This window comes from Rhodospirillaceae bacterium (genome assembly GCA_016712715.1).
Taxonomy (GTDB): Bacteria; Pseudomonadota; Alphaproteobacteria; order Dongiales; family Dongiaceae; genus Dongia.
Window position 1 is genome coordinate 1 of record JADJQM010000002.1, and the last position, 57,671, is coordinate 57,671.

44 protein-coding genes and 5 pseudogenes (1 of these 49 running past the window's edge) are annotated in these 57,671 nt (G+C 62.9%); 20 read left to right on the forward strand and 29 right to left on the reverse strand.

Translation table 11 applies throughout. The annotated features are described in order from the left end of the window. Positions 1 to 68: 68 nt before the first annotated feature. From IPK59_10740 to IPK59_10775, 8 genes and pseudogenes are all read right to left on the reverse strand, one after another. Positions 69 to 194 (reverse strand): annotated as a pseudogene (locus IPK59_10740) (glutamine amidotransferase). Between the two features lie 117 nt (positions 195 to 311). Beyond that, on the reverse strand, positions 312 to 1,070 hold the full coding sequence (locus IPK59_10745; GenBank protein MBK8159208.1) for a helix-turn-helix transcriptional regulator: 759 nt from the start codon (positions 1,068 to 1,070) through the stop codon (positions 312 to 314). Positions 1,071 to 1,175: 105 nt separating this feature from the next. Then, positions 1,176 to 2,168, reverse strand: a complete 993-nt coding sequence (locus IPK59_10750) for a GlxA family transcriptional regulator (GenBank protein ID MBK8159209.1) — start codon at positions 2,166 to 2,168, stop codon at positions 1,176 to 1,178. Next, entirely contained in the window at positions 2,165 to 2,899 is a 735-nt protein-coding gene (locus IPK59_10755; protein MBK8159210.1) for a sarcosine oxidase, read from the reverse strand. Before IPK59_10755 ends, IPK59_10750 begins: the two co-directional genes overlap by 4 nt. Before the next feature lies 1 nt (position 2,900). Continuing rightward, entirely contained in the window at positions 2,901 to 5,813 is a 2,913-nt protein-coding gene (locus IPK59_10760) for a (2Fe-2S)-binding protein (GenBank protein MBK8159211.1), read from the reverse strand. Further along, a complete protein-coding gene (locus IPK59_10765; GenBank protein MBK8159212.1) occupies positions 5,810 to 6,112 on the reverse strand; it encodes a sarcosine oxidase subunit delta in 303 nt (100 codons plus the stop codon). Before IPK59_10765 ends, IPK59_10760 begins: the two co-directional genes overlap by 4 nt. A gap of 13 nt (positions 6,113 to 6,125) precedes the next feature. Continuing rightward, positions 6,126 to 7,392 (reverse strand): annotated as a pseudogene (locus IPK59_10770) (FAD-dependent oxidoreductase). 243 nt (positions 7,393 to 7,635) lie between these two features. Beyond that, positions 7,636 to 8,568: a LysR family transcriptional regulator gene (locus IPK59_10775; protein MBK8159213.1), complete on the reverse strand. Its 933-nt coding sequence runs from the start codon at positions 8,566 to 8,568 to the stop codon at positions 7,636 to 7,638. A 165-nt stretch (positions 8,569 to 8,733) separates the two neighbouring features. On the opposite strand from IPK59_10775, the pseudogene IPK59_10780 reads away from it, so the two are divergent. Beyond that, positions 8,734 to 9,913 (forward strand): annotated as a pseudogene (locus IPK59_10780) (aromatic ring-hydroxylating dioxygenase subunit alpha). Here IPK59_10780 and IPK59_10785 read toward each other — a convergent pair. After that, on the reverse strand, positions 9,914 to 10,684 hold the full coding sequence (locus IPK59_10785; protein MBK8159214.1) for a DeoR/GlpR transcriptional regulator: 771 nt from the start codon (positions 10,682 to 10,684) through the stop codon (positions 9,914 to 9,916). 230 nt (positions 10,685 to 10,914) lie between these two features. Between IPK59_10785 and IPK59_10790 the strand changes: the two genes are divergently transcribed. The 3 genes from IPK59_10790 (at position 10,915) to IPK59_10800 (ending at position 13,806) form a co-directional block, all read left to right on the forward strand. After that, positions 10,915 to 11,304, forward strand: a complete 390-nt coding sequence (locus tag IPK59_10790; GenBank protein MBK8159215.1) for a hypothetical protein — start codon at positions 10,915 to 10,917, stop codon at positions 11,302 to 11,304. Positions 11,305 to 11,642: 338 nt separating this feature from the next. Next, complete coding sequence (locus tag IPK59_10795; protein ID MBK8159216.1) at positions 11,643 to 12,029, forward strand: hypothetical protein; 387 nt, start codon at positions 11,643 to 11,645, stop codon at positions 12,027 to 12,029. A gap of 79 nt (positions 12,030 to 12,108) precedes the next feature. Next, a complete protein-coding gene (locus IPK59_10800) occupies positions 12,109 to 13,806 on the forward strand; it encodes a glycosyltransferase family 4 protein (protein MBK8159217.1) in 1,698 nt (565 codons plus the stop codon). 4 nt (positions 13,807 to 13,810) lie between these two features. Here the strand turns inward: IPK59_10800 and IPK59_10805 are convergent, their stop codons facing one another. Next, positions 13,811 to 15,103 carry an adenosylmethionine--8-amino-7-oxononanoate transaminase gene (locus IPK59_10805; protein MBK8159218.1) on the reverse strand — a complete coding sequence of 431 codons (1,293 nt, stop codon included), beginning with the start codon at positions 15,101 to 15,103 and terminating at the stop codon, positions 13,811 to 13,813. After that, positions 15,096 to 16,076: a biotin synthase BioB gene (bioB, locus tag IPK59_10810; protein ID MBK8159219.1), complete on the reverse strand. Its 981-nt coding sequence runs from the start codon at positions 16,074 to 16,076 to the stop codon at positions 15,096 to 15,098. The genes IPK59_10805 and bioB overlap by 8 nt, the downstream gene beginning before the upstream one ends. A 112-nt stretch (positions 16,077 to 16,188) precedes the next feature. Here bioB and bioD point away from each other — a divergent pair, with 112 nt between their 5' ends. After that, positions 16,189 to 16,860 carry a dethiobiotin synthase gene (bioD, locus tag IPK59_10815; GenBank protein MBK8159220.1) on the forward strand — a complete coding sequence of 224 codons (672 nt, stop codon included), beginning with the start codon at positions 16,189 to 16,191 and terminating at the stop codon, positions 16,858 to 16,860. Positions 16,861 to 16,964: 104 nt separating this feature from the next. On the opposite strand, the gene IPK59_10820 is transcribed toward bioD, so the two are convergent. The 4 genes from IPK59_10820 to IPK59_10835 are packed head-to-tail and all read right to left on the reverse strand — an operon-like array spanning position 16,965 to position 21,349. Continuing rightward, a complete protein-coding gene (locus IPK59_10820) occupies positions 16,965 to 17,801 on the reverse strand; it encodes an N-acyl homoserine lactonase family protein (protein MBK8159221.1) in 837 nt (278 codons plus the stop codon). Between the two features lie 11 nt (positions 17,802 to 17,812). Continuing rightward, entirely contained in the window at positions 17,813 to 18,808 is a 996-nt protein-coding gene (locus tag IPK59_10825; GenBank protein ID MBK8159222.1) for an ABC transporter permease, read from the reverse strand. A gap of 15 nt (positions 18,809 to 18,823) precedes the next feature. Further along, the gene (locus tag IPK59_10830; GenBank protein ID MBK8159223.1) at positions 18,824 to 20,365 is read right to left on the reverse strand and encodes a sugar ABC transporter ATP-binding protein; all 1,542 of its coding nucleotides are present in this window, start codon (positions 20,363 to 20,365) and stop codon (positions 18,824 to 18,826) included. 42 nt (positions 20,366 to 20,407) lie between these two features. After that, a complete protein-coding gene (locus tag IPK59_10835) occupies positions 20,408 to 21,349 on the reverse strand; it encodes a sugar ABC transporter substrate-binding protein (GenBank protein MBK8159224.1) in 942 nt (313 codons plus the stop codon). A gap of 165 nt (positions 21,350 to 21,514) precedes the next feature. On the opposite strand from IPK59_10835, the gene IPK59_10840 reads away from it, so the two are divergent. After that, the gene (locus IPK59_10840) at positions 21,515 to 22,546 is read left to right on the forward strand and encodes a LacI family DNA-binding transcriptional regulator (GenBank protein ID MBK8159225.1); all 1,032 of its coding nucleotides are present in this window, start codon (positions 21,515 to 21,517) and stop codon (positions 22,544 to 22,546) included. Here IPK59_10840 and msrP read toward each other — a convergent pair. From msrP to IPK59_10860, 4 genes are all read right to left on the reverse strand, one after another. Then, positions 22,543 to 23,517 carry a protein-methionine-sulfoxide reductase catalytic subunit MsrP gene (gene msrP / locus IPK59_10845; GenBank protein MBK8159226.1) on the reverse strand — a complete coding sequence of 325 codons (975 nt, stop codon included), beginning with the start codon at positions 23,515 to 23,517 and terminating at the stop codon, positions 22,543 to 22,545. The two genes, IPK59_10840 and msrP, sit on opposite strands and share 4 nt — an antisense overlap. A 155-nt stretch (positions 23,518 to 23,672) precedes the next feature. After that, positions 23,673 to 24,143: a DNA starvation/stationary phase protection protein gene (locus IPK59_10850; protein ID MBK8159227.1), complete on the reverse strand. Its 471-nt coding sequence runs from the start codon at positions 24,141 to 24,143 to the stop codon at positions 23,673 to 23,675. A gap of 148 nt (positions 24,144 to 24,291) precedes the next feature. Further along, positions 24,292 to 25,494 (reverse strand): pyridoxal phosphate-dependent aminotransferase, encoded by a 1,203-nt coding sequence (locus tag IPK59_10855; GenBank protein MBK8159228.1) that lies wholly within the window; start codon positions 25,492 to 25,494, stop codon positions 24,292 to 24,294. A 121-nt stretch (positions 25,495 to 25,615) separates the two neighbouring features. Beyond that, positions 25,616 to 26,509: a DMT family transporter gene (locus IPK59_10860; protein MBK8159229.1), complete on the reverse strand. Its 894-nt coding sequence runs from the start codon at positions 26,507 to 26,509 to the stop codon at positions 25,616 to 25,618. A 111-nt stretch (positions 26,510 to 26,620) separates the two neighbouring features. Here IPK59_10860 and IPK59_10865 point away from each other — a divergent pair, with 111 nt between their 5' ends. The 3 genes from IPK59_10865 (at position 26,621) to IPK59_10875 (ending at position 30,266) form a co-directional block, all read left to right on the forward strand. Next, complete coding sequence (locus tag IPK59_10865) at positions 26,621 to 28,063, forward strand: PLP-dependent aminotransferase family protein (GenBank protein MBK8159230.1); 1,443 nt, start codon at positions 26,621 to 26,623, stop codon at positions 28,061 to 28,063. Between the two features lie 136 nt (positions 28,064 to 28,199). After that, a complete protein-coding gene (locus IPK59_10870) occupies positions 28,200 to 29,114 on the forward strand; it encodes an EAL domain-containing protein (GenBank protein ID MBK8159231.1) in 915 nt (304 codons plus the stop codon). Positions 29,115 to 29,195: 81 nt separating this feature from the next. Beyond that, the gene (locus IPK59_10875; protein ID MBK8159232.1) at positions 29,196 to 30,266 is read left to right on the forward strand and encodes a patatin-like phospholipase family protein; all 1,071 of its coding nucleotides are present in this window, start codon (positions 29,196 to 29,198) and stop codon (positions 30,264 to 30,266) included. A 62-nt stretch (positions 30,267 to 30,328) separates the two neighbouring features. Here IPK59_10875 and IPK59_10880 read toward each other — a convergent pair whose 3' ends face one another. Further along, complete coding sequence (locus tag IPK59_10880) at positions 30,329 to 31,039, reverse strand: TerC family protein (GenBank protein ID MBK8159233.1); 711 nt, start codon at positions 31,037 to 31,039, stop codon at positions 30,329 to 30,331. A 120-nt stretch (positions 31,040 to 31,159) separates the two neighbouring features. On the opposite strand from IPK59_10880, the gene IPK59_10885 reads away from it, so the two are divergent. Then, positions 31,160 to 31,921, forward strand: coding sequence for a DUF2189 domain-containing protein (locus tag IPK59_10885; GenBank protein ID MBK8159234.1), 762 nt, complete (start codon positions 31,160 to 31,162; stop codon positions 31,919 to 31,921). 5 nt (positions 31,922 to 31,926) lie between these two features. Here IPK59_10885 and IPK59_10890 read toward each other — a convergent pair whose 3' ends face one another. Further along, positions 31,927 to 33,633, reverse strand: coding sequence for a SulP family inorganic anion transporter (locus IPK59_10890; GenBank protein ID MBK8159235.1), 1,707 nt, complete (start codon positions 33,631 to 33,633; stop codon positions 31,927 to 31,929). 111 nt (positions 33,634 to 33,744) lie between these two features. Continuing rightward, entirely contained in the window at positions 33,745 to 34,446 is a 702-nt protein-coding gene (locus IPK59_10895) for a YafY family transcriptional regulator (GenBank protein MBK8159236.1), read from the reverse strand. A 184-nt stretch (positions 34,447 to 34,630) separates the two neighbouring features. Between IPK59_10895 and IPK59_10900 the strand changes: the two genes are divergently transcribed. Further along, entirely contained in the window at positions 34,631 to 35,293 is a 663-nt protein-coding gene (locus IPK59_10900) for a glutathione S-transferase family protein (protein MBK8159237.1), read from the forward strand. A 138-nt stretch (positions 35,294 to 35,431) separates the two neighbouring features. After that, positions 35,432 to 37,555 carry an excinuclease ABC subunit UvrB gene (gene uvrB / locus IPK59_10905; GenBank protein ID MBK8159238.1) on the forward strand — a complete coding sequence of 708 codons (2,124 nt, stop codon included), beginning with the start codon at positions 35,432 to 35,434 and terminating at the stop codon, positions 37,553 to 37,555. A gap of 16 nt (positions 37,556 to 37,571) precedes the next feature. Here the strand turns inward: uvrB and IPK59_10910 are convergent, their stop codons facing one another. The 4 genes and pseudogenes from IPK59_10910 to ettA all read right to left on the reverse strand — a co-directional run bounded on the left by IPK59_10910 (position 37,572) and on the right by ettA (position 44,279). Continuing rightward, entirely contained in the window at positions 37,572 to 38,654 is a 1,083-nt protein-coding gene (locus IPK59_10910) for an ABC transporter permease (GenBank protein ID MBK8159239.1), read from the reverse strand. Between the two features lie 63 nt (positions 38,655 to 38,717). Then, positions 38,718 to 41,458 (reverse strand): annotated as a pseudogene (gene rbbA, locus IPK59_10915) (ribosome-associated ATPase/putative transporter RbbA). Next, positions 41,455 to 42,495 (reverse strand): HlyD family efflux transporter periplasmic adaptor subunit, encoded by a 1,041-nt coding sequence (locus IPK59_10920; GenBank protein MBK8159240.1) that lies wholly within the window; start codon positions 42,493 to 42,495, stop codon positions 41,455 to 41,457. The pseudogene rbbA and the gene IPK59_10920 overlap by 4 nt, the downstream one beginning before the upstream one ends. Before the next feature lie 106 nt (positions 42,496 to 42,601). Then, positions 42,602 to 44,279: pseudogene (gene ettA / locus IPK59_10925) on the reverse strand (energy-dependent translational throttle protein EttA). Positions 44,280 to 44,485: 206 nt separating this feature from the next. Between ettA and IPK59_10930 the strand changes: the two are divergent. The 5 genes from IPK59_10930 (at position 44,486) to IPK59_10950 (ending at position 49,391) form a co-directional block, all read left to right on the forward strand. Further along, positions 44,486 to 45,385 (forward strand): hypothetical protein, encoded by a 900-nt coding sequence (locus IPK59_10930; GenBank protein ID MBK8159241.1) that lies wholly within the window; start codon positions 44,486 to 44,488, stop codon positions 45,383 to 45,385. Positions 45,386 to 45,481: 96 nt separating this feature from the next. Continuing rightward, positions 45,482 to 46,387, forward strand: a complete 906-nt coding sequence (locus IPK59_10935; protein ID MBK8159242.1) for a DMT family transporter — start codon at positions 45,482 to 45,484, stop codon at positions 46,385 to 46,387. Positions 46,388 to 46,462: 75 nt separating this feature from the next. Then, a complete protein-coding gene (locus tag IPK59_10940; protein MBK8159243.1) occupies positions 46,463 to 48,034 on the forward strand; it encodes a helix-turn-helix domain-containing protein in 1,572 nt (523 codons plus the stop codon). Next, positions 47,994 to 48,548, forward strand: coding sequence for a methylated-DNA--[protein]-cysteine S-methyltransferase (gene ogt / locus IPK59_10945; protein ID MBK8159244.1), 555 nt, complete (start codon positions 47,994 to 47,996; stop codon positions 48,546 to 48,548). Before IPK59_10940 ends, ogt begins: the two co-directional genes overlap by 41 nt. A 30-nt stretch (positions 48,549 to 48,578) precedes the next feature. Then, the gene (locus IPK59_10950) at positions 48,579 to 49,391 is read left to right on the forward strand and encodes an isocitrate lyase/phosphoenolpyruvate mutase family protein (GenBank protein MBK8159245.1); all 813 of its coding nucleotides are present in this window, start codon (positions 48,579 to 48,581) and stop codon (positions 49,389 to 49,391) included. A gap of 122 nt (positions 49,392 to 49,513) precedes the next feature. Here IPK59_10950 and IPK59_10955 read toward each other — a convergent pair whose 3' ends face one another. Continuing rightward, positions 49,514 to 51,184 (reverse strand): MHS family MFS transporter, encoded by a 1,671-nt coding sequence (locus IPK59_10955; protein MBK8159246.1) that lies wholly within the window; start codon positions 51,182 to 51,184, stop codon positions 49,514 to 49,516. A gap of 239 nt (positions 51,185 to 51,423) precedes the next feature. Between IPK59_10955 and IPK59_10960 the strand changes: the two genes are divergently transcribed. Next, positions 51,424 to 55,182: a PAS domain-containing protein gene (locus tag IPK59_10960; GenBank protein ID MBK8159247.1), complete on the forward strand. Its 3,759-nt coding sequence runs from the start codon at positions 51,424 to 51,426 to the stop codon at positions 55,180 to 55,182. Here IPK59_10960 and IPK59_10965 read toward each other — a convergent pair. Next, positions 55,148 to 55,498 carry a hypothetical protein gene (locus tag IPK59_10965; protein ID MBK8159248.1) on the reverse strand — a complete coding sequence of 117 codons (351 nt, stop codon included), beginning with the start codon at positions 55,496 to 55,498 and terminating at the stop codon, positions 55,148 to 55,150. The two genes, IPK59_10960 and IPK59_10965, sit on opposite strands and share 35 nt — an antisense overlap. A 292-nt stretch (positions 55,499 to 55,790) precedes the next feature. Between IPK59_10965 and IPK59_10970 the strand changes: the two genes are divergently transcribed. Next, positions 55,791 to 56,669 carry a sugar phosphate isomerase/epimerase gene (locus tag IPK59_10970; GenBank protein MBK8159249.1) on the forward strand — a complete coding sequence of 293 codons (879 nt, stop codon included), beginning with the start codon at positions 55,791 to 55,793 and terminating at the stop codon, positions 56,667 to 56,669. A gap of 148 nt (positions 56,670 to 56,817) precedes the next feature. Here the strand turns inward: IPK59_10970 and IPK59_10975 are convergent, their stop codons facing one another. Further along, complete coding sequence (locus tag IPK59_10975; GenBank protein ID MBK8159250.1) at positions 56,818 to 57,243, reverse strand: organic hydroperoxide resistance protein; 426 nt, start codon at positions 57,241 to 57,243, stop codon at positions 56,818 to 56,820. Positions 57,244 to 57,465: 222 nt separating this feature from the next. Between IPK59_10975 and IPK59_10980 the strand changes: the two genes are divergently transcribed. Continuing rightward, on the forward strand, positions 57,466 to 57,671 hold the start of the coding sequence (locus IPK59_10980; protein ID MBK8159251.1) for a MarR family transcriptional regulator. The gene runs 247 nt beyond the window's last position; 206 of the gene's 453 nt are visible here — the first part of the coding sequence; it begins with the start codon at positions 57,466 to 57,468; its stop codon lies beyond the right edge, outside the window.

Sequence of the window (57,671 nt, forward strand, 5' to 3'; positions counted from 1 at the left end):
CGCCACGGATAAGCGGTATCGGCGTTGAACAAGGTCAGCTTGCTGCGCTTGCCGGAGACCGGGCTATGATAAACGGCGATGCCGGCACTGTCCGGGCCGCGATCGGTCATGCCGATCAGCATGGTTTCGAGATGTTTGCCGAGTGCCGGCTTCAACGCCGGATTCTTGAGGAAAAGGCCAACGATACCGCACATGGCGCGTACCTCCCTTGGGGCTTAAACGAAGATTGACCAAAGATAGCCTGCCCTGCTCCCTGTCAAGAATAATGAAACTTTTTACGACAGGAAACTCTATTCCTGCGGCGACCGGCACTAATCGTTGTCGCGGGCATAGGTGATGATGGACAGGAACCGGATCGGCAGCTTGATCAGTTGTTCCGGCCCATGGGGCACGTCCGAGTCGAAATAGAGGCTGTCGCCGGGATGCATATGATAGAGCTTGTCGCCGTGTCGATAGCCGACTTCGCCTTGTAAAATATAGAGAAACTCGACCCCATCATGCTGGAAGATGGGAAACACATCGGAGTTCTCGGTGAGCGTCACCAGGTAGGGCTCGACCGCGAGGCCGCGACTGAAACCATGGCCGAGCAGCTGGTACTGGTGACCGGCGCGGGTCCCGCGGCGCTCGATGGGGAGGCCTTGCCCCGCTGAAACGAAGGTCGCGGACCGTTCTTCCTCGAAACCACGGAAAAACGAGGTCACCGGGACCTGAAGGGCCTTTGAAAGTTCATGCAAGGTGGCAAGCGACGGGGAAGTCTGGCCATTCTCGATCTTCGAGAGCATGCCCGCCGACATGCCGGACGCGACCGACAATTGGGCGACCGTCATGTTGAGTTGATGACGGAAATTGCGCACTTCGCGGCCGATCGCCGCTTCCAGTGAACGACCCTTGTCGCTGACGTGATGCGGATCCTGCTGCAGGTCGGCAGCTTGCTTGGTCTGCTTGGCTGTGAGTTTGTCGGGGGCACCCGCCATGGACGTGGTCGAGCGGCCCTGGCGGGCCGCAGCCTTCACCAGATTGCCCGGCTTCTTGTTGTCCTTGTCGCGGCTGCTGGTGCGCTCACGCGCCATGACCCTGTCCCACTGAATATTGTCCTGCGACCGACTCAATTGGTCGATGGCGGAGCATAGCGACAGATTGCAGCCGCGTCATGCCTCCTTAAGTCGCGGCCATCGTCAGGCCGCCTGGCGATCCTGGCGCGGACTGACGCTGAATTGCCGGCGATAGGCCTTGGCGAAATGGGAAAGTGAGACAAAACCGCAGGCAATGGCAATCTCGGCCACGCTGAGTTCGGTCTGGCGCAACATGCGACGTGCCCGCTGCAACCTGAGCTGGGCATGGAACTTGGCCGGTGTGCAGCCGAGATAGCGCTTCGACAGGCGCTCCAGCTGGCGCTGGCTGACACCCAGTTCATGGGCGAGTTTCGCCGGCGATACAGGCTCCTCGACAGTCGCTTCCATGCGCTGGACCGCGCGTTGCACCACCGTGTTGCGCACCGCGGCCCCCAGCAGCACCTGGCGCTGCCCCTCGGTCGCCCCGCGAATGCCGCCATGGAGGAACTGGTCGGCAATCTGGCGCGCCAGTTCGCGGCCATGATGGCACTGGATCAGTTCCAGCATCATGTCGAGCGCCGCCGTCGCCCCGGCACAGGTCAGAATCCGGCCATCGACGACGAAGAGATCATTGAGCAGCTCGACATCGGGAAAAGCTTCGCGGAAGGAATCTGCATAGTCCCAATGCACCGTGCAGCGCCGCCCCGTGAGCAGACCAGCCCGCGCCAGCACGAAGCTGCCGGTGCTGACCGCGGCCAAAGCGAGCCCCGCCCGGTGCAGGCGACGAGCTGCCGCTTCGACGGCCATGAACCGCTTGGCCTCGGCATGGGTCGCAGCGCAAATGATCGCCATGTCGAAATCGGCCGGATCAAGCTCGCTCACCGGCTTGGCCGCGACCTCGATGCCGCTGTTCGATTCCACACCACCGGTCCCGGTCCCGAACAGGGCCCATTGATAGAGCTTGCGCCCCGACATGCGGTTGGCAGCCCGCGCCGGCTCGATGGCCGAGGCGAAGGACATCAAGGCAAAGCCGGGGACCAGAATGATGGCGAGGCGAAAGGGTGCGGCCCCGATGGTGCGGGCCGCTGCGAAATCTGCGATCTCGCGCTCGTTCATGACTCCAGGTCTTGAAGCGCGGTAAGGCCCACCGGCCTGATATCGAACTCCTTGCCGGCATCCATCAGGCAGGACCAGAGATATTCGGCCGAGGCAATGTCGGCCAGCACATGATAGGCCGCATGCACGCGGCCATCCTTCCCCTTGCGGTCGGCGCGGATGATGATGGCGCTCATCTTGGCGAGCGATGTCTGGGCGATCGAACCATCCGCAAACCGGTCGCGCCTGAGATCGACGCCGCACATCTTCGAGAACATTTCCGGCGCGAACTCGCCAGCGAGCATGAACCAGCCATGGCTGTCCTGGCGGGGCAGCGGATAGCCCTGTTGTGGCCGGGGCGCTGCCTCGGCCCAGCCCCACGCCGCGTTCAACCGCGCCATCAGGGCGCCGGTCCCGGCGAGAGAATCCAGCAGGAAGATTTCCGTCGGCGCCAGGCGCGCTGCCGATTCGCCACCGGCTTGCGCGTACGCCTTGTTGCTGTCCGGCCCGATATTGAGGCCCTGGGCGGCCAGCCATTCCGCCGTGCCTTTGCCCTTGAAGCCGCAATGCGGCATGACGGAAAGATCGGCCAAGGCAAGCCTGCGCGCAGATGCCAGCTCGGCCTCGCGCGTGCCGCCAAAACTGAGCGGGACCGCACCGCCATTGATCTCGCCGAATTCTGCGCCCAAGGCCGCGAGATCGCGATAGATGAAGCTGCGGCGCTTGAGGCTGGCAGGATTGATATTGCTCATCTCACATCTCCTGCCGCTTGTTCTCTGGATCGTAGAATGGATATTTCGTCACCACACCGGTGATGCGCTTGCCGCCATCGACCTTGATGGTGAATTCCTTGCCCGGTTCGGCATCGTCGCCATGCACATAGGCAAGACCCACCACCTTGCCAAGGCTGGGCGAATGCACCGCCGAGGTGACGCGCCCCACGATCTCCTCACCCTTCAGCACCAGATGGCACTCCTCGGGGCAAGGATCCGTGGCATTCTTCAAGGTGAAGCCGACCAGCTTCCGCACCAGTCTGGTCTTGGCGAGGATCTCGGTCGAGCGTCCGCCGACGAAGAACGGCTTTGTCTTGGCAAGCGCCCAAGGCATGTCCGCTTCCCAGACGCTGGTGAGGCCGTCGGTGTCCTGGCTGACGATGATATGGCCTTTTTCCAGTCGCAGCACACGCTGCGCTTCGACACCGAAGGGCTTGATGCCTTCCGGCTTGCCGGCTTCCAGCAGCGCATCCCACAGCGCCTCGCCATAGCCTGCCGGCACATGGATTTCATAGCCCAGTTCGCCGACAAAACCGACGCGCATCAGACGCGCAGGAATCCCCGCTACCGTGCCCAACTTCACGCCCATGTATGGGAAGGCTTCCGGTGAGAGGTCGATATCCGTGCAGACCTTCTGCAGGACAGCGCGCGATTTCGGCCCGGCGATGTTGACACCGCAGAGGGCCGCCGTGACGTTGGCAACATCGACATCGAGACGCCATTGCGCATTCCAGAACAGCATCTGGCGGTAGACCACATCGACGCCGCTGGTGGTCGCCGTCACGTAGAAGTGCTCGTCATGGAACCGGCAGGCGACGCCATCATCGGTGATGACGCCGGCATTGTCGGTCATCAGCACATAGCGCGAGCGACCGATCGGCTGCTTGGTGTAGCTGAACGTGTACATGCGGTTGAGGAATTCGGCGGCATCCGGCCCGCGCACATCGAGCCCACCCAGGGTCGAGACGTCGATGAGGCCGACATTCTCGCGCACCGACTTTACCTCGGCGGCAATCGCCTTGCTGCGCTCGGACTTCGTGCCGTAATAGGCAGGCCGCCACCAGACACCCGCCGGCATCATCTGGGCACCCAGCTCCAGATGCCGGTGATGCATCGCCGTGCGGCGTTCCGGATCGAACACGCGGCCGGCGAGATGGCCGAATTTTTCAGGCGTGTAAGGCGGCCGCTGCGTGGTGACGTTCATGTTGGCGATGTCGGTGCCCGTCTCGCGCGAGACCACACGCACCGAGGTCACGGCCGAATGACGCCCCTGGCTCGGCCCCATGCCGACAGTCGAATAGCGCTTCAGCAATTCGACATTGTCATAGCCGTCGGCGATGCCGTTGATGAGGTCGTGATATTTGAGATCCTCGTCGAAATCGACGAAATCGAAGCCACGCGCATGCGGGAAAATCGGCCAGGGATGTGTGCGGCCGATATGGCCACGCTCGGTTGGTGCGGTGGGAACTGCACCGACATCGCAGCCGGCATCCCTGGCAGCCGCCAAGCCAGCGCGCTTGCCATCGGCGACCACGGCATCAAGGTCATAGACATTGTTGACCGAACCAGCAGCCTGCACATTCGCCGGCAGGCCCACCGGCTGGAACATATGCGACTCCCGGCAATAGCCGAACTTCGCCCCGGCATGGTGCAGCAACTGCCCCGCCGGGCTGAACCCCACGGACATGAGGATGAGATCGCAGGGCGCTGTGAATCCGCCGGCGCCCAAGGTGCCTTCTCCCGATACCGGCGCCAGCACGGCCCCGGAGATATGGGTCTTCTGCGCATAGAGCGCTTCCGAGATGCCGTACCCGACATGGATCGCCACACCGCGCGCCTTGACCGCCGCCACCAGCGGCGAATTCGACAACGCCGGCCGCAGATCGGCAATCGCATTCACGGCGACACCCGCCTCGATGAGGTCGAGCGCTGCGCCATAGGCATCGTCATTGGCGGCAAGGATCACGGCACTGCGGCCGGGTCGCACGCCATAGAGCCGGATGAGGCGCTGCGCGGCACTCGCCATCATCACGCCCGGCAGATCATTGTTGCGGAAGACGGCCGGTTGCTCGATCGAGCCGGTGGCGACGACGATCGACTTCGCACGCAGCTTGTAGAAGCGGTTGCCCTTGATCACCGGAATCCAATTGTCGGAAAAGACGCCGGAGCAGATAGCCCCTGTCATGACGGTGAGGTTCTTGATGCCCTCGACCGACATCTCCTTGAGCAGCGAGGGCGCCCGCGTGCCCTCGGCATCGAAGCGCGCATAACCCAACGACCCGCCAACCGCTGCATTCTCCTCGATGAGGATCACCTCGGCACCCGCTTCCGCCGCGGCGCGTGCCGCCGCCAAGCCGGCTGGCCCGCCGCCGATCACTGCTACATCGGCGAACAGATACTGCTTGTCGTAATAGCTTTCGTGGAAATCCGCCGTGGGATCGATGGCACCCAATCCCGTCATGGCGCGCACGATTGGTTCCCAGAATTTCCAGGAATTCCGCTTCTCGTTGAACGTCTTGTAATAGAAGCCGACGGGCAGGAAACGGTGCACCAGTTCCACCACGCGCGCCATGTCGCTGTCGAAGGAGCCGAAATAGTTCTGTGCCTTCACCTTCAAGCCATTGGCCGCCGGGTACTTGTCGGCAAGGCAATTGGGTTCCTGCGGCAACTGCACCAGCGTGTTGGCATCCTGCCCCGCCATGGTCAGCACGCCGCGCGGCCGGTGATATTTGAACGAGCGCGAGATCATCCACTGATCGTTGGCGCACAAGGCCGAGGCGATCGTGTCGCCCTTGTAGGCGGTGATGGTCCGACCCTCGAAATCGAAACTGACCGATTCAGTCCGGTCGATCAGGCGCCCGAAGGGTGCGGGCAGGCGATTGATGTCGCTCATTTCTTGACCTCTGCCGCTTTCGGCGCAAATTCCACGCGGGCGTTGAACACATCACCTGCCGGATAGGTCTTCAGAATCTCGTCGGTGACGGTATTTCGTTCGGCAATGAACCAGAACGAGGTCGGCACATGGCACCACCATTCGCGCACGACACCGGCCTCGTTGTTCTCCAGGAACAGCCAATCGGCCCAGACCTTGTCATCGACGCTGGCGGGATCGGGCATCGGTTTCACCTCGCCGCCCCAGGCGAATTCGCTGATGTTGCGTGGGCCGTTCAAGGGGCAATTCATGACTTTCATTTCATCTCTCCCCTCAATGGCCGACCGAGGCCGCACCTTTTTCACCGACCTGCGCATAGTCGACGAAACGGTCGAGATAGAACGGCTTGATGAGATCATGCGGACTGTCATGGGCGATCGTGTGCGCCATGGTCATGCCGCAGACCGGCGTCGCCTTGAAGCCCCAGGTGCCCCAGCCGCTGTCGATGTAATAGTTCTTCACCGGGGTGAGGCCCATGATCGGGCTGAAATCCGGCGTCATGTCGGTCATCCCCGCCCATTGCCGCATCACCTTCACCTCGCCCAGCATGGGGAGCAGTTCCAGCATGTGGCCGAGCAGCCCTTCCTTGAAATCGAGCGTCGAACGCGTGTTGTAGAGACCGTAAGGGTCGGTCGAGCCGCCCATCACCAGTTCACCGCGCGCCGACTGCGAGCTTTGGCTGACGTAGATGTGCAGCGAACCCGAGACGATGATCGGATCGAGGAAGGGTTTGACTGCCTCGGACACGCAGGCCTGCAGCGGAATGGTTTTGATGGGCAGGCGGAAGCCCGCCATCTTGGCGACCACCGAGGTGTTGCCGGCCACCGCCTGCATCACCCGGTTGGCATAGACGGTACCGCGCGAGGTCTCGACGCCCTTCACCGTGCCGTTCTCGATGATGAGACCGTTGACCGCCGTCTGCTGGTGGATCTCGACACCCATCTTGGCGGCACCCCGCGCATAGGCCCAGGCCACGGCATCGTGCCGCGCGATCGATCCCGGCGGATGAAAGAGCGCCCCCATGATGGGATAGCGCACATGGTCCGACATGTTGAGATGCGGGCAGAGCTTGGCGATCTGGTCGGGATAGATGAGCTCCGAATCGACGCCCAACTGCTTGTTCACCTCGGCGCGCCAGCGGCTGGTGCGCATGGCGGCATCGGTATGCGCCAGCGTGAAATGGCCGCGCTCCGAATAGAGGGATATTGAAATCCAGTTCCTGGCTGAACTCGCGGTAGAGCTTCAGCGACTGCTCGTAGAAGCGGACCCCCTCCGGCGTCAGGTAGTTGGAGCGGATGATGGCGGTGTTGCGCGCCGTATTGCCACCGGCCAGATAACCGCGCTCCAGCACGCAGACATTGGTGATGCCATGGGTCTTGGCGAGGTAATAGGCGCAGGCCAGGGCATGGCCGCCACCGCCGATGATCACCACGTCATACGACTTCTTGAGATCCTGGGCCTTGGGGATGAACCGCACGGCCGGATATTTGCCGCTGAGGCCATAGCGCAGGATCTTGAGGGGAAAGAAAGCTGGCAGCATGGGTAAGGCCTCGCCTGAATCCGTCTTGATGGCGGCAAGGCTATCTCAGCCGATTTTGCGCCATTGTCAATTATCGACAGACGATGACGCAAAACCGGCAGGGCGATTTTGCGTCGAGGGGCCCCTCACCCCAACCCCTCTCCTCGCAAGCGGGGCGAGTGGCTTTAGGCGAACTCGGTCGGGACTCCCTCGGCCCGTTCTTACGGGGAGAGGGTCGGGGTGAGGGGCGCTTGTTAGCGCTCGTTACGGCAGCGCCGTCGCGGCGCTCTCCCGCGCCCGGTCGAGCAGCCAGTTGCGCAAAAGCGTGGTGGCCGTGCGCGGCCTGGCGCCGATCGGCTCAACCAGATGGAAGGCAAAATCGGTCACCATCACCTCTTCCACGGGGCGCACCAGCCTGCCGTCATGGAGAAATTCGTCGACAAAATAGCGCCAGCCAAGGCCAATTCCCTCGCCGGCGACCGCCGCCTGCACCAACAGAGGATAGCTGTTGAAGCGGATGCGCGCTGCCGGCAGCTTGGGCTTTTCGGGCAGCCCATGCGACCAGTCTTCCCAATTGAGCCAGCGCGGATCGGCCGATTCATACTCCAGGAGCGGCATGGCGCGAAAATCATCGAGGCTCAGCGGCAGCTTCTTGCCCTTGAGCAGGGCAGGTGCTGCCACCGGGAACATCTCGCCCCCGAACAGGCGGGTGGCATTGACCGCCGGCCAATGGCCGTCGCCATAGCGTATCGCCATGTCGATACGTTCTTCGGCAAGATCGCCCAAGGCATCCGAGGCCACCAGGCGCAGATCGATGTTGGGATTTGCGGAACGGAAGCCAGGCAGGCGCGGCATCAGCCAGAAGGTGGAAAAGCCCAGGGTGGCGCCGATGGTGACATTGCGCCGTCCCTGCTGCTGGCGCAGCGTGGTCGCCGTATCCGAGATCGAGGTAAGGCCCGCCGTCACGGATCGATAGAGAATGTCCCCTTCGGGCGTCAGGCGCATGCCGCGGCGTGAGCGGGAGAACAGCAGCACGCCGAGATCGGATTCCAGCTGCTGGATCTGCCGGCTGATGGCGGCCTGGGTGAGGCTGAGTTCCCGGCCGGCCGCGGTGAAACTCTCCAACCTGCCCGCCGCCTCGAAGGCGACCAGGGAATTCAACGGCGGCAAGGAGCGACGGAGCGACGGACGAGCCATGATGAACCGCGATGACCTATGATCTGTGGTTACTGCGGCATAGGGGCGCCGCATGAAGCCTGTACCCATCTATTACATGACTTCATGCCGGGATCACACAAGTACGGATTTACATTGCAGGAGTGAAACCGGACACTCCGGCCATTCGTCAGCCAGGAGCCAGCCGTGCAACCCCGCCTAGATTCGACCCGCCTGCCCTTTGATCCAGCAGCACTCGAGCGCGTGTTGCAGCCTATCGAAACGGCGCGCGGCCTGCCCAACGAAGCCTATGTCAGCGATGCCTTTCGCGAGTGGGAACGCGACCGGGTCATCGCCAAGACCTGGTTCTGCATCGGCTTCGGGCGCGACGTGGCCAGTCCCGGCGATGCCTTCCCGACTGATGTCCTTGGTCTGCCTGTTCTTATGGTGCGGCGCCAGGATGGCGGCATCGGTGTCTTTCACAATGTCTGTTCGCATCGCGGCGCGCAGCTGGTGAACGAACCCTGCAATGTCAGCCGGCGCCTGCGCTGTCCCTACCATGCCTGGGTCTACGATCTTGAAGGCCGTCTGATCGGGACGCCGCATATCGGCGGTCCGCGCACCAGCGAGGTTCCCGGATTCGACAAGAGTGAACACGGGTTGAAGCCGGTCCGCAGCGAGATCTTCTGGGACATGGTGTTCGTCAATATGAGCGGCGATGCCGAGCCGTTCGAAACCTTCATCAAGCCGCTCAAGGATCGCTGGGCCGATTTCGACATGAGCCGGATCCGCCATCCTGGCCCGGTCGGTAGTCTGAAGCTCACCGTCAACTGCAACTGGAAGCTCGCCGTCGAGAATTATTGCGAGGCCTATCACCTGCCGTCGATCCATCCCGGCCTCAACTCCTATTCCAAGCTGGAGGATCATTACAATATCGAGGCGGAGGATCATTTCTCCGGTCAGGGCAGCCATGCCTATACGCCGTTGCTGGTGAAGGACGGCCCCAATCTGCCCGCAATTCCCGGACCTGCCCGCACGCTGGGACAAGGCTGCGGAATATGCCTCGCTTTATCCCAATGTCCTGCTCGGCATCCACCGCGACCACTATTACGCCATCCGCCTGGAGCCGCTCGCGACGGGCCAGACGCGCGAGCATCTGGAGATCTATTACATCGACGATGCCTCGGCCGACCCGGCTTTCGAACCGGTCAAGGCGGCCAATCTTAAAGCCTGGGAAACCGTCTTCGCCGAAGACATCGATGTGGTCGAGCGCATGCAGCGCGGTCGGCATTCGCCCGGTTATGACGGCGGCGTGTTCTCGCCGGCCATGGATGGCCCGACGCATTGCTTCCACCGCTGGCTGGCAAAGAAGCTGCTCGCCGGCTGATCAGACGAGGATCTCGACGCCAGCGCGCTCCAACGCCTGGGCTAACTCGCCGTCGGGCCGTCGGTCGCTGACCAGCACATCCACCTCGTTCAAGGGACACGCCACCATCAGGCTGGCCTGGCCGAATTTACTGTGATCGAGCAGCGCCACGCGGCGCTTGGCCCGTGACAGCATGGTGCGCTTGATGGCGCCGATACCGGGGTGACTTTCATAGAGACCCTCGCCGGTGATGCCGGTGGAGCCGACAAAAGCGAGGTTGGCATTGTAGCGCTGCAGGAAGTGTTCCGTTTCGGCGCCCGTGACGCTTGCTTCATGGAGATCCAGCAGGCCCGGACAGACATGCACAGTGATCTTGGGATTCTGCGCGACAGCCAGCGCCACGGCGAGGCCGCTGGTGATCACCGTCAGCCGCTCGGCTTCGGCCGCCAGCAGCTCGGCGAAATGCATCATGGTCGACCCGGTCTCCAGGAAGATGATGTCGCCGGGGGTTACCAGGCTGAAGGCCCCTTTCGCGATCTGTGTCCGTTCGCTGCGATACTCGGTATGGCGCACGCTCCAGACCGGCTCGGAAGTGATCGTGCGGGCGACGGCACCGCCATAGGTGCGGCTGACCGATCCGCTTTGATCGAGCTCGGCCAGGTCCCGCCGGATGGTTTCGCCGGAGACACCCAGCGCCTCGGCCAGTTCGCCAATCCGCAAGGCGGTGTTCGACCGCAAAGCCTCGACGATGCGTTCCTGGCGTTGATGTTTCTTGGCAGCGCTGCGGCCCATGGCCAGACCATCCTGTAGGGAGATTCTGAGAATCGCCACACTATGCCCTAGGGCGCAATGCGTGCAAATCCCCGCTAATTTGTGGAAATTAGCAATATAATTATGATTTTCGGGCGACTTCCGGTTCAAAAATGTGTGATCTTGCACACATAATGAAAATATAATGTTGGATATTGGCTATTTAAAATACATCTTTCTCTCCGGGGACTGGGTTTAACAGGAGAGCCACTATGCGTACCTTTTCGATGTTCTGCTTCAGTCGACTAGCCGCGACCGTGCTGGTCGCAGCGTCGATCATCCCGGCATTTACGACGAGCGCGCTCGCGAAATCGGGCTTCGCCATTGTCAGGTTGTCGCCCACGCAATTCGTCGCAAACTGCCAAAGCGCGGGCGGGACATCCTCGACAGCCCCCGGTGGTGGCATCCGTTGCAAATTGCCGGGCGGCACCGTGTACGATTGCTCGTCAATGGGCGGCGGCGAAATGGTCTGCCAATGGAACCGAACCCTGCCGGAGGGGGGCGCGAAACAACTCATAGGCGATCCGCTGCCAAATCGAGCGCTTCCAGATAAAACGCCCGGCGCTCCCAAGCTTCCGGCCGCGCCCGATACGGTCAACTAGCCCGCGTCTTGCCAGGACCGATACGGTGGTCACCGCCGCCGTATCGGTCAATTGCAGAGCCTCGACGATCCGTCCCGGGCGCTGGTGCTTTTTGGCAGCGCTGCGGCCCATGGCCCCACCTGCCTGAGCAGTGATTCTGCGAATCGCCACACTATGCCCTAGGGCGCAATGCCTGCAGATCCCCGGCAAATTGTGGAAAATGACAATATAATTGCTACGTCGGGTGCCTAGCGTTCTCAAAAATGTGTGATCTATCACACTAAACGAGAATATAATGTTGGATATTGGCTATTTAAAATACATCTTTCTCCCCGGGGACGTCCTTGATGGAGAGCCAAATGTACAGCCTTGCTACCTCGACAAGCCGCCGCTTTGCCGGCGTCGCCGTGATCGCCGCCATCTGGCTGGCGTTGCCCATGGCAGCGTCGGCCGAGCCGAAAGAAGTGCCTGGCACCAACAACCAGACCTTCCACAATGCCTGCGCCAAGAAGGGCTCGTCCTGCATCCTCAGCGATGTCAACATGGGCAGTGGCATCACCGGCTACATGATCATCGGCCAGGACGGATCGAGCACCAATGTCTATTGCACCAGCAGCACCTGCGTGCAGACGCCGACGCCAACCGGCGGCACCGGTGGCGGTGGTGGCAGTCCGGCAAAAACGATGCCGCCGGCGCCCAAAGGCATCTTCAAGATGGTCGACGGCAAAGCCACGACATTGAACTGACGGTGGTGGTCAAGCGCGGCGGGCCGCTCGCAAATATGCGCTTTGGTTCCGCCGCGCCGGGCCGCTATGCTCCCGGCCCATGACCGACCCGATTCCCGCGGCCAATGCCGCCATTTTCTATCAGCCCGAGGGCTACGATACAGGCCGCCAGAAGCTGATGGGCCGCCACGCCGCCGGCGAAGGTTTCCTCAAGGGGTTCCTGCGTCACAGCGGCGTCGACACGCTCTATTGTTACGCAGCGACCAAGGAGTTCGCCGGACATTTCCAGCGGCTGGTGGCCGGCTTCGGCAACAAGCGACCGGTCCGCTGGCTGGATGAGAGCGATGCCGCCAGCCCGCGCGGTCCCGGCACACTCTATCTGCCGGATCCGAGTCTCGCCGCCGCGGCCTGGCGCCGGCGCGCCGTTGGGCAAAAGCTCTATTCCATCGCCGGCATCACCCACACGACGGCATCCGCCGGCGCCATGGATTGGATATCGGGCCTGCTCACCGCACCGGTCCAGGCGTGGGATGCGCTCATCTGCACCTCAAGCGTGGTGCGCGAGACGATCGAATTGGTCCTCGACCAGCAGCAGGAATACCTGGTTGCCCGCATGGGTGCCGGCCATTTCACGCGACCGCAACTGCCGATCATTCCACTCGGTGTCGACACCGACGCATTTGCTCCGGACGCCAACAAGCGCGCGGCGGCACGGGCAGCGTTGGGAATTGGACCGGACGATGCCGTGGTTCTTTTTGTCGGTCGGCTGTCATTTCACGCCAAGGCCCATCCCTTGCCAATGTATCTGGGCCTGGAACGCGCGGCGCAGGCCCTGGCCAAGGGCAGCGGCCGCAAGGTCCATCTCATCCAGGCCGGCTGGTTCGCCAATGAGTTCATCGAAAATGCTTTCAGGAATGGCGCGGCGCAATTCTGCCCCAGCGTGAACGCGATCTTCCTCGACGGCCGCAAGCCGGACCTGCGCGCCCAGGCCTGGAACGCCGCCGACCTCTTCACCTCGCTCTCGGACAATTTCCAGGAGACGTTCGGCCTGACGCCGATCGAGGCGATGGCAGCGGGGCTTCCTGGCGTCGTCAGTGACTGGAACGGCTACCGGGACACGGTGCGCGATGGCATCGACGGGCTGCGGGTTGCCACCTTGATGCCACGTGCCGGCCTCGGTATCGATCTTGCCGACCGGCATGCCGCGGGCATCGACACCTACGATCTCTATTGCGGCTATTCCAGCCAGTTCGTGGCGATCGATCCCAACGCCGCGGCGCGCGCCTATCTGAAACTCATCGACGACGTGGCCCTGCGCCAGCGCATGGGAGCTGCGGCAAGGCAGCGCGCCATCGACAATTTCGATTGGGCGGTGGTGGTGAAGCGCTATCAGGCGCTTTGGCAGGAATTGGCCGAGCACCGGAAAGCCGGTGCGGAGAATGCAGCACGTGACACCGGACAACCTGCCAATCCGGCACGCCTCGATCCGTTCCTGAGTTTTGCCGGCTATCCCAGCGAGATTCTGGGCGATGCGCACGTGGTCGCGGTGGCACAGGGCGCCGATGGCGCGCGGCTGCAGGTGCTCCTGCAATCTCCTCTCATCTCCTTCGTCAAACCGATGGCGCCGGATCCTGACGATTGCGCGCGCATCCTTGCTGATCTGCAGCGACGCGGTCCCCTCACCGTCGCCGACATCCTGGCAGATGCGCCGGAAGCCCGCCGCGACCGCATCGAACGCGGCCTTGTCTGGCTGGCCAAGCTCGGCCTGCTCACCGTCAAGGCGCCGGCCAAGGGCTAGGCCCTCACGCCCGTTCCGCCGACCACAGGCGAATGACGTCGACGACGGCGCCGGTCAGCTGCGCCAGTTCCGCCTCGTCGACGATGAAGGGTGGGGCCAGATAGACGATGTCGCCAAAGGGGCGGATCCACACGCCACGTTTCAGGAAATGCGGACGCAGCCAAGGACCTTCGCCAGTGCGATCAAGCTGCACCACGCCGATGCCGCCCTTGACCCGCACATCGACGACACCTTTGAGACCATGGCAAGCTGCCAGGGCAGCCAGCATGTGCCGCTCGATGGCGGCGATCTGCGCGAGGCGCGGCTCGCGCTCGAAGAGATCGAGCGACGCATTGGCGGCGGCGCAGGCCAGCGGATTGCCCATATAGGTCGGCCCATGCATCAAGGCTGTCTCGGCACGATCCGACAGGAAGGCGTCGAACACATGCTGGCGCGCAATGGCCGCCGAGAGCGGCAAGGTTCCGCCGGAGAGCGCCTTCGACAAGGTGATGATATCGGGCACGATGCCGGCCTGCTCACAGGCGAACATCGTGCCGAGGCGGCCGAAGCCCGTCATGATCTCGTCGAGGATCAGCAAATGTCCGTGCGCGTCGCTGATCCGACGCAGGAACGACAGCACGGACGGGTCATGGAACTTCATGCCGCCGGCACCCTGCACCAGGGGCTCGACGATGATGCCGGCGATGTCCCCACCGCGACGGGCCAACATCTCGCTGAACATCGCTTCGCCGGCAGCATCGCGCGGCAGGTCGACGACGATCTGTTCCGGCAGGTACCCCTTGAAATGGCCGTGCATGCCCTCCTCGGGATCGCAGATCGACATGCAGGCCATGGTGTCGCCGTGATAGCCGTGGCGAAAGCTGACAAAGCGGGTGCGGCCCGTGACGCCGCGATTGATCCAGTACTGGATCGCCATCTTCATGGCGACTTCGACCGAGACCGAACCTGATTCGCAGAAGAACACATGATCAAGATCGCCCGGCAGCAATTTGGCAAGCCGCGTCGCCAGGGTCATCGCCGGTTCATTGGCGAGGCCACCCAGCATCACATGGGGCAGTTTCTCGAGCTGTGCCGCAACAGCATCGCGGATATGTGGGTGGTTATAGCCATGGGCCTGGGTCCACCAGGAGGCAATGCCATCAACCAGGCTGCTGCCGTCGGCCAGGAACAGGCGCGCCCCTTCCGCCCGCACCACTGGCAGCGGCATGGGTGCCGTCTGCATTTGCGCATAGGGCAGCCATAGATGCTGGAAGCCCTGGGTCAGCCAGTCAGGCCTGCCGCCGACAGGCTCAGGCATGTTGGCTATGGGCCGGCATCGGCTTCAGGCCAAGCTTGTCGAACAGCATCTCGTCGCGTGGCTGGGTGGGATTCGCCGTGGTCAGCAGTTTCGGTCCGCAGAAGATCGAGTTGGCGCCGGCGAGGAAGGCCAGGGCCTGCACTTCATCACTCATCGTCTCGCGACCGGCGGAGAGGCGCACCATCGAGGCCGGCATCATGATGCGGGCCACGGCGATGGTACGCACGAATTCCAGGGGATCGAGCGTGTCCGTGCCGTGGAGCGGCGTGCCTGCGACCTGAACCAGCATGTTGATCGGCACCGATTCAGGGTGTTCCGTCATGTTGGCGAGCGTCACCAGCATGGCGGCACGGTCGCGCCGCCCTTCGCCAAGACCCACGATCCCACCGCAGCAGACCTTCATGCCAGCAGAGCGCACACGGTCCAGCGTCTGCAGCCGGTCGTCATAGGTGCGGGTGGTGATGATCTCGCCATAATATTCCGGCGACGTGTCGATATTGTGATTGTAGTAGTCGAGGCCAGCATCGGCGAGCGCGTCGGCCTGCGCCTCCGTCAGCATGCCCAAGGTCATGCAGGTCTCGAGACCCAGATCCTTGACGCCCTTGACGATGTCGCAGATGGCTTCGACATCACGGTCCTTCAACTCGCGCCAGGCGGCACCCATGCAATAGCGCGAGGCGCCGCCATCCTTGGCGGCCTTGGCTTCGGCCACCACCTTGGCGACGCTCATCAGCTTGTCGGCTTCGACGCCGGTCTGGTATTGCGCGGCCTGCGGGCAATAGGCGCAGTCTTCGGCGCAACCACCGGTCTTGATCGACAGCAGCGTGGACATCTGCACTTCATTGGCATCGAAACGCTGGCGATGCAGCGTTTGCGCGCGGTAGATCAGGTCATTGAAGGGCAACGCAAACAGCGCCTCCACTTCGGCCACCGACCAATCATGACGCAGAATTCCGGCACTTGACTTGTCCATGTCGCTGGACCCTTTCCCGCTTCAACTCAATCGTGGCGGACGCTAAGCTGGCACCTTGGGGGTGTCAAGCCAACGACGCCGCAACAACTGCTCAGGCGAATAACACGCGATCATGACCGGCTATTTCGTCACCGCCACCGGCACCGATATCGGCAAGACCTATGTCAGCGCTGCCTTGCTGCGCCATTGGCGGCGAGAGCAGCGCGCCATCGCTGCCCTTAAGCCGGTCATGAGCGGGTTTGATCCTGCCGATGTGCCGGGCTCGGATGCCGGGCAATTGCTGACGGCGCTGGACGCGCCAATGGATATCCAGGGGCTCAACCTCATCTCGCCCTGGCGCTTCCTGGCACCGCTCTCGCCCGACATGGCGGCAGCTCGCGAAGGCAAGACCATCCCCTATGACAAACTGGTCGCCACCTGCCGCGCGGTGGCCGGCATGATGCCGGCGGATGGCCGCCTCATCATCGAAGGCGTGGGGGGTGTGTTCGTGCCGCTCGACGACCGGCATACGGTCATGGATTGGATGGCCGATCTCGATCTGCCCATCCTGCTGGTAGCCGGATCCTATCTTGGGACGATCAGCCATACATTGGCGGCCTTGGCGGCGATGCGGCACCATCACCTGGAACCCCACGCCGTCATCCTCAATGAATCGCCGGTGAGCCCGGTTCCGGTTCAGGAAACCGCGACCACCCTCGCCCGCCATTGGCCGGGCCTGCCGATCCACACTTTGGGGCGCACCGCCACGGCAGCGGAAATCGCCCATCTCGCCGCTGTGCTATGAGGGATTTCGCCATAATCGGCGGTGTAGCGTTGGCAGAGAAACAGGCCTTGCTGCGGCGCACTGTTGAAACAGCAGGTCGATGAGTTCCTGCGCGAAGTGCGCGGCTAGGCCGCCCGCAGAATACGGAAGCCTTCGATTTCCTTGACGATGGGGAGCTTGGGCCAGCGTTTGCTGTCGTGAAGGATGATGAGCCGGTCGAGATCGCCGCCGATCTCGGTATTGATGCGGTCCATCGTCTTCAGTTGTTCCCAGATACTACCCACCCCGTTGGCAAGCGGCACATAGACGCCGTCATGGTTATGGCCCTTGATGTTGCGCCCGTCATAGACGCAGTCGCCGGAGATGACGAGGCGGCCTTTGTTCGTTTCCAGGATGGCGAATTGCTGGCCGAGGGTGTGACCCTGGCCGAAGCGCACATGAAGGCCCGGCAGAACATTGTCGCGATCCCCTTCCAGCAATGTAAGGCGATGCTCGACCGAGGCGTCGAAGGCATTGCGAAGATCGTCCGGATTGATGATGGCCGTCAGGAAGCCGAATTGCGGCGGCAGGGCCATCGCTTCGATCCAGGACAGGATCTCGGCCTTCTGCACCCAGATATGCGCCTTGGGAAACTTGCCGATCGAACCCATATGGTCAAAATGCGCGTGCGAGATGACGATATCCGTCACCTGCTCCGGCGCCACGCCAAGTTCCGCCAGCATGCGCAAGGGCGAGATCCAATCCGGAATCCCGAAGCGGACCCCCATTTCAGCGCCGATTCCTTCCTGCATGAATCCGGTATCGATCAAGACCACCTTTTCCCCACGCCGCGCCATGACGAACGAAAAGGGCAAATCGACCACGCCATCGTCATGTGCGCCGCTGATCAGTCCGTCGAGCGGTTGGTCCTTTGACCGCGCGAATTCGATGACAAAAACTTCCCAAGGCGACGCCGCGATCATGACCTGCTCCCTCAATTTTCCGCCATCTGTCGGCCCAGGCTGGAAAGGCCGACGGCAATGATAAGAATGGCGCCCTGCAGGATATATTGCGAATAGGTCGGCGCCCCGAAGATATTGAGGCCATTGAAGCCGAAGGCGATGATCAGCGCGCCGACGAAGGTGCCGATGATATGGAATTCACCGTCGCGCAAGGTAGCGGACCCCAGGAACACCGCGGCGAAGGCCGTGAGCAGATAGGAATCGGCGGCACTCGTCGTGCCGCTGCCAAGGCGCGACGCAAGCAGGGTACCGGTCAGCGCCGCACACACGCCGGACAGCACGAAGCCCAGGATCTTGATTCGGTCGACATTGATCCCGGCAAGCCGAGCCGCGGCCGGATTGCCACCCACCGCCTGGATTTCCTGGCCGATGGCGCTCTTTTCCACCAGCAGCCAAAGACTGCCCAGCACGGCAACCATGATCACGATGTTGTTGGGGATGCCGAACAGCCAACGCCCCAGCGACAATTGCAGGAACGCCTCCGGCACGCCGGCAACGATCGGCACGCCGGCCGAGTAAGCGAAGGCGAGGCCCGTGAGGATCGTCCCAACCCCCAACGTCGCGATGACGGAATTGACCTTCGCCTTGGTGACGATTAGGCCGTTGACCAGGCCGATCAAGGCGCCGACCAGCAGGATGACGACGATGGCCGCTGGAATTGGCAGCCCGTGCCGCACGATAAGCCCGGTCACAAAGACGCCGTGCAGGCTGGCCGCAAATCCGATCGACAAATCAAGCTCACCGACGATGACGGCCATGGTGAGGCCGCCCGCGATGATCATGGCGAGCGACGCCTGGTTGATCACGTTGGTGAAATTACCCAGGGTTGGAAACGCCTTGGGCGAGAGAATCGAAAAGGCCGCCAGCATGAGAACCAGCCCGATGATGGTGGCATAGCGTGCAAAGACGCTGAGCGCATGCTTGGCCCCTGGCGAGAGGCGGCGATTGCTGAGCACGATATCGGTCATGGGCTCCGTTCCTTACTAGGCTGCCTGGTCGACATAGCTGGCAGCAACGATCGAGGCGCGCGAGATGGCATCGCCGGCAAGCTCAGTGACGATCCTTCCCTCAGCCATCACCAGCACACGGTCGCACAGATCCGGTAGTTCATCCGGTTCCGACGAGATGACCAGCACGGCCATACCATCCGCCGCGAGCTTCCGGATGAGGCGATGGATTTCGGCGCGGGCGCCGACATCGACGCCGCGCGTCGGCTCGTCGAGGATGAGGATGCGGGGGCTTCGCCGCAGCCAGCGGCCGATCACCACCTTCTGCTGATTGCCGCCGCTGAGGCGTCCCACAGGAACATGGATCCCCGGTGTCTTGATCGCGAGGTCCGCCACCATGTCGCGCGCCAGGTGGTTGCGCTTGGCCGGACTGATCAGCGGAAACAGCGACGACATGGTCAGGCTGCTCAGATTGGCGAGCGACAGGTTGAAGGCGATGCTCTTCTGCAGCAAAAGGCCTTCCGACCGCCGCTCTTCCGGCACAAGGCCGATCCCGGCTCGGTAGGCATCCGTTGATTGGCGCGGCGCGAAGGGCTTGTCGTTGAGGACCATGGCGCCGGCATCGATCCGGTCCGCGCCATAGATCAGTCGCACAAGTTCGGTGCGCCCGGCACCGACCAGCCCGCCGATGCCGAGCACTTCACCCCGATAGAGGTGGAACGACACATCGTTCACCTTGGGGTGCCGAACGAGATGGGAGACGCTGAGCACGGGCGCGCCGACGGGGCGCCTGCGTGCGATCTGCGTCTCCAGGGCAACGCTGTGCCCGACGATCGCCTCCACCAGAACGGACCGGCTAAGCTGAGTTCGATCGACTTCAGCGACCGACCTTCCGTCACGAAAGACTGTCACGCGGTCACAAAGACGCAGGATTTCGTCCAATCGGTGCGACACATAGAGGACGGCGACGCCCGAGCGCGACAGATCCTGGATGATGTCGAACAGGCGCTCGCTTTCCCCGGCGGATAGGGAGGCGGTCGGTTCGTCCATGACGATGAGCCGTGCCTTGTGCACCAGGGCGCGGCAAATGCTGACCATCCAGCTCTCGGCGGTCGAAAGCGAGCGGACCTTCGCATCCAGGCTGGCGCGTAGCCCGACACGCGCGGCAAGCGGCGCCACATCACGCGCGATCGCCTTCCAATCCACCAGTCCGAAACGCTTCTTCTTGGCGACGCCGAGCATGATGTTCTGGAGCACCGTCATCGACGGCACCAATGCCAGATCCTGATGGATGAAACTCATGCCGAGTTCGGCGGCCTTGTGTGGCGAGTCGATGGCAACAAGCTTCCCATCCACCCGAATCTCGCCACCATCGGGCGGAACCAGGCCAGCAAGAACCTTGATCATGGTCGATTTACCGGCGCCATTGGCGCCGACCAGCCCATGTACCTCGCCGGGCCGCAGATCGATGGCGACACCTCTCAGGGCCTGGGCACCGCCAAAGGCCTTGCGCACATCGGTAGCTGTGAGAAAGGGGAGCGCCGCAATGTCTGTCGCGATAGTATCGGAATTGTTCATCGCAAGAGCACGCACGCTCCCCCTTGAATGCCTAGGTGACGATCACTTGATCGCGTCAGGATGATCGGTGATGAACTGCTCGACCGACTCCTTGGTCACCACGACCGCGGGCACTTCCGCCGCCTTGGGCTGCCAGCCGTCGCCTGCTTTCCTGATCTCGTCCAGCATCTTCACCATGTTGTAACCCTCGGTGTAGCTGTCCTGCCAGGCGGTGGCGGTCATATGGCCGTTGCGGATGTTCTCCAGCGCCTGCGCATTGCCGTTGATGCCGTAAACCTTGACGTCGTCCCGGCCCTGCGCGCGCAGGGCACCGATCGCGCCGATGGCAGGATCGTCCCAGCAGCCCCAGATGGCAAGCGGTTCGGAACCGGCCGGATGCGAGGTCAGCCAGGCATTGGCATATTGCGCGCCATCCTCGAAATAGCCCGGAATGCGCACTTCATTCTTGGTGACGTTGATGTCGGGATGCTGTGCCAGGATCTCGTCCATCACCGTTTCGCGGTTCCGGCAGACCTCGCCGGTACGGTAGGTCAAAGCCAGCACGCTGCCTTTGCCACCCATATCCTTGGCCATCATTTCAACGATCGGCGTTGCCATCGGGCCGCCGGAACCGTTGGTGGCAGCGACCGTGCTGCCGAGGCCGCCGCCCCAGGTCACGACGGGGATGCCGGCGCTTTTCGCGGCATCAAGCCCGGCACCGATGGAGGAGAAGGGGAACACCATGTCGATGATCACATGGGCGCCGCGCTGCGCGAAATTCTGGATTGCCGAGTTGGCCTGATCGGCGCTGCCGGCGGCGTCGATGACCGAGACTTCCCAGCCCAATTCGGCCGCGGCCGCCTCGGCCCCTTTGATGTAGCGGACATTGTTGGCTTCAGTCGCGGCGATCGAGACGATGCCGACCAGCGGCTTGTCAGCCAATGCCAAATTCGCACCCAAGGTCAGACCGAGCCCGAGCGCGCAGAATCCGAGTGTCTTCCTCATGTTTCCCTCCCACAGGAACCGGGGCTGTCCGCTTTGGTGTTTGGCGAACATGTCCTAACCGTTTCGCCAGAATTACGCAGGAGGATGCGATGATCAAGCAGAATCTGGCGGTAGACTTTTATTTTCAGCGCGGTAAATTGGGCGAAACGGTTAGCTGGATAGTAAATGGCGACGATTCGGGATGTAGCGAAGGCTGCTGGGGTGTCGATTGCGACGGTGTCGGCCGTCGTGAACGATTCCGCCTATGTCAGCCCCGAATTGCGCAAGCGGGTGCAGACCGCCATCGAACAACTGGATTACGCCCCCTCGGCCGTGGCGCGAAACCTCAATCGCGGCAAGAGCCAGCTCATCGCCATCGTCGTCGCCGATCTCTCCAACCCCTTCTACAGTCATGTGGTCTGCCTCGCCGAAGCGGCGGCGGCGGCATGGGACTACTCACTGGTCGTCTTCAACAGCGATGAAAAGCCCGAGGCCGAAAAGCGCATCATGTCGCGGATCCGGCAGATCTCCTGCGACGGCGTCGTCCTGGTGCCGGTTGGCGAGATGGCGCAGCACCTGCAGCGCGACCATGAAGGGAAGTCGATCCCAACGGTCCTCTTCGGCCGCGTGTTCGAGGACCGCCGGTCCGACACGGTCACCATCGACAATGAATCCGCCGGCCGACAGGCCACCAATTATCTGCTCGATCTCGGCCATCGTCGCATCGGGTCGATCACCGGGCCACTCCACCTCACCACCGGCCGCGGCCGCTATGAAGGCATGATGCAGGCCCTGCAGGCACGTGGTGTCACACCCTTGCCGCAGCATATTCGCCAGGGCGAGTTCCGCGAGGAAGTCGCCTATGCCATGGCGCGTGAGATGCTGGAACGGCCGGACCGGCCGACGGCGCTTTATGTCGCCAATGGCGTGATGGCCCTGGGCCTCATGCGGGCCCTGGCCGATCTGGGGCTGAAATGCCCGGAGGATATCTCGATCGCCTCGACTGATACCATCACCGGCATCAGCGGCCTGCGCCCCCGTCTCACGCGCACCGAGCATCCGATCAACGAGATGATCAACGAATCATTCCGCATGCTGATCAGCCGTATCAACAACAACGCGCCGCAAGCACCGCGCAACGTGGTCTTCCAGCCGACCCTGGTCGTCGGTGAAAGCTGCGCGCCCATTGTCGGCGCCTCGGCACCGATCGCCGTCTAATAGAAAAACGTGCGGTCGTTGAGGTCGGGATAGAGGCCGGCCACGAAGTCGCCATAGCCATTGAAGATCTGCGTCGGCACGCGCTCGCCCGAGCCCAGCAGGCGCTCCGTCTCCTGGCTCCAGCGCGGATGCGAAAAGGCCGGATTGACGTTGGCATAAAAGCCATACTCGCTGCTCTGCAGGGCCTGCCACAGCCCCACCGGCTGCTCGTCGGTAAAGGTGATGCGCTGGATACCCTTGGCCGACTTGAATCCGTATTTCCAGGGCAGCGCGATGCGGAAAGGCGCGCCGTTCTGCTTCGGCAATGCCTTGCCATAGATGCCGGTCACGACGAAGGCGAGTTCGTTGGTGGCCTCGGCCAGGGTCAGGCCTTCGATATAGGGCCAGGGATAGATCGGGTCATCCTGCCCCGGCGCCGCTTCGGCATTCATGAAGCTTTCAAAACGCAGGAATTTGGCGCCGGATTGCGGCTGCGCCAATTTCACCAATTCGGCCAACGGAAATCCGCTCCACGGCACCGCCATCGACCAGGCCTCGACGCAGCGGTGGCGGTAGTTGCGCTCCTCGAGCGGCATTTGCTTCAAGAGATCGTCGATCGCAATGGTCTGCGGCTTGTCGACCAACCCGTCGATCGTGATCACCCAGGGCCGGATGGGAAGTGCCTGTGCGGCGTCCTTGATGTCCTTCGACGTGCCGAATTCGTAGTAATTGTTATAGGAAGTGGCATCCGCTTCCGGCGTGAGATCGCGGTCGAGCGTGAATTTCTCGTTGCGCTTCACCGGATAGAGGCCCGCCGACGGATCCGGCGTGGCATCACCCTCGGCCGCCGCCTTCTTCTCGCAGGCGAGGAGCGCCGGGGCGAACACGGCGCCGGCGGCACCGGCCAGGAAGCGTCGCCGGTCCCGAAAGACATGCTCTGGCGTGAGCGCCGAATCCTTCAGCTCCCAACCACGGTACTTCCGGATCCACATCGTCATTCTCCTTCGGGCATCACAATTGACCAACGAATGGCCTAGACGTGATACGCGCACGATGGGGAATAGATTACAGGGGTTCCGTCACCGGCACAAAAGAAGACCGGCGCGGAACTGGCCCGCGCCGGTCCTAACATATTGAATAACAGCCTTTACTTACTCAGAAGGGCACGCAGCATCCAGGCGTTCTTTTCATGGATCTGCATGCGCTGGGTAAGGAGGTCAGCCGTGGGCTCGTCACCCGCCTTATCGGCGGCCGGGAACACGCTGCGCGCCGTCTTCGAGATCGCTTCCTGCCCCGAAACAAGCTGCCGGATCATGTCTTCGGCCGAGGGGACACCCTGCTCTTCCTTGATCGAGGAAAGCTTGGCATAGGCGGCATAGGTGCCCGGCGCCGGATAGCCCAGGGCGCGGATCCGTTCTGCGATAAGGTCGACGGCCAGCGCCAATTCCGTGTACTGCCCCTCGAACATCAGGTGCAGCGTGTTGAACATCGGCCCTTCGACGTTCCAATGGAAGTTATGGGTCTTCAAATAGAGCGTGTAGGTGTCGGCCAGCAGGCGCGACAGGCCGTCGGCAATGGCCTTGCGGTCCTTTTTGGAGATACCGATATCGATTTCCATCTGTGCCATGCTCGCCATCCTCGTTGACTGGTTAGGCTCTAAATTTGGTCCTAAACCCCGACATTCGCAAGGCTTTAGGCCCGGCGGGCAGAATCAATTTTATCGCAGCCGGTGATCGAACGCCTCGATCACCGTTGCGCAGAACAGCTTAGCTCAGCTTCTCACAAGCGCGGATGATGCGGTTGCAGGCATCGCGCAGCGCGTCGGTCGAGGTGGCGTAGGAAATGCGGAAATGAGGGGACAGGCCGAAGGCCGAACCCTGCACCGCGGCCACACCTTCCGATTCCAGCAGATAGGTCACGAAGTCGTCGTCGGTTGCGATCTTCTTGCCGTCCGGCGTGGTCTTGCCGATGGCGCCGGCACAGGACGGATAGACATAGAACGCCCCCTCCGGCTTGTGGCAATGCAGCCCCTTCGCCTTGTTGAGCATCTCGACCACGAGGTCGCGGCGTTCCTTGAACGAGACATTGTGCTTGGCGATGAAATCCTGCGGGCCGTTCAAGGCTTCGACCGCCGCCGCCTGGCTGATCGAGGACGGGTTCGAGGTCGATTGCGACTGGATCTTGGCAATCGCCTTGATGAGCGGCGCCGGGCCGCCGGCATAGCCGATGCGCCAGCCCGTCATGCAATAGCTCTTCGAGACGCCGTTCATGGTCAGCGTGCGCTCATAGAGCTTCGGCTCGACCTCGGCGATCGTCGCGAACTTGAACTGGTCATAGACAAGATGCTCATACATGTCGTCGGTCAGCACCCAGACATGGGGGTGCTTCAACAGCACGTCGGCGATGGCGCGCAGTTCCTTGGCGGAATAGGCGGCACCCGTCGGGTTGCTGGGCGAATTGAGGATCAGCCATTTGGTCTTCGGCGTGATCGCCGCGTCGAGCATTTCCGGCTGCAGCTTGAACTGATGGTTCTGCCCGCATTCGACGAAGACCGGCGTGCCTTCGGCAAGATGCACGATGTCCGGATAGGAGACCCAATAGGGCGCCGGGATGATCACTTCATCGCCCGGGTTCACCGTGGCGACCAGCGCGTTGTAGAGCACCTGCTTGCCGCCGGTGCCGACCGTGATCTGGTCGAGCTTGTAGTCGAGATTGTTCTCGCGCTTGAACTTGGCGATGATCGCCTTCTTCAGCGCATCGGTGCCATCGACATTGGTATATTTGGTGTCACCGGAATTGATCGCCTTGATCGCCGCCTGCTTGATGTTCTCCGGCGTATCGAAATCCGGTTCGCCGGCGCCAAGCCCGATGATGTCGCGGCCCTGTGCTTTGAGTTCGCGCGCCTTCATGGTGACGGCGATGGTGGGCGACGGTTTGATACGGTCGAGGCGGTCGGCGAGGAAAGCCATTCTGGGTCACCTTTGGGTGGGTCAAACGAGGCTGGAAATTCGGGCGGGAACATAGCCCCCGCCCCCACCCCCTGCAACCCCCGCGAATGCAAACCAGCAATGCCCCTGGACGGGCAATGTCTCAGGCGTAGCGGCGCGCCTTGGCCACGGCAATTGTCACCATGACACTTCCCAGAAGCAGCCCCCAGCCGACCTCCTCGCCTAAAAAAACGGCAGCAAGGCCAAGCCCGATGAACGGCTGGAACAGCTGGATCTGGCTGACCCGCGCCGTCCCGCCCAGCACCAGGCCGCGGTACCAGAACAGGAAGCCGATGAACATCGAGAACAGGGTTACATAGCCAAGGCCGATCCAGGCCGATACCGGCACGATTTCCGGTGCCGCGGGCCAGGTGAGGATCATCGCCGGCAGGCTCAACGGCAGGCAGACGACCAGCGCCCAGGAAATGACCGCGGCGGGCGGCATCTTCTGCGACAACCTGGCACCCACCGCATAGCCGATGCCGGTGACGATCACCGCTCCCACCATCAGCAGATCGGCCGGGCCGAAATGGCCGCCACCCTCATAGACCACATAGCCCGTGACCGAGGCCGCGCCGAACGCCGCCCAGAACCAGAAGGGACGCTGCGGCCGCACCGTGCCGATCATGGCCCCTACCAGGCAGGTCGCCAACGGCATGAGCCCGACGAACAGGATGCCGTGGCTGGCCGGCACAAAGTGCATAGCCAAACCAGTGAGCACCGGAAAGCCGATGACGACGCAAAGGCCGACCAGGCCAAGACGCAGGAGATCGCGACCGCTGGGCAGGGCTGGGCGGGCGGCCATCAGCCATAGGCCGCCGAGAACGGCTGCCCCCACGGCGCGCGCCGCACTCACGAACCAGGGGTCGAGCACCAGGACGGCAGCGCGTGTGGCCGGCAGCGAGCCGCCGAAAATCGCGACGCCGATGAAACCGTAAAGGAGACCTCTGAGGGCTGGAGTCAGCAACGGGGTCGTGGCAACGGCGGCATCGGTCATGGCGGACTCTTTTCCAAGTTTGAGCCCCATCCTGATCGCAGCACCCCTGGCGCGAACAGGCACACATCCGATACAATCTGCCAATCTATACCAGCACAAATTCCAATACAGATGGACCTCGACCTCAGCGCCGAAACCGGCACCCTCACCACCCGCATCGCCGGAGCCCTTGGCCGCCGCATGGCGAACGGCGCCTTGGGCGCCGGCGAAAGGCTGCCCTCGGTCAGGCGGCTCGCGGCCAGGCTGGCAGTCAGTCCCTTCACCATCGTCGCCGCCTATGACCGGCTGGTGGCGGATGGGCTGGTCATCGCGCGGGCGAAGTCCGGCTTCTTCGTGGCGCCCCGCGCGCAAGGTACGCGGCCCCTGACACTCGATCCCCCAGGACATTGCGATGGGCCAAGCGCCCGGATCGGCGTCAATCCGATCTGGATGATGCGGCGCTCCCTCACCCTCGACCCCGACCAGCCCAAGCCCGGTTGCGGCTGGCTGCCGCAGGATTGGCTGCCGGAGGCCGCCTTGCGCAGTGCCCTTCGGGCGCTGGCGCGGGCGCCCGAAACCGGTCTCCTTGAATATGGCGTGCCGATGGGATTCCGGCCGCTCCGTGACCTGCTGGCGCGGCGCATGAACGAATTGGAAATCCCGGCGACACCTGAGCGCGTGCTGCTGATGGACGGTTCATCCCACGCCATCGATCTGGTCTGCCGCTATCTTATCGAGCCGAACGATGCCGTCCTGGTCGACGATCCCGGCTATTTCAACTTCCACGCCGCCGTGCGCGCGCAACGCGGCAAGCTGCTGCCGGTGCCGATGACCGCAAGCGGTCCCGACCTCACCGTTCTCGAACAACTTGCGGCAGCACACCGGCCCAAGCTCTATCTGACCAATGCCGGCCTGCAGAACCCGACCGGGGCAAAGCTCGGCCTGTCGATAGCGCATCGCCTGCTTGCGCTGGCGCAGAAATACGATTTCAGGATCCTTGAAGACGACATTTTCCGTGACTTCGAGGCCGCGCCGGGACTGCGCCTCGCCGCCCTAGACGGCCTGCAGCGCGTGATCCATCTTGGCAGTTTCTCAAAGACGCTCTCCGCCGCGACGCGGATCGGGTTTCTGGCCGCCGATGCGGCCACCATCGCCGACCTCGCCGATCTCAAACTGGCGATGAGTTTTGGCAACAACGAATTGTCCGCGCAATTGGTTCACCGGCTGCTGAGCGATGGTTCGTATCGCAAGCATGTGGCGGGAATCCGCGACCGGCTGGCGCGCACACGCTTCCGCGTGAGCAGGAAACTCACCCAATTGGGACTGGTGCCATGGTTGCCCGAGACGGCGGAATCGGGCGAAGGCTTGTTCCTGTGGCTGGGCTTGCCCCCGGGGAAGGGCCAGACGGCACGTAACGCCGAGGCCCTGGCGGTCGCCGCCCAGGATCAAGGCATCGTCCTGGCGCCCGGGAACGTGTTCAGTCCGGAAGGCGCTTGGCCAAGCCATTTGCGCTTCAACGTGGCGCAAACCCTCGATCCCCGGATTTTTTCGTTTCTGAGATCCGAATTGTCCTGAACCCGCCAAAATACGGCCATGGATACCACTTCGGCGGTATTCGGTGACGTTTTTTAGTCACCCTTGACCATTTGTACTTGTATCCGTCACTTTGCGGCTGGGGACGACACACAATTCGTAAGGTCCGGAAGTAGCAATGTCAGGCCGACTAAAACTGAAGCTGCTGGTGTTCGTGATTGCCTTCATGCTTGGCATGGCGGCCCCCCTCATCGGTGCCAAACCCAATATGCTGCTCGCCTTCGGCGCCATGATCGGAATCATCATGGGCCTGGTGGCGGCGCTCGCCGTCGAGCGCCCGGAATCCCTTGCCAAGCAGTTCACACGCGCGATCGAGGAAGGTGGCCTCTCCATGGTCTACCAACCGATCGTGACGCTTGATGCCAACCACACCATCATCGGCGCCGAGCCATTGCTGCGCTGGACCACCCAGGTCGGCGACGCGATTTCGCCTGCCGATTTTCTGCCGATGGCCAAGGCAATGGGACTTGGACCTGTCCTCAACCAGCGCGTCATCGAGATGGTGCTGGCGGATCTCGGTCCCGCGCTCAAGGGAGAGCGCGAGCTTTGCGTCACGCTCAATCTCGAACCCGACGAGTTCGCCGACCTCACCAAACGCGAGGCACTGGCGGCACGCGTCGCTGCTGCCGGCATCCCCCCGCACCGCATCGCCATCGAGGTTAACGAGATCGATGCCGCCGACCGGCAGATCCGCCCCGCGATCTGGGACATGAAGCAACGCGGCTTCCGCATTTCGATCGACGATTTCGGCATCGGCGGCGGCGACAGCGAATATCTTTCATCGCTCAACCCGGACCTCATCAAGCTCAACCGGCGCTTCGTGGCCTTGTCAGGGAATGGCGGGCCGGTCGCTGGCCTGGTGGCCGAACTTGTCCGCCTTGCCAAGAAATGCAACGGCCGGATCGTGATGGTCGGCATCGAAAGCCCCGACATCGCGCGGCGAGCCAGCGCCCTTGGCGCCGATCTCGGCCAGGGCTTCTATTGGCATAAGCCCATGCCGGCAAAGGAGTTCCTGGAGTTGCTGCGCGGTTGATTTGCGCCAATCAGGCGCTCTTCATGAAAAATAAACCGTCTTTCGGGATGATGGCTCCCGCCATTGACCTGAAAGTCCCCGATGAACGGCAAATCGCCCACGACGGCATCGACCGCGCCCACGCCACGGATCCATAAGCCAGGCGTGAAGCGGATCAGTCTCGCGTTGCAGGGTGGCGGTTCCCATGGCGCCTTCACCTGGGGCGTCATGCACCGGCTGATCAGCGAGCCCAGGATCTACATCGACGGCCTGAGCGGCACCAGCGCCGGCGGCATGAATGCGGCCGTTTTCGCCGACGGATTCCTCAAGGGCAAGCGGCAAGGCGCCATCGATGCGCTGCAGGCTTTCTGGATGGGTGTCTCGGCGTTGAACCCCATCCCGCGCGCGATCCCGCGCGGCATTCCAGGCGTGTCCGAAGGCTGGGACGTCGACAAGGATCCCACTTTCATGTGGCTGGATTTCACCACGCGCCTGTTTGCGCCCCGCCAGGTCAATCCGATGAAGCTCGATCCGCTGGGCGATCTGCTGGCTGATCTGGTCGATTTCGAGAACCTGCGCAATCATCCCGAGGTGAAGCTGTTTGTGACCGCCTCCAATGTGCGCACCTGCCGCTCACGCACCTTTCGCACACCCGAGATGTCGGTGAAGGCGCTGATGGCCTCGGCCTGCCTGCCCTTGATGTTCGAGGCGGTCGAGGTGGATGGCGAGTTTTATTGGGACGGCGGCTATCTCGGCAATCCGGCCATTCACCCGCTCATTCACGAATGCGACAGTTCCGATGTGGTGATCGTGCAGATCAACCCGATGAACCGGCCGGATGTGCCGTTGACGGCCCGCGACATTCTCAACCGCATCAATGAAATGACCTTCAACGCCAGTCTCGTGCGCGAGATGGAGGGATTTGCCACGCTGACGCGGTTGATCGAAAACGGCGAGTTGCACAACGACCGCTACACTGCGGTCCGGTTTCACGAGATCAGCGCCGAGGTGGAGCTTGCCGAAATGGGCTCGCTCAGCAAGATGAATACCGAGCGCGCCTTCCTCGAGCATCTCCACCAGCTCGGCTATGAAACCGCCGACAACTGGATCACGCAGAATTTCGAGCGCATCGGCTGGGAAAGCACCATCGATCTCAATGCCCGATTTGGCTAAGGCACCACCTGCACAAAGGAGCGCGTCATTGCCGGGTCACATCCGGCAATGACGCCTGCCTCCTAGGCCTTCACGCGAGCCCTCTTCTTCCGCGCCCACAGGTTGAGCATCTCGACCAGCACCGAGAAGGCGATGGCGAAGTAGAGATAGGCCTTCGGGATGTGGAAGTGCAGGCCTTCACCCAAGAGCGCCATGCCGATCAGCAGCAGGAAGGAAAGAGCCAGCATCTTTACCGTGGGATGACGGTCGACGAAATTGCCGACCGGGCCGGCGGCGGCGATCATCACGATCATCGCGGCGATGACGGCGGCGACCATGACCGAGAGATGGTCGGCCATGCCGACCGCGGTGATGACGCTGTCGAGCGAGAACACGATGTCGAGGATGGCGATCTGAACGACGGCCGCACCCAGGCTGAGATATTTGCCGCCCTTCACGCCGCCTTCGGAACCTTCGATGTGATGGTGGATTTCGGTCGTTGCTTTGGCAAGGAGGAAGAGACCACCGCCCAGAAGAATGACGTCGCGCCAGGAGAGGTCGTAGGTCATCTCCGGCCCGAACCAGTCGAAGGTCCAGAAGGGCTCCGTCAGCCCGACGACCCAGGCGATCGAGGCCAGCAACAACAGGCGCGTGCCCAGGGCGAGCAACAGGCCGACCCGCCGGGCCAGCATCTGGTGGGCCGGATCGCAGCGGCTGGCGACGATCTGCACAAACAACAGATTGTCTATGCCAAGCACGATTTCCAGGACAGCAAGGGTCAAGAAACTCAGGATGACGGCTGGGTCTGTGAGTAGTTAATCCGCAATCCAATCGAATGGGGCTGGGATCAGGTCCGCCATGCGGCCCATGCCCTGGAAAGCCTCGAAGCATCCGCCACCAGGCCGCATGAAGATATGGCGAGTTCGCCGCCAACGGTGCGGCGCATCGCGGCCACGGATTTCTTCGATATCTTCCGTAAGGCCTTCGCTGATTTCGGCGCCTATCGCACCGACGTGTTCTTCTTGTGCATCATCTATCCGGTGGTCGGCATCGTCATGGCGCGCACGGCCTTCGGCTACGACATGCTGCCGCTCCTGTTTCCGATGTCTTCGGGTTTTGCGCTCATCGGCCCCTTTGCCGGCCTCGGGCTTTATGAAATGAGCCGGCAACGGGAACTGGGTGTTGCCGTCACCTGGCGCAATGCGTTCGCGGTCCTGCGCGCGCCGGCCCTCGGCAGCATCGTCTTGCTGGGCCTTATCCTGGTTGCCGTGTTCGTGCTGTGGATCGCCACGGCAGCGACACTCCACACCGCCATTCTGGGGCCCGAACAGCCGCTCTCCATGGGCGCCTTCCTGCAGGACGTGTTCATGACGCAAGCTGGCTGGACCCTGATCGTGGTTGGCATGGGGGTAGGCTTCCTGTTTGCCTGTCTCGCTTTGGCCGTGAGCGTTGTCTCTTTTCCGCTGCTGCTTGACCGCGATGTCGGGCTGGGGACGGCGATCCGCACCTCGTTCAACGCGGTCGCGGTCAATCCGGTGCCGATGGCCGTCTGGGGCGTGATCGTCGCCGGCAGCCTGCTGCTGGGCTCGATCCCGTTCTTTGCCGGGCTGATTATCGTGATGCCGGTTCTTGGCCACGCCACCTGGCATCTCTACCGCCAGATGATTGCGCCCTAGCGCGACTACGGCTTCGCGTCCTCGGCAATCGCCGCATGCGCGGCAGCGACGGCGGCCTTGAGATCGGCTGCAAAGAGCACCAGCGGTCGCTTCACGCCGAGAACTTTCAACGAGTGCCGCACTTTGGCGTCCGCCGCGGCGATGATGATGTGGGCGCCACGTTTGTGGGCCTTGTGGACGAAGGCTTCGATCGTGGCGGCAGCGGTGGAATCGAGGATCGGCACCGCGGCAAAATCGAAAATCACCGCCTTGGGCTGCTCGCCGATCCGGTCGAGGGCCGCAGCGACGCTGGCCGCTGCACCAAAGAAGAAGGCGCCGGAGATGCGGCAGATGACGATGTCCCGGTCGCCCGCCTGGCCCGGATCGTAGCGCTTGCGCCCCTCGCCTGGCTGGAAATCTGCCTGATCCTCGTTGTGGTAGGAGGTGGCCGTCGCCACGGCTTCGGCCATGCGATGCAGCATGAGAAGCGCCGAGAGGCAGAAGCCGGTCAGGATGCCGTTGATGAGGTCGCTGAAGATGATGACAAGGAAAGTCGCCATCAGCACCACCGCATCAGCGCGTGATGCCCACAACAGAACCGCGAAGGCCGGCTTCTCCGCCATGTTCCAGGCGACCGTCGCCAGCACGGCGGCAAGGGCCGCCAGCGGGATGTAGGAGGCAAGGGGAGCTGCCAGCAGCATGAAGGCCAACAGGAACAGCGCATGCAACATGCCGGCCACTGGCCCGCGCGCGCCGGCGCGGACATTGGTGGCGGTGCGGGCGATGGTGCCGGTGACGCAGATTCCGCCGAACAGGGACGAGGCGATGTTGGCCACCCCCTGCGCCACCAGCTCGCAATTCGAGCGATGCCGCCGCCCGGTCATGCTGTCGGCGACGACGGCCGAGAGCAGGCTCTCGATGCTGCCCAGCAAGGCAAAGGAAAGCGCCGAGGGCAGCATCTCGACCACCTTGTCATAACTGATCGGCGGCAATTGCGGCCAGGGCAGGACATGTGGGATTCCGCCAAAGCGCGTCCCGATCGTTTCGACCGGCAGACCGAGCAGGGCCGCCCCCAATGACGCCGCGCTGACGCCGATGAGGAGGCCAGGCCAGCGCGGCCGATAACGGCGGATGCCGACGATGAGGAGGATGGTGAGCAGCGCCAGCGCGCAGGCCGCGGCATTGACGCTGGGCAAGGCCAGCGCCAGGGCCGGCACCTTGTGGATCAATTCGCCGGGTTCGCCCCCCGGCAAGCTGAGACCCAGGAGATCCTTGATCTGGCTGGCGAAGATGATGACCGCGATGCCCGCCGTGAAACCCACGGTGACCGGATAGGGGATGTATTTGACGAAGGTCCCCAATCGCAACAGGCCGGTGGCGAGCAGGATGATGCCGGAGAGCAGCACGGCGAGGATCAGCCCGTCGATGCCATGTGCCGTGACGGTGGCCGCGACGAGCACGATGAAGGCGCCTGCCGGCCCGCCGATCTGGAACCGGCTGCCACCCAGGGCCGAGATGATGAAGCCGCCGATGATCGCGGTATAGAGGCCGCGATCCGGTGTCACCCCGGACGCCACCGCGATTGCCATGGAAAGCGGCAAGGCGACGATGGCGACCGTCAGGCCCGCAATGGCATCCGTCCTGACATCCGCCAGGCGGTAGCCTTCGCGCAGCACTGTCACCAGTTTCGGGGTGAACAACTCGACAAAGCTGGGCTGATGAACCGTATTCAAGGGCGGCTTTCGCTCCAAAACGACGCGTGCAACTGGATGAACAGGCCTGAACTGTATCTACAGTTATTTGGTGTTGAAGGTGGGTGTCAAACTGCATCCTGTCACAGGGCCTCAGTCGGCCGGTTTCTCCCGCGCATGCTTTTGCGTCTTGCGCCATTTGACGCGCAGGACCGAGGGCCGCTCGGGCACCCGATCCACCAACACCTCGACCGCGTGAATGCGGTCGGTGCGGAAGTGGCGGAAGTCGCCGCGCAGCTCGCACCAGGCCACCAGCATGCGCACGGTTTCGAGATAACCGATGGTCACCGGCCAGACCGTGCGGTTGGTGGCGCGGCCCAGCTCGTCGCGATAATCGAGCACGACCTTGTGGCCGCTATGGATGGCAGCCCGGATGGGTGCCACATCGACCAGGTCCGGCGGCATCTGGCGGTTGCTGGAGGTAAGGCTCGCGGGATCAAGCACGATCGGCCGGAGGCGCTCCGGCACGGCGGCGGCGATCTTGGCGATGAGGTCCTGGGCGGCCCGGACCAGGGCCGGGTCGCCCCGCCCCGTGACCCATTGCGCCCCCAGCACGGCCGCCTCGATTTCGTCGGCGGTGAGCATCAGGGGCGGCAGGTCATACCCACCCTCCAGCACATATCCCACCCCCGCCTCGCCCCGGATCGGCACGCGCTGGGCCATCAGGGTGGCAATATCCCGGTAGATCGAGCGTTTTGAGGTCTCCAACTCGGCGGCGATGGCATCGGCGGTCAGCGGCCGCCGGTGCCGCCGCAGGATCTGGATGATCTGGAAGAGCCTGTCCGCCCGCCGCATGTTCTTACTTTTTTCTCGTAAACCCACCGACTGCTGACAGTAGGCTGGCAGCAGGGTGGCAGTAAAGGTCTGGGCATCGCAACGCCGATCCCAAAGGAAGCCGCCATGCTTGAAACCAACCACCCCCATCACCCTGTTCGGCTTCGGCCCCGCCTTCGACCTGCCCGACGCCAGCCCCTATGTCATGAAGACGGAAACGCAGCTCATGATGGCCGGCCTGCCCTACGAAAAGGACCTTACCGGCTTTGACAAGGCGCCCAAGGGCAAGCTGCCCTATATCCGGGACGGCGAGCTTGTGATCGCCGATTCAACCTTCATCCGCCAGCATATCGAATGGTCTTATGGCGTCGATTTCGACGCCGGGCTCGACGTGCAGCAGCGCGCCACGGCCTGGGCGGTCGAACGCATGATCGAGGATCATCTGGGCTGGGCGGCGCTCAAGGTGCGCTGGCTCGATCCGGTCAATTTTGCTAAGGGGCTGGCTCAGTTCTTTGACCGGGTTCCGGAAGAGATCCGCGAAAAGGTGAAAGCCGACACGCTGACCGAGATCGCCAGGCGCCTTCACGGTCACGGGCTTGGCCGCCATTCGGACGAGGATATCCTGTTCCTCGGCACCCGCTCGCTTTACAGCCTGTCGCAGATCCTGGGCGACAAGCCGTATCTCATGGGCAACGAGCCCTGCGGCACGGACGCCACGGCCTTCGGCATGCTGACCCATGTCATGGCGCCGTTCTTCGACACGGATCTGCGCAAGGCGGCGGAATCCCATGCCAACCTGCGGCCTTATGTGGATCGCATGATGGCGCGGTTCTATCCCCGGCATCTCGAGGCACGACAGGCGGCGTGAGGCCCTTGCGGGACGGGGAGGCGGAGATCATATCTCTACCTCTCTTTCCCTCTTTGTTCTATAACCGGCCCCATGAAACCACTGCAATCAGACCCCGTCATCGAGGAACGCGCGATCGGCGCCGCCGAGCAGCTGCCGATGAAGCCGTTCAAGCTCGTCTCGGATTATGTCCCGGCCGGTGACCAGCCGCAGGCGATCAAGGAACTGATCGAGGGCGTCAACGCCCATGAGCGCGACCAGGTGCTGCTCGGCGTCACCGGGTCGGGCAAGACCTTCACCATCGCCCATGTCATTCAGGCGGTGCAGCGCCCGGCTTTGGTGCTGGCGCCCAACAAGACATTGGCAGCGCAGCTTTACGGTGAGATGCGGAGCTTCTTCCCGGAAAACGCAGTCGAATACTTCGTCAGTTATTACGACTACTACCAGCCCGAAGCCTATGTCCCGCGCACCGACACCTATATCGAGAAGGAGAGCTCGCTCAACGAGCAGATCGACCGCATGCGTCACTCGGCGACGCGGGCGCTGTTCGAGCGGCGCGACGTGATCATCGTCGCATCCGTCTCCTGCATCTACGGCATCGGCGCGCCGGAAACCTATTCCACCATGACCATCACGCTGAAGCCCGGTGACAGTATCGACTTCAACGGGCTGGTGCGGCGCCTCATCGAGCTTCAATACAAGCGCAACGAGACCGCTTTCTTCCGCGGCACCTTCCGGATCAAGGGCGATATCCTGGAACTCTTCCCCGCCCATTTGGAAGACCGCGCCTGGCGCCTTTCCTTGTTCGGCGAGGAGATCGAGAGCATCGTCGAGTTCGACCCGCTCACCGGGCAGAAGATCACCGAACTGGCCGAAATCAAGATCTACGCCAACAGCCATTATGTGACACCGAAGCCCACCCTGCAGCAGGCCGTGAAGCTCATTCGCGAAGAGCTGAAGGTCCGCCTCAAGGAATTCAACGAGCAGGGCAAGCTGCTGGAAGCACAGCGGCTGGAGCAGCGCGTCAATTTCGACATGGAGATGATCGAGGCCACGGGTGTCTGTGCCGGCATCGAGAACTACTCGCGCTATCTGACCGGCCGCAACCCTGGCGAGCCGCCGCCGACCTTGTTCGAATACCTGCCCAGTGACGCGCTCCTCATCGCCGATGAAAGTCATGTCTCGATTCCGCAGATCGGCGGGATGTTCAAGGGCGACTGGCACAGGAAATCGACGCTTTCCGAATACGGATTCCGCCTGCCCTCCTGCACCGACAACCGGCCGCTGAAGTTCGAGGAATGGGAACAGATGCGCCCGCAGACCATCGAGGTCTCGGCGACACCCGGTAAATGGGAGCTGGAGCAGACCGGCGGCGCCTTTATCGAACAGGTCATCCGACCGACCGGCCTCATCGATCCCGTCTGCATCATCCGCCCGACCGAGACGCAGGTCGACGATGTCACCGCCGAGTGCAAGGAGTGTGCCCGCAAGGGCCAGCGGGTCCTCATCACCACGCTCACCAAGCGCATGGCGGAGGATTTGACCGAATACCTGCATGAAGCGGGTGTGCGCGTGCGCTACATCCATTCCGATGTCGAGACGCTGGAGCGGATCGAGATCATCCGTGATCTGCGGCTTGGTGCCTTCGACGTGCTGGTCGGCATCAACCTGCTGCGCGAAGGGCTCGACATTCCGGAATGTGCGCTGGTCTGCATCCTGGACGCCGACAAGGAGGGCTTCCTGCGCTCGCGCACCAGCCTGGTCCAGACCATCGGCCGCGCCGCCCGCAACATCGACGGTCGCGTTCTGCTCTATGCCGACAAGATGACCGACAGCCTGGAATATGCGCTGGCCGAAACCAACCGTCGGCGTGAGAAGCAGCAGGCCTACAACGCGGCCAACGGGATCACGCCGGAATCGGTGCGCAAGAATATCGGCGACATCATGGGGTCGGTCTATGAATCCGACCATGTCACGGTCGATACCGGCATCCTCGGCGACAAGCATCTGCTCGGGCACAATCTGAAGGCGACCCTTGCCGAGCTGGAGAAGAAAATGCGTGCCGCCGCCGGCAATCTCGAATTCGAGGAAGCCGCCCGCTACCGCGATGAGATCAAGCGGCTGGAAGCGATCGACCTTGAGATTCCGATCACGACCAGCGGGATCAAGGGCGGCCTTGATGCCGCCGGCAAGCCACTTCCGGAACGTCCGCGCGCGCGCTCGACTGCCGGCCGGCCGGGTGAATCATCAAAGTTCAAGGACAAGGCAAAGCGGCGCAAATAGCCTGGCCGGCAGCGACCTAGCTCTGGCGCGCCAGCATCGCCTTGAAGCGGTGGAGCGCCAGAGCGAGGAAAATGGCGCCCTGCACCGCCACCAGCAGCATCTGCGGCCAGATGATGTCGGCCCCGGCACCGCGATAGAGCACGGCCTGGGACGCCGCCACGAAATGCGTTGAAGGCAGCGCCTTCATGACGAGCTGAAAAAACTCGGGCATGGATTCGATCGGCGTGGTGGCGCCGGACAGGAGATTCATCACCACGAAGCAGGGAATCGCCATCATCGCGAATTGCGGCATCGAGTTGGCAAGCGTCGCCAGCAGCAGGCCCAGCGCTGTCGTGGCGAAGAGATAGATCGCCGCGGCGCACAGAAAGAGCGGGACCGATCCAAGGATGGGAACACCCAGCAGCATTTGCACCACGAAATGCAGTGAAAGCGCCACGGAAACGAGGATGACGAGCCCGTTGGCCCAGATCTTGGCGACGGCGATCTCACTGGCACTCACCGGCATGACCAGCAGGTGCTCGATCGTGCCGCGTTCGCGTTCGCGGATGACGGCGGCACCCACCAGGATGATGGAAAGGATCGTCACATTCTCCACCACCTGCATCACCGACATGAACCAGGTTGAATCGAGATTGGGATTGAAATAGGCGCGGATGACGACCTCGACCGGGACCAGGCTCGCCGTGCCGCTCTGGCCGAGGAATGCCGTGATCTCCCGATCGACGATACTGGTGATATAGCTGGTCCCGACACCGGCCTGGGTCATGGCCGTGGCGTCGACAGCCAGGCCGATCGTCGGTTCACGGCCGGCTGCCAGATCCGCCTCCATCCCCGGCGGCATGTCGAGCACAAAGGTAAACTGGCCGCGATCGAGGCCGGCATCGACCACGCTGCGGTCGATCAATTGCGGCCGCAGGAAGTAAGGCGGCTGCAGCGCCTCGATGATGCGGCGCGAAAGCTGCGACCCGTCACCGTCGACCACCGCGATGGCGGCGTTCCGTACCTCGGTGCGGACACCATGCGCCACGGAATAGATCGAGAAGGTGAAGGAGAAGATCATCAACCCGAGGAGTACGGGATCCCGCGCCAGCGAGACCATTTCCTTCAGGCCCAGGCGATAGACATTTTGGATCCAGCGCAACGTGGCTCCCTTGCTCACGGCTCAGCGCTCCTGCTTCGAGACGCAGAGGCGCGCCAGGACAAGGAAGATGATGCCGAAGGCCGCCAAGGCGAGATATTCATTGGTGAAGGCCGTGAAGCCCAGCCCCTTGGTGAAAACGCCGAGGCTCACCGTCTGGTACCAGGAGGCGGGGAAGCCAAGCCCGATCCACTTCGCGGCACCTTCCAGGGTCGACGTCGGATACATGAGGCCCGAGAAATTGACCGCCGGAATGATCGAGAGGATCGCCGCTGCGAAAATGGCCGCCACCTGGCTCGAACAGAAGGCCGAGATAAGCAGGCCAAAGCCGGTCGCGGCGACCTGATAAAGCGGCACGGCCAAGGCGAGGGCCAGCAGGCTGCCCTTGGGATAGATGCCGAAGACCGGGATAGCGAGGAGCGACATCAGCAGGAAGGCAATGCAGCCGACGCCAATATAAGGCAGCTGCTTGCCGATGAGATACTCGCCGATGCCGGCCGGCGAGGCATAGAGATTGGCGATGGTGCCGAGTTCCTTCTCGCGCACGACACCGAGCGCCGTCAGCATCGAGGGGATCAGAATCAGCAGCAGCATCATCACGCCGGGCACCATGGCAACGACACTCTTGAAATCCTGGTTGTAGCGGAAACGCGGCACCAGTTCGTAGGACGTTGGGTCGGGAAACTTGCCGATGGTCTGGCGCGCGCGTTCCATCGCCTGTTTGAGGGCGATGCCCTGCACATAGCCCCGCGCCGTCTCGCCACGGAAGGGAAAGCTGCCATCGATGAAGACGCCGATCTGCGGCCGACGACCCTGCAACAGGTCGCGGCCGAAATCCGGCGGCACCTCGATCGCCACCTGCACGTCGCCCGAGCGCAGGCGCTGGTCGAGATCGTTGAAATCCGCGATCGGCGGCGTTTCGGTGAAGTAAGGCGACCCACCGAATCCTTCCATCAGGGACCGGCTTTCCAGCGAGCGGTCGCGGTCGAGCACGGCATAGCGCAGATCCTCGACATCGAAGGACATGCCGAAGCCGAAACAGACCATGAGAAAGAGCGGCGCCAGCAGGGCGAAGGCGAGGCGGATGGTATCGCGCCGCAGTTCCAGTGTCTCGCGCTTGGCAAACACCAGGATGCGTCGCAACGCGTTCGCCGTCGGGCGCATGGGTTCGGCCGTCGCTGCGGCAGCAATGGGTGCTGGCGCCCGCACTGTGACACCTTCATCCGCCTCAATGAGCTTGACGAAGGCCGTCTCCAGGTCGCCCTCGCCATATTGTGCGGCAAGTGCAGATGGCGCGCCAACCGCCAGTGTTCGGCCGCGATGCATGAAGGAAATGCGATCGCAGCGCGCTGCTTCGTTCATGAAATGGGTGGAAACGAAAACCGTGACACCTTCGTCGCGCGCAAGATGACCGATCTGATGCCAGAAGGCATCGCGCGCCTCAGGATCGACGCCGGAGGTCGGTTCGTCGAGGATGAGGATTCGCGGCTTGTGCAGGCAGGCTGCCGCCAATTGCAGGCGCTGGCGTTGCCCGAGAGAGAGATCCCGCGGCAGGCGATCCGCGATCGCCTCGAGATCGAAGCGCTTCAGGGAATCGCCGATGCGCGCCGCCAGTTCCGCGCGTGGCACCTGGTAGAGCCTCGCATGGAGATCAAGATTGGCGCGGACCGATAGCTCCTCATAAAGCGAGAAGCTCTGCGACATATAGCCGATCTTGAGCCGCGATTGCCGATCCTGGGCCGCCACGGGTTGCCCGAGCAGGCTGGCCGTGCCGCTGCTGGCCGGCAGCAAGCCCGTCAGCATCTTCATCGTCGTTGTCTTGCCGCAGCCATTCGAGCCGAGGAAGCCGAAAATCTCGCCGGTCTCGATCCGGAAGCTGACCTTGTCGACCGCCACGAAATCGCCGAAACGGCAGGTCAGTTCCTCGGCTTCGATCGCCGGTGGCCCCTCCTGATGCGGCCGTGGCGGCAGAACGCCCTCGCTGGCAACAGGTACTGCTGTTGACAGGCCGGCACGTCGACGCAAGGTGACGAACGCCTCCTCCAAGGTCGCGGCACCCGCTTCCGCCAACACCTGTGGTGTCGGCCCTGCGGCCAGCAACTGGCCCGCATCGATGGCGATGAGATGCGCAAAGCGCGCGGCCTCCTCCATATAGGCGGTGGCGGTGATGAGGGTGAGGCCCGGCCGCTCGGCGCGGATTTCGTCGATGAGATGCCAGAACTGGCGGCGCGAGAGGGGTCGACCCCGGTGGTCGGCTCATCCAGAATGAGCAGATCGGGATCGTGAATGAGGGCGCAGCAGAGGCCGAGCTTCTGCTTCATGCCGCCGGAGAGCTTGCCGGCCGGCCGGTCCGGGAAGGGGTCGAGGCCGGTCGCATAGAGCAGCCGCTCGCGCCGCGCCGTCGCCGCCGCTCCGTGCAGGCCGAAGAGTCCGGCGAAGAAATCGATGTTCTCGACGACGGAAAGGGTTGGATAGAGATTCTTGCCGAGCCCCTGCGGCATATAGGCGATGCGCTCGGCGATGGCATTGCGATGGCGTCTTTTGCGCATATCGCCGCCCAGCACGTCGATGTCGCCCTGCTGGATGCGGCGTGTCCCGGCGATGAGCGAGAGCAGCGTCGACTTGCCGACCCCGTCCGGCCCGATGATCGCCGCGGTGCTGCCCTGCGGGATCTCGAAGCTGATATCCTGAAGGGCGAAATGCCGATTGTTGCGGTGCTGGACGCCCCGCAGCCGAACGGCCGGCTCGGGTAGGTCCGCGGTCACGGGTTGGCGCTGCCCTGGGCCGCATCTGCCGGTGCCGTCGAGGATGCGCCATTGGATGGCGGCGGCAGTTTCGGCGTGAGGAAATCGGGCCAGGTGGCGGCCGCATCCACCTTGAGATAGGCATTGCCGGTGAGGCCAGCCTTCACATAGTCGCGGTACTTGACCAGCAGATCGTGATCGATCGCCACCTTGATCCGGTAGGTGAGCTTGTCGCGCTCGGTTTTTGTCTCGACGAATTTCGGCGTGAACTGCGCTTCCGCCGCGACGAAACTGACCCTGGCCGGAATGACGAATTCCGGTGCCGCGTCGAGCACGATGCGCGCTTCGGAATCGAGCCCGACACGGCCGGCAACGGCGGTCGGGAAGAACACCACCATATGCACATCGGCCAGATCAAGCAGGGTCGCCACCTGCCCGCCGGCCGCCAGCACTTCGCCGGCCTTTACCAGCCGATATTCGACACGGCCTTCGGTGGGTGCGCGCAGGGTCATGTCGGCGATGACCGTTCGCAGGCGCTCGACCCGTGCGGCCGCGGCAAGGAGGGCTGCCCGCGCATTCTCGACACCGGCCTCGGCACCCTTCAGTGCCGCCACGGCAACGTCGCGCTGGGCCTGCCGGCGCTCGACCTCCGCCACCGGACCGACGCTCTTCCTTTCCAGCGTGGTTGCGCGCTTCAACTCGATCTCGGCCAGTTCGAGATCCGCCTCGCGGATGCCGATTTCGGCCTGGGCCTGGCCGATGGCTTCCTTGGCCTGCCGCTCATTGGCTTGCGCCTCGGCAAGATCCGCCTTCAGCTCGGCGGTATCCATCTCGGCCACGACTTGGCCCTTGGCCACGATGTCGCCTTCATCGACCAGCATGGCGGCGACCCTGGCGGCATATTTGGTGGCGACCGCCACCCGTTCGACCTCGATCCGGCCATTGGCGACGGCAAAGCCAGCGAGCGCCGCCTCGCTCTGCCGTTCCTGCCAGAAGACATAGCCGGCGGCGGCACCGCCGAGGAGGACGAGGATGACAAGGATGGTCGTAAAGCGCATGGCAGAACCGCCAGTCTGAACTGATAAGTGGAGTCAGGAACCTGACCCCATCTTGTCATGCCCGGACCCCACGGCAAGCACCTTGATATGAATCAAGCCAGCCCGATCAGGCGCGAATGAGCGGCTTGTATTTGATCCGGTGTGGCTGATCGGCATCGGTGCCGAGGCGGCGATGGCGATCGACCTCGTAATCCTGGTAATTGCCCTCGAACCATTCGACATGGCTGTCGCCCTCGAACGCCAGCATATGCGTGGCGATGCGGTCGAGGAACCAGCGATCATGGCTGACTACGACTACGCAGCCGGCAAATTCCAGCAACGCTTCCTCGAGCGCGCGCAAGGTGTCGACATCGAGATCGTTGGTCGGTTCGTCGAGCAGCAGGACGTTGGCGCCGCCCTTGAGCATCTTGGCAAGATGCACGCGGTTGCGTTCACCGCCGGAGAGCTGGCCGACCTTCTTCTGCTGATCGGTGCCCTTGAAGTTGAAGCCCGCGACATAGGTGCGGCTCGGCATCTTGCGCTTGCCGAGTTCGATCTCGTCATGGCCGTCGGAAATTTCCTCCCACACGGTCTTGTTGGCGTTGAGGCTGTCGCGCGACTGGTCGATATAGCCGAGCTTCACCGTCTCGCCGACCTTGAAGGTGCCGCTGTCGGGCGTCTCCATGCCGGTGATCATGCGGAACAAGGTGGTCTTGCCGGCGCCGTTCGGGCCGATGACGCCGACGATGCCGCCGGGCGGCAGGCGGAAGGAGAGATCCTCGATCAGCAATTTGTCGCCGAAGCCCTTGTTGAGATGTTCTGCCTGGATGACCAGATCGCCGAGGCGCGGCCCCGCCGGAATATAGATCTGGGCCGTGTCCTGGCTTTTCTCGTTCTGCTGGGCGAGCAGCGTCTCATAGGCCGTGACGCGAGCCTTGGACTTCGCCTGGCGAGCCTTCGGCCCCTGGCGGATCCATTCCAATTCGCGGTCGAGGGTGCGCTGGCGCGAGCTTTCGGTCTTCGATTCCTGCTCCAGGCGCTTCGACTTCTGTTCCAGCCAGCCGGAGTAATTGCCTTCGAACGGAATGGCCTGGCCGCGATCGAGCTCCAGGATCCAGCCGGCGACATTGTCGAGGAAGTAGCGGTCATGGGTCACGGCCACGACCATGCCCTTGTAGCCTTCCAGGAAATGTTCGAGCCAGGCGACCGATTCCCGCGTCGAGATGGTTGGTCGGTTCGTCGAGCAGCAGCATGTTGGGGTTGGAAAGCAGCAGGCGGCAGAGCGCCACGCGGCGGCGTTCACCACCCGACAACTTGGTTACATCGGAATCGGAGGGTGGGCAGCGCAGGGCATCCATCGCGATCTCGACCGTGCGCTGGATATCCCAGGCATCGGCGGCGTCGATCTTCTCCTGCAGCTCCGCCTGTTTCGCCAGCAGCGTGTCGAAATCGGCGTCGGGGTCGGCCATGGCATTGGAGACCGCCTCGAAATCCTCGAGCAGCTTTGCCGTGGCGCCGACACCTTCCATGACGTTGCCGAGCACGTCCTTCTTGGGATCGAGCTCCGGTTCCTGGGCGAGATAGCCGACCGTGACACCGTCCGCGGCCCAGGCCTCGCCGTTGAACTCCTTGTCGATGCCGGCCATCATCTTGAGGAGCGTCGATTTACCCGACCCGTTATGGCCGAGCACGCCGATCTTGGCGCCGGGCAGGAAGGACAGCCAGACATTGTCCAGGACCTTCTTGCCGCCCGGATAAGCCTTGGACAGGCCCTTCATCACGTAAATATATTGATACGCTGCCATTTTTTAGCTCCGACCCACTTGTTCCACCTGCCCGAATGAGGGCTTGGGCGTCTTCTTAGACGATTGGGGCGGTTGGCGGAAGGGGTGGCTCGGCTGCTGCCGCATTCGCCTTGCGCTCGTCAAAACTGCCTTTCTTCATACCTCCATGACGGATAGGTTGCCAAAATCCGATCTAAGTCGGCCATTTTCCCAATCGAGATCGCAGGATGAATGATCAAAACCAGGCGCATTTGGAAAGCGCGCGACCCGTACACCTGGGCAAACCCGTCGGCTTTCTGGATAGCCTGTTCAGAACCATCCTGTGGCCTGTAATGGCACCGATGAAATGGCTCGCCATTGCGCTTCCCGCCTTGGCCGTCACCATGCTGCTGAGCAGCCAGTTTCCAGGTGCGGCGGTGATCGGATCGCCACCGCCTAGAATCGGCGTCCTTTTTTCCTCACCGTTCACGGCTTTCACCTACCAAGGTTGGATGGGCCTTGGTGTTTGGCTCGTCACCGCCATGGTGGTTTCGACGGCTCTAGCATCGTGGTGCCTGGATGCAGCCACGCAAAAGCGCCTTTCTCTGGCGGCCTTGTTCATTTTCGGTATTTCGAAAGGTGTGCATTTTCTTGCCGGGGTGCTGCTTATCTCCCTGACGTTCGCGCCGACCTACCTGTTTGCCTTCGCCTTCGCCGTTGTGTTCGGAGACGGCTCGTTCGATATCGATTTGCATGAGCCCCGCACCTATGTCTGGTCCCTTCTGGTACTCGGGATGATTCCGGCTTTCTGGGCGTTGTTGCGACTGCTCATTCTCCCGCCCCTGGTAACCTTACGCGGCTGGCGCGGATCCCTGGGTCTCGCATGGCGCAGCACCAAGGGGTTCGCCTTCCGCTTTTTCTGTCATTTCATCGTTATGGTGGCGCTTGCCATTGCTTTCGTCTTGGTCGTCGTGATGGCGGGGCGCAGTTTCGATGACATCCTCGGCCTGCAGAACTTCATGATTCTGCTCGCAGGCACGAGCATCTTCATGTCTCTGCTGATAGCTCATTGGCTGACAATATTGATGGTCCTGCACATTCCGCGCAGCGTTCTTCGTGGTGATGACGACCAGATCGGCGTCTTTTAATCGACTTCACGCTACTTCTTCGATCCCGGGCTCGCTATCATTGCCTCGCAGATGGGCCCGGGAGCCATCTGCAAACTCAGATCAGCCGGAATAGCCATGCCCATCGATCGCCCCGCCCAAAAACCCCTCATCGGCATTGTTCTCATGCTGGCCGCCATGGCGGTGCTGCCGTTTCTCGACGTGGTCGCCAAGACGCTGGGCCAGCAGAGCGTGCCCGTGGTTCAGATCGTCTGGGCACGGCTGTTCTTCGGCATGTTGATCACCCTGCCGGTCGCCTGGAAAATTGTGGGGCTGAAGGGACTGACACCGGATCCCTTCTGGATGCACAGCCTGCGCGGCCTCTTTCTGTGCAGTGCCACTTTCTTCTTTTTCTGGGGCCTCAAATTCCTGCCCATCGCCGACACGCTGGCGATCTTCTTCGTGCAGCCGCTGATCGTCACCATGCTGTCGCCGGTCATGCTGGGCGAGAAGGTCGGTGTCAGGCGCTGGGCCGCCGTCGTCATCGGCTTCATCGGCACGCTGATCATCATCCGGCCCGGCTTCCAGGAATTCAACCCGGGCATGCTGATGGCGCTGGCCGCCGGCACGTCGCTTGCCATCTACATGCTGCTCACGCGCAAGATTTCCGGTCGCGCCAACGCCATGGTGACGACCTTCCACACCAATGTCGTGGGCGCCGTCATCACGACCATCGCCGTCCTGTTCTTCTGGCAGGCGCCCACCCTTGAACAATGGTTGCTGTTTCCCCTCCTCGGTCTTATCGCCACCATCGGCCATTCGCTGATCGTCAAGGCCTATGACCATGCCGAGGCCTCGTTGCTGGCACCGCTCGCCTATGCCGAGATGATCATGGCGGTTGTGGCCGGCTGGTATTTCTTCGGCGATTTCCCCGACCACTGGACCTTCCTCGGCGTCGCCATCCTCATCGCTTGCGCCATCTACATTTCCTACCGCGAACGAGTGCGCAAAGTACTGCCGGGCGTCTCCGCCGAGCATTCCTGACCATCCCAATCCGGGCATGATGACCATGTCCGAAAACCGCGAGCAGGCGCCAGCCTGGGATGGCATGATCGGCCGATGGAACAACTGGCCCCCGACCTCCCCGCCAGGGATCACGACGACAGGCCATCGCCGCCGCCCCTGTCGCTCGATCCCTTGGCCTGCTACCGGGCGCTTGCCGCGCGCGACCCCCGCTTCGATGGCAGGCTTTTTGTCGGCGTGACCTCGACCGGGATCTATTGCCGGCCGATCTGTCCGGCACCCAGCGCCAAGTTCAAGAATTGCCGGTTCTTCCCCTCGGCCGCGGCGGCCCAGGAAGCGGGCTTTCGTCCCTGCCTGCGCTGCCGGCCGGAAACCGCCCCCGATCTTGGCGCCTGGTCCGGCACCTCGAACACGGTGACGCGCGGCCTTGCCCTCATCGCCGAGGGCGCCCTCGATGGCGAGGGAGCAAGCGTCGAACAACTGGCGACCCGCCTGGGTCTGGGCGAGCGGCAATTGCGCCGCCTGTTCAACGAACATCTCGGCGCCTCGCCCATCGCGGTGGCGCAGACGCGCCGCATCCACTTCGCCAAGCAGCTGATCCACGACACGCGCCTGCCGATGGCGGAAATCGCCCTGGCCGCGGGCTTTGGCAGCGTACGCCGCTTCAACGAGACATTCCGGCAGCTTTACAAGCGACCACCCACGGCACTCCGCCGCAAATCGGTGACCGCCCTGGCGCAAGGCTCGGTCGCGGCTTCCGGTGTCGTCGTGCGATTGCGCTACCGGCCGCCTTATGACTGGCCGTTCATGCTGTCCTATCTCAAGGCACGCGCCATCGCCGGAATCGAGACCGTGACGCCGGACCGCTATGTCCGCAGCGTGGCACTCGACGGCAAGTTCGGCAGCGTCGAGATCGGCCATGATGCATCGGCAAGCTGCCTCATCGCCACGCTCCGCTTTCCCTGCGTGCGCGCGCTGCCGGCCATCATCGCCCGCATCCGCCGCGTCTTCGATCTCGGCGCCGACGTCGCCTTGATCGGTGCGCATCTAGCCCAGGATCCGCGCCTTCGACCCTTGATCGCGGCGCGTCCGGGCCTGCGCGCACCGGGTGGCTGGGACGGATTCGAACTCGCCATCCGCGCCATCCTTGGCCAGCAGGTGACGGTGACGGCCGGTCGCCAACTCGCTGCCAAACTCGTGGCGCTGTGCGGCAGCCAGCTGCCCGTGGCCGCCCGCGGGCCGGGCGATCTGGCGATGGCTTTCCCGACACCCGCGCAGATCGTCGGCGCGGATCTCACGACCCTCGGCATGCCCTCGGCGCGGCGGCGCACGCTCAGCGCCATGGCCGAGGCGGCCCTCGCCGATCCGGACCTGTTCCGCGCCGGCTTCAGGATGGACGACACCATCGCCAAGCTCTGCGCCATTCCAGGCATCGGCGATTGGACGGCGCAGTACATCGCCCTCCGCGTGGTGCGCGAGACCGATGCCTTTCCAGCGAGCGATATCGGGATCCTGCGCGGTGCGACCGATGCCGGCGGTGAGCGGCCGACGCCGAAACAATTGCTGCAGATGGCCGAACCGTGGCGGCCGTGGCGCGCCTATGCGGCACAGCATCTCTGGGCAGCCGATGAGGCAATCCTTGCCGCAAAGGAATCCATCCGTGCCTGAAAAGCTGAAGCTGCTGATCGATCGGATGGCGACACCGATTGGCGAGCTCGTTGTCATCGCTGACGAGAACGGCCGACTGAGGGCGGTGGATTGGTCCGATCATGAACCGCGCATGTTGACATTGCTGGCGCGCCATTGCGGCAGGGCCGGCTATACGCTTACCAGGCAGCCTGATCCGGGCGGGCTTTCGACGGCGCTCCGCGCCTATTTCAAGGGCGACCTTGGGGCCATCAATAAGCTCAAGGTCGAGACCGACGGTACTGATTTCCAGCGCGCCGTCTGGCGGCAATTGCGCCTTATCCCCTGCGGCAAGACGATTTCCTATGCCGACCTCGCCCAGCGCGTCGAGAAGCCCAAGGCAGTCCGCGCCGTGGGTCTCGCCAATGGCAGCAACCCGATCAGCATCGTGGTGCCATGCCACCGCGTGATCGGCTCCGATGGATCCCTCACCGGCTATGGTGGTGGCCTGCACCGTAAGCAATGGCTGCTTGAACACGAGCGCGCCATCGGCTGAAATCCAGCCCGACCGAAACAGGAGCCAACCATGCCGTCCCGCCCCGCAGCCGCCGCGATCTTTCATCAATTGCATCGCGGTCCCGAGATATTGAAGCTCGCCAACGCCTGGGACGCCGGTTCCGCCCGCGTGATCGAGGCGCAGGGCGCCAAGGCCATCGCCACGACCAGCGCCGGCTTTGCCTGGTCGCTGGGCTATCCGGATGGCGATGCCTTGCCGCTCGATGAACTCGTGCATGGCGTGACGCGGATCGCCCGCGCCATAGATGTACCCCTCACCGTCGACATGGAAAGCGGCTTCGGCCGCGACGCCGCCGCCGTGGGCGAATCCGTCGCCAAAATCATCGGTGCCGGTGCCGTCGGCCTCAACATCGAAGACGGCGCCAATCCGCCGGAGTTACTCGCGGCCAAGATCGCAGCGATCCGGAAAGTCGCCGCGCGCGAGGGCATCGACATCTTCATCAATGCGCGCATCGACGTTTATCTCTTCAAGCTGGCACCGGAGCCAGAGCGCGTCGCCGAATCCCTGCGCCGCGCCAGGATCTATCAGGATGCCGGTGCCAGCGGCATCTTCGTGCCCGCGATCGTCGCACCAGAGGAGATCAGGGCGGTTGCCGCCGCCCTTGAGCGGCCCTTGAACGTCCTCGCCTGGCCGGGCCTGCCGTCTGCAGCCGAGCTTGCCAAACTCGGCGTGAAGCGCCTGAGTGCCGGCTCCGGCATCGCCAAAGCCGTGTGGGGCCGAACGGCCGCCTTGGCGAAGTCCTTCCAGCAGGACGGCGTCTACGAGGCTCTGGCCGAAGGGGCCATGGATTCCGCCACCGCGAACGGCCTCTACAAGAAGTAGGGGCCTTCTGGACAAGAAGAGGGCCCTGCCTTGCGGCAGGGCGCCCCGGATAAGAAGAGGGCCCTGCCTTGCGGCAGGGCCCGGAGGGGGAAACTGGATCGCGTTTCGCGGTCGGTCGTCTGTTACCAGACTTCCATCCGGTGATCCTTCGTCTCGTGGATGAAGAAGATACCCACCACGAAGGTCATGGCTGCGATAGCGATCGGATACCAGAGGCCGTAATAGATGTCGCCGCTGGCTGCCACCATGGCGAAGCTGACCGTCGGCAGGAAGCCGCCGAACCAGCCGTTGCCGATGTGATAGGGCAGCGACATCGAGGTGTAGCGGATCTTGGTCGGGAACAGTTCGACCAGCATGGCGGCGATCGGGCCGTAGACCATCGTCACCAGGATGACCAGGTAGACCAACAGGACGGTCACCATCGTCTTGTTCATCTGCTCCGGATCAGCCTTGGCGGGATAGCCGGCCGCCGTCACTGCTGCCGTCATCGCCGCATTGAAGGCATCGGTCTTGGCCTTCATTTCCTCGGCCGGCAGACCAGCGCCTTCGAAGCTGTCGATCACGGTGTCGCCGATCTTGATCTGCGTCACAGTCCCGGCAGGCGCCGCTTCATTGGCATAGTTCACCGACCCCTTGGCGAGGAAGCTCTTGGCGATATCGCACGAGGTCAAGAACTTCGACGTACCCACGGGATTGAACTGGAACGAGCAGCTGTCCGGATCGGCCACCACGGTCACCGGTGCGGAAGCCTGGGCGGCTTCAAGCGCCGGGTTGGCATAGTGGGTGATCTGCTTGAAGACCGGGAAGTAGGTCAACACCGCGAGCGCACAGCCCGCCATGATGATCCGCTTGCGGCCGATCTTGTCGGAGAGCCAGCCGAACAGGATGAAGCAGGGCGTGCCGATGGCTAGCGACAGGGCAATCAGCAGATTGGCCGTGACCGCATCGACCTTGAGGCTCTGGGTGAGGAAGAACAGGGCGTAGAACTGACCCGTATACCACACCACGGCCTGACCGGCGGTGAGGCCGAACAGTGCCAGCAACACGATCTTGAGGTTGCTCCACTGGCCGAAGCTTTCGGTGAGTGGTGCTTTCGAGCCTTTGCCCTCGTCCTTCATCTTCTGGAAAGTCGGCGATTCACTGAGCTTCAAGCGGATCCAGACCGAGATCAGCAGCAGCAGCAGGGAGATCAGGAACGGGACGCGCCAGCCCCAATCTGCAAACGCTTCTTCGCCCAGGAAGTAGCGGCAGCCGAGAATGACCAGGAGCGAGAGGAACAGACCCAGGGTCGCGGTGGTCTGGATCCAGCTGGTGTGCAGGCCACGCTTGCCGGCCGGTGCGTGTTCGGCGACATAGGTCGCCGCACCACCATATTCACCACCCAGCGCCAGACCCTGCAGCAATCGCAGGCCAACGAGGATGATTGGTGCCGCGATACCGATCGAGGCATAGCTCGGCAACAGGCCGACGATGAAGGTGGAGATACCCATGATCGTGATGGTGATCAGGAAGGTGTATTTGCGCCCGACCAGATCGCCCAGGCGACCGAAGAAGACGGCGCCGAAGGGACGGACGGCAAAGCCCGCCGCAAAGGCCATCAACGCGAAGATGAAGGCCGCGGTCGGATTGACGCCGGAGAAGAACTGCTTGGAGATGATCGCAGCGAGCGATCCGTAAAGATAGAAATCATACCATTCGAACACGGTGCCGAGCGATGATGCAAAGACCACCATCTTTACATCGGCCGGCTCTTTCTTGCCGGCATTATCGGCCGAAGCGGCGACAGTTGACATGCTTGACTCTCCCCTCATGTTGCTGACCTCGCGCCGAATTCCCGGCATCTTTTTTGGGTCATCAGATTTCTCACCCGGCACATTCCCACCCAGTCAACGACTCGCGGCAGGCAAAGCTTGTGCACCGGATTCCAGTCTTTTTCTTATGCCCCTGAGCTGGCGAATTGACCCCAGACTTTGGTCGTAGCGACTTTTGGGCCAATGGACTTGCTGCTTAAGCCCATGCATTAATTGCCGGAATGTCGCAGAGCAGCCTCATACTCCTCCTCTCGCTGGCCTATCTCGGCCTGCTGTTCGTGATTGCCCATGCCGGCGAGCGGCACGCGATCAATTGGTCGCGTGGGCGGTTAGGGCCGCCCATCTATGCGCTGTCGCTGGCGATCTATTGTACATCCTGGACTTTCTATGGCTCGGTCGGCCGCGCCGTCAGCAATGGACTCGATTTCGCGCTGATCTATGTGGGGCCGGCCCTGGTCATCGTGCTGGCCTGGCCCGTCATGGCGCGCATTATTGCACTTGCGAAGCAGCAGAACGTAACCTCCATCGCCGACATCCTGGGAGCGCGCTATGGCCGCAGCCGGGCAGTGGCGGTTATCGCCACCTTGATCGCCGTCGTCGGCGCCATGCCTTATATCGCGCTGCAACTGCAGGCCGTCTCCTTCAGCTTCGAGGCACTCTCCGGCGAAATCGCCGGCGCCAGTCCGGCGGCATCCGCCCTCCATGTGCCGATCTGGCAGGACACAGCCCTCATCGTCACCTTGCTGATGGCGGCCTTCACCATCCTGTTCGGCGTCCGCCATGTCGAAGCCAGCGAACAGCATCGCGGCATGATGCTGGCCATCGCCATCGAAAGCCTGGTCAAGCTGTGCGCGCTGCTGGCGGGCGGCGTCTTCATCGTCTGGTCGGTTTTCGACGGTCCCGCCGCCTTGTTGAACGAGGCGCGCAGCATCCCGGCGGCCAGCCATATGCTCCACCCCGAGATCAACGCTAATTGGGCGGCCCTCACGGTGCTGTCCGGCTTTGCGTTCCTCTGTCTGCCACGGCAATTCCACGTGGCGGTGGTCGAACATGACCATCCTAAGAGCCTGCTGGCGGCGCGCTGGATGTTCCCGCTCTATCTCGTCGCCATCAACCTGTTTGTGGTGCCGATCGCGATGGCCGGCCTGGCCCGACTTGATGCCGGCCATGCGCCCGATTTTTACGTCCTCACCTTGCCGCTTTCCGCTGGTGCTGATTGGCTGACCGCCTTCATCTTTATCGGCGGCCTCTCGGCCGCGACCAGCATGGTCGCGGTCGCCTGCATGGCGCTGTCCGGCATGGTCGGCAACGAATTGGTGATGCCCTGGCTGCTGCGGCGCAGGCAGGAGGAAGGCGCCAATCTCGGCCAGCTCGGCCTCCTCGTGCGGCGCCTCGCCGTGGTCGCCATTCTGCTCGCCGCCTATGCCTATTACCGCACCATCGCCGGCCTGTTGCCGCTTGTCACGATCGGCCTCATCTCGTTCTGTGCGGTTGCCAATTTTGCGCCACCCCTGCTCATTGGCCTCTATTGGCGCCGCGCGCACCGCCATGGCGTGATCGCCGGCCTGCTGGGCGGCTTTGCCGTCTGGTTCTGGGCCATCCTGTGGCCGACAATCCAGCCCGGGCAGGCGTCGACGCTGCCGCCCTGGGGTCCGCTCGCCTATTTCGACCCGTTGTTGCGCGGATTCGTCGTCGGTATCGCCGTCAACATCGCCTTGCTGGTGGTGGGCTCGCTGCTGGCAAAGCCGATGGCCCGCGACCGGCAGCAGGCCGCGGCCTTTGTCGGCGATGGCGGTCCCAATGATCACAGCAAGCCGGTCTCGCCGGCCCGCAATGAACTCGATCAGTTGAAGGAACTGGCAGCGCGCTTCATCGGCAGCGAGCGCGCCGAGGAGGCGTTCCGCGAATTGAAGCTCTCCGGGGCAGCCGCGGTCGAGTTCACCGAGCGCCTGCTCTCCGGCACCATCGGCGCCGCCTCCGCCCGCGTCGTCGTGACGACGGCACGGCGCAAGGGCCTGTGGATGCTGGGCTCGATGCGCGAAATGTTGGACGAGGCCACGGCCGCGATCCGCTACAATGCCGACCTCCTGCGCCGCACGCTCGATCATATGGGCCTGGGCCTTGCCGTGTTCGACGCCACCGGCAAGCTCGAGGTCTGGAACGACCGCTTTGCCGATCTGAGCGGGCTGGAGCGCGATTCGCTGGCAATCGGCGTCAACATCGCCAACCTGCCCTCGCATATTCCCTCGCTGGCCGCCCTCCTCGATACCGGCCAGGTGGCGATGCGCGAAATCAAGCTGGCCGACGGTTCTGTCACGGAGTTGCGGGTCGATCCGCTGGCCGGCGGCGGCGTCATTGTCACCGCCAATGACGTCACAGCCCGCGTGCGGGCCGCCGAGGCCCTGCGCGACAGCGAAAGGCGCACCCGCATCGTCACCGACAATGTGCCCGTGCTGATCGCCTATATCGACCGCGACGAACATTACCGCTTCACCAACCGGCCCTATCAGGCCTCGCTGAAGGGCGGCGAAGGGGCAACCGAGGGCCGCCATGTCAGCGAGGTGCTGGGCCCGGCACGCTATCGGCAATTGAAGCCATACATCGACGCGGTCCTCGCCGGCGAGGAACAGGAATTCGAGATCGACTTCCCGACCAATGACGCCAAGATCGAAGTGGCGCGCGGCACCTACATCCCGCATTTTGACGAAAGCGGCCATGTGCTGGGCTTCTTCCTGCTCTATGTCGACATCACCGAACGCCGCCTGGCGGAAGAGGCATTGCGCAATGCCAATGAAGGGCTGGAGCGGCGCGTGGCGACCCGGACGGCCGAACTGGAAGCAGCCCGCGCCCGCGCCGAGGAAGCCAATATCGACAAAACGCGCTTTATCGCCGCCGCCAGCCATGATCTGCTGCAGCCCCTGCATGCCGCGCGCTTGTTCGTGGCGGCCTTGTCGGAACGCCATGTCGCCGATGAGCTGGTCGCGAAAGTCGACCTTGGCCTTTCTTCGGTCGAGGCACTGCTGGATGCGCTGCTCGACATCGCCAAGCTCGATGCCGGCGCCATCAAGCCGGAACCCCGCGCCATTCCGCTCGGGCCATTGCTGAAGTCCCTGACCGATGCCTTTGCACCACTGGCCGAACGCGCCGACATCGAACTGCGCATGGTGCCAAGCAAGGCCTGGGTGCGGACCGACCCCGCCTTGCTACGCCGCGTGCTGCAGAACTATCTGTCCAACGCGATCCGCTATGGGCGCGGCAATGACCGGAGGCCGCGCGTGCTGATGGGTTGCCGCCGTATCCCGACCGGCATCCGCATCGAGGTGCGCGACAACGGCCCGGGCATCGCCGCCAACCAGCAGGCCAATATCTATCAGGAGTTCATTCGCCTGAAGCCGGCCAGCGTCGGCGGCGAACGGGGTTTGGGCCTGGGTCTTGCCATCGTCGATCGCATCGCCCGCATGCTGGGTCATCCGCGCGGATTGGTCTCAGCGCCCGGCAAGGGCGCTGCCTTCACCATCGATCTGCCGCTCGCCATGGCCGATCCGGTCAGCCTCAAGGATGTGCAGCCGGATCTTGCCCGCACTGGGGCGCTCGCCCGCATGCCCTTCGTCATCTGCATCGATGACGAGGAACAGGTGCGCGAGGGCATGGAGGTTCTGCTGCAAAGCTGGGGCTGCGATGTGATCACCGCGGCCAGTGCGGATCTGGCGCTGCTGGCCTCTGCCGGCCGGACCGGGCCGCCGGACCTGCTGCTGATTGATCTTCATCTGGGTGACGAGCAGCCGGACGGCATCAACGAGATTGCCAAGCTGCGCGACGCCTGGGGCGACGACGTGCCGGCTGTACTCATCACAGCCAATCGCGATCCGATTGTGATGGCACGCGCCAAGGCGCTCAGCCTCGACGTGCTTCACAAACCGGTCAAGCCGGCGCGGTTGCGCGCCCTTATCGCCCAGCGGTCCCAGCGTTCCGTGGCGTAGCCGCCTGGCGCCGCATGTCGGCGATGACCGCCTCGATCTTGGCGTGGTTGCCGCTGCTGAGCTGGCCAAGTTGCTGGAACATGCCAGCGGCACTTGCCGCAAGCCGGGTGAAAAAGCCGCCGATCGCCGCGTGGCGCAGTTTCCGCGCCCGTTGCTGATAGAAGGCGACCATTTCCGGCGTTACCGGTACCGTTTCCGGCCGGTAATAGTCGGGCAGATAGGATTGTTCGCGGGGAGAGTGGGCCGGCCCGGCAGATGTACCGTGGGCAACATTCTGCCCGAGCCAACCATTTTCTTCGTCGTTATACGGCCACATGGAAGACCTCCAGGTAAGAGTGGATCTTCCTCCCGTGCTCCAATGGTCCAAGCCATCGGTTGCTGCACTGCAATACGGAGTATATGGCTTAGGGCGGCCTGTTTTCAATAATCATTTCGCATTGCAGCAATGCGAAAGCGAGAACCGACCTAAACGAAAATGGCGCTGTCCGGCGCTTTCCCGCATCAATCTTGCCCCCGGCCCCATCGCGCGCTGGTCAGGGCCCCTCTGCCGGGCTAATTTCGGTCATGGAATCAATAATTTGGCCTGAAATGGCGCGAGGAGAGACGGGATGAACAGGATCGGTGTCCACGCTTTGGTCTGGGTCGGTGGCTGGAGTCACGCTGAAGCCGCCCAGGCGATCGAGAAAACCGCGGCCCTGGGCTACGATATCATCGAAATTCCAGCCCTCGACCCCACCACCATCGATGCCGTTCATACCAGGCGCACGGCCGAGGCCAACAAGCTCGGCATCACGGTCTCGCTGGGCCTCGACGGCAGCGCCGATATCTCCAGTGAGGATCCGGACAAGATCAAGCGGGGTGAAAAACTGCTGCGCGACGCCCTCTCCGTCACCCGCGACATGGGCGCTACGCATATGTGCGGCATCCTCTATTCGGGCTTCATGAAATACGCGGATCCTACAACTGAGCGCGGCAAGGAAAACTCAGCCGAGGTACTGCGCAGGATCTGCGCCGAGGCTGCCCGAAGCAACATCACCATCGGCCTCGAAGTGGTGAACCGTTATGAGAGCAACGTCCTCAACACGGCGGCGCAGGCGGTCGATTTCTGCAATCGCATCGGCGCACCCAATGTGAAGGTGCATCTCGACACCTATCACATGAACATCGAGGAAGCCGATATCGAGCAGGCCATCGTCGATACCGGCGATTACCTCGGCTACTTCCATATCGGTGAATCGAATCGCGGCTATCTCGGCGCCGGCACGGTCGACTTCGACAAGATCTTCCGTGGTCTTGCACGTACGAACTACAAGGGTCCGATCACCTTCGAGAGCTTCTCCTCGACGGTCGTCAACAAGCAGCTCTCCGGCATCCTCGCCATCTGGCGCAATCTCTGGGAAGACAGCACCGACCTTGCAGCTCACGCCCACGCCTTCATCACCGCCAATCTCAAGGCAGCTCAGGAAGCGCAGAAGCGGCGGGGGTAACGTCCCAGATCGTCATGCCCGGGCCCCGTCGGCGCATGCCGACATTCGTCGGCGGGGCCCGGGCATCCACGACTTACATTGCTTTGGCGAGAAACTCGTAGATCCCCGGGCCAAGCCCGGGGATGATGATCGAGCTTTTGTCGCCGTCTTACTTCACGCTCAACGTCACATCGATATTGCCGCGCGTCGCATTCGAGTACGGGCAAACCTGATGTGCCTTGTCGACCAGCGCCTGCGCGGTCGCCTTGTCGAGGCCGGGCAGCGAGATGTCGAGCGAGACAGTAAGGCCGAAGCCGCCTTCCGCGCGCGGGCCGATGCCCACTTCCGCGGTAACGGTGGTATCGGCAGGTACTTTGATCTTTTCCTGGCCGCCGACGAACTTCATGGCGCCGATGAAGCAGGCCGAATAGCCGGCGGCGAAGAGCTGTTCCGGGTTGTTGCCGGCCCCGCCGGCGCCGCCCAGTTCCTTGGGCGTCGCGAGGGTCACGCTGAAGGTGCCGTCCGCCGTCGAAGCCTTGCCATCGCGGCCACCGGTTGCCGTCGCCTTGGTGCGGTAGAGAACGTTGACGCTCATGATCTGCTTCCTTTCCACTGCCCTGTCTTTTCTTCGGGCTTCCCGGCTGGGCTGGATTGCCCGCCGCCGATGACAGGGATATTGGCACAAATTCGATTGTGCACAATTTAATTTTGCATGCACGATCTGCATACCTGGGTTGCGCAATTTAATTTTACACAAGCTATTCCCTGCGGCAGGACGGGGAATTAGATTATGAAGATGCAGAATTGAGGACCGGTCATGAAGCAAGGTGATGACAAAGACATGCTGCGCCTTTCCAAGCAGCTCTGCTTCGCGCTCTATTCGACCAGCCACGCCTTTACCCGGGCCTATAAGCCCCTGCTGGCGCCCCTCGACCTCACCTATCCCCAATACCTGGTCATGCTGGTGCTGTGGGAGGCGGATGACGTGACGGTGAAGGAGATCGGCGCGCGGCTGCAGCTCGA

Coding starts and splice junctions, on each gene's coding strand:
- IPK59_10745 (MBK8159208.1), bottom strand. CDS start 1,070: ATGGCGCGTGAGCGCACCAGCAGCCGCGACAAGGACAACAAGAAGCCG.
- IPK59_10750 (MBK8159209.1), bottom strand. CDS start 2,168: ATGAACGAGCGCGAGATCGCAGATTTCGCAGCGGCCCGCACCATCGGG.
- IPK59_10755 (MBK8159210.1), bottom strand. CDS start 2,899: ATGAGCAATATCAATCCTGCCAGCCTCAAGCGCCGCAGCTTCATCTAT.
- IPK59_10760 (MBK8159211.1), bottom strand. CDS start 5,813: ATGAGCGACATCAATCGCCTGCCCGCACCCTTCGGGCGCCTGATCGAC.
- IPK59_10765 (MBK8159212.1), bottom strand. CDS start 6,112: ATGAAAGTCATGAATTGCCCCTTGAACGGCCCACGCAACATCAGCGAA.
- IPK59_10775 (MBK8159213.1), bottom strand. CDS start 8,568: ATGGCTCGTCCGTCGCTCCGTCGCTCCTTGCCGCCGTTGAATTCCCTG.
- IPK59_10785 (MBK8159214.1), bottom strand. CDS start 10,684: ATGGGCCGCAGCGCTGCCAAGAAACATCAACGCCAGGAACGCATCGTC.
- IPK59_10790 (MBK8159215.1), top strand. CDS start 10,915: ATGCGTACCTTTTCGATGTTCTGCTTCAGTCGACTAGCCGCGACCGTG.
- IPK59_10795 (MBK8159216.1), top strand. CDS start 11,643: ATGTACAGCCTTGCTACCTCGACAAGCCGCCGCTTTGCCGGCGTCGCC.
- IPK59_10800 (MBK8159217.1), top strand. CDS start 12,109: ATGACCGACCCGATTCCCGCGGCCAATGCCGCCATTTTCTATCAGCCC.
- IPK59_10805 (MBK8159218.1), bottom strand. CDS start 15,103: ATGCCTGAGCCTGTCGGCGGCAGGCCTGACTGGCTGACCCAGGGCTTC.
- bioB (MBK8159219.1), bottom strand. CDS start 16,076: ATGGACAAGTCAAGTGCCGGAATTCTGCGTCATGATTGGTCGGTGGCC.
- bioD (MBK8159220.1), top strand. CDS start 16,189: ATGACCGGCTATTTCGTCACCGCCACCGGCACCGATATCGGCAAGACC.
- IPK59_10820 (MBK8159221.1), bottom strand. CDS start 17,801: ATGATCGCGGCGTCGCCTTGGGAAGTTTTTGTCATCGAATTCGCGCGG.
- IPK59_10825 (MBK8159222.1), bottom strand. CDS start 18,808: ATGACCGATATCGTGCTCAGCAATCGCCGCCTCTCGCCAGGGGCCAAG.
- IPK59_10830 (MBK8159223.1), bottom strand. CDS start 20,365: ATGAACAATTCCGATACTATCGCGACAGACATTGCGGCGCTCCCCTTT.
- IPK59_10835 (MBK8159224.1), bottom strand. CDS start 21,349: ATGAGGAAGACACTCGGATTCTGCGCGCTCGGGCTCGGTCTGACCTTG.
- IPK59_10840 (MBK8159225.1), top strand. CDS start 21,515: ATGGCGACGATTCGGGATGTAGCGAAGGCTGCTGGGGTGTCGATTGCG.
- msrP (MBK8159226.1), bottom strand. CDS start 23,517: ATGTGGATCCGGAAGTACCGTGGTTGGGAGCTGAAGGATTCGGCGCTC.
- IPK59_10850 (MBK8159227.1), bottom strand. CDS start 24,143: ATGGAAATCGATATCGGTATCTCCAAAAAGGACCGCAAGGCCATTGCC.
- IPK59_10855 (MBK8159228.1), bottom strand. CDS start 25,494: ATGGCTTTCCTCGCCGACCGCCTCGACCGTATCAAACCGTCGCCCACC.
- IPK59_10860 (MBK8159229.1), bottom strand. CDS start 26,509: ATGACCGATGCCGCCGTTGCCACGACCCCGTTGCTGACTCCAGCCCTC.
- IPK59_10865 (MBK8159230.1), top strand. CDS start 26,621: ATGGACCTCGACCTCAGCGCCGAAACCGGCACCCTCACCACCCGCATC.
- IPK59_10870 (MBK8159231.1), top strand. CDS start 28,200: ATGTCAGGCCGACTAAAACTGAAGCTGCTGGTGTTCGTGATTGCCTTC.
- IPK59_10875 (MBK8159232.1), top strand. CDS start 29,196: ATGAACGGCAAATCGCCCACGACGGCATCGACCGCGCCCACGCCACGG.
- IPK59_10885 (MBK8159234.1), top strand. CDS start 31,160: ATGGCGAGTTCGCCGCCAACGGTGCGGCGCATCGCGGCCACGGATTTC.
- IPK59_10895 (MBK8159236.1), bottom strand. CDS start 34,446: ATGCGGCGGGCGGACAGGCTCTTCCAGATCATCCAGATCCTGCGGCGG.
- IPK59_10900 (MBK8159237.1), top strand. CDS start 34,631: ATGAAGACGGAAACGCAGCTCATGATGGCCGGCCTGCCCTACGAAAAG.
- uvrB (MBK8159238.1), top strand. CDS start 35,432: ATGAAGCCGTTCAAGCTCGTCTCGGATTATGTCCCGGCCGGTGACCAG.
- IPK59_10910 (MBK8159239.1), bottom strand. CDS start 38,654: ATGGTCTCGCTGGCGCGGGATCCCGTACTCCTCGGGTTGATGATCTTC.
- IPK59_10920 (MBK8159240.1), bottom strand. CDS start 42,495: ATGCGCTTTACGACCATCCTTGTCATCCTCGTCCTCCTCGGCGGTGCC.
- IPK59_10930 (MBK8159241.1), top strand. CDS start 44,486: ATGAATGATCAAAACCAGGCGCATTTGGAAAGCGCGCGACCCGTACAC.
- IPK59_10935 (MBK8159242.1), top strand. CDS start 45,482: ATGCCCATCGATCGCCCCGCCCAAAAACCCCTCATCGGCATTGTTCTC.
- IPK59_10940 (MBK8159243.1), top strand. CDS start 46,463: ATGGAACAACTGGCCCCCGACCTCCCCGCCAGGGATCACGACGACAGG.
- ogt (MBK8159244.1), top strand. CDS start 47,994: ATGAGGCAATCCTTGCCGCAAAGGAATCCATCCGTGCCTGAAAAGCTG.
- IPK59_10950 (MBK8159245.1), top strand. CDS start 48,579: ATGCCGTCCCGCCCCGCAGCCGCCGCGATCTTTCATCAATTGCATCGC.
- IPK59_10955 (MBK8159246.1), bottom strand. CDS start 51,184: ATGTCAACTGTCGCCGCTTCGGCCGATAATGCCGGCAAGAAAGAGCCG.
- IPK59_10960 (MBK8159247.1), top strand. CDS start 51,424: ATGTCGCAGAGCAGCCTCATACTCCTCCTCTCGCTGGCCTATCTCGGC.
- IPK59_10965 (MBK8159248.1), bottom strand. CDS start 55,498: ATGTGGCCGTATAACGACGAAGAAAATGGTTGGCTCGGGCAGAATGTT.
- IPK59_10970 (MBK8159249.1), top strand. CDS start 55,791: ATGAACAGGATCGGTGTCCACGCTTTGGTCTGGGTCGGTGGCTGGAGT.
- IPK59_10975 (MBK8159250.1), bottom strand. CDS start 57,243: ATGAGCGTCAACGTTCTCTACCGCACCAAGGCGACGGCAACCGGTGGC.